The organism is Flavobacterium davisii, assembly GCF_019565505.1.
GTDB classification, from domain to species: Bacteria; Bacteroidota; Bacteroidia; order Flavobacteriales; family Flavobacteriaceae; genus Flavobacterium; species Flavobacterium davisii.
The window spans coordinates 3187843-3245513 of record NZ_CP067378.1 but is presented as its reverse complement, the minus strand read 5'-3'; the positions used below and the strand labels follow the sequence as shown (position 1 = coordinate 3245513).

Annotated in this window: 38 protein-coding genes, 11 tRNA genes and 11 pseudogenes (1 of these 60 running past the window's edge); 19 read left to right on the top strand and 41 right to left on the bottom strand. The window is 30.4% G+C overall.

All coding sequences use genetic code 11. From position 1 onward, the window contains the following. Positions 1–39: 39 nt before the first annotated feature. The 5 genes and pseudogenes from JJC05_RS15430 to JJC05_RS15410 all read left to right on the top strand — a co-directional run bounded on the left by JJC05_RS15430 (position 40) and on the right by JJC05_RS15410 (position 4101). A tRNA-Arg gene (locus JJC05_RS15430) sits at positions 40–113 on the top strand. 21 nt (positions 114–134) lie between these two features. After that, a tRNA-Arg gene (locus tag JJC05_RS15425) sits at positions 135–208 on the top strand. Between the two features lie 24 nt (positions 209–232). After that, a tRNA-Arg gene (locus JJC05_RS15420) sits at positions 233–306 on the top strand. Between the two features lie 168 nt (positions 307–474). Then, positions 475–3294, top strand: a pseudogene (gene uvrA, locus JJC05_RS15415) (excinuclease ABC subunit UvrA); the annotation flags it as partial. 85 nt (positions 3295–3379) lie between these two features. Next, positions 3380–4101, top strand: a pseudogene (locus JJC05_RS15410) (LOG family protein). A 208-nt stretch (positions 4102–4309) separates the two neighbouring features. Here the strand turns inward: JJC05_RS15410 and JJC05_RS15405 are convergent. From JJC05_RS15405 to lipA, 12 genes and pseudogenes are all read right to left on the bottom strand, one after another. Then, positions 4310–4603 carry a putative quinol monooxygenase gene (locus JJC05_RS15405; protein ID WP_088394342.1) on the bottom strand — a complete coding sequence of 98 codons (294 nt, stop codon included), beginning with the start codon at positions 4601–4603 and terminating at the stop codon, positions 4310–4312. Between the two features lie 100 nt (positions 4604–4703). After that, positions 4704–5564, bottom strand: a complete 861-nt coding sequence (locus JJC05_RS15400; protein ID WP_240668932.1) for a helix-turn-helix domain-containing protein — start codon at positions 5562–5564, stop codon at positions 4704–4706. A 2524-nt stretch (positions 5565–8088) separates the two neighbouring features. Next, positions 8089–8310 (bottom strand): hypothetical protein, encoded by a 222-nt coding sequence (locus JJC05_RS15395; RefSeq protein ID WP_235877786.1) that lies wholly within the window; start codon positions 8308–8310, stop codon positions 8089–8091. A gap of 248 nt (positions 8311–8558) precedes the next feature. Next, a complete protein-coding gene (locus JJC05_RS15390; protein ID WP_235877785.1) occupies positions 8559–10982 on the bottom strand; it encodes a type I restriction endonuclease subunit R in 2424 nt (807 codons plus the stop codon). Positions 10983–10999: 17 nt separating this feature from the next. Next, on the bottom strand, positions 11000–11578 hold the full coding sequence (locus tag JJC05_RS15385; protein ID WP_235877783.1) for a type I restriction endonuclease: 579 nt from the start codon (positions 11576–11578) through the stop codon (positions 11000–11002). A gap of 97 nt (positions 11579–11675) precedes the next feature. Continuing rightward, positions 11676–11858 (bottom strand): AAA family ATPase, encoded by a 183-nt coding sequence (locus JJC05_RS15380; protein ID WP_258929299.1) that lies wholly within the window; start codon positions 11856–11858, stop codon positions 11676–11678. A 1-nt stretch (position 11859) separates the two neighbouring features. Beyond that, a complete protein-coding gene (locus JJC05_RS15375; RefSeq protein ID WP_235877779.1) occupies positions 11860–13131 on the bottom strand; it encodes a restriction endonuclease subunit S in 1272 nt (423 codons plus the stop codon). Between the two features lie 2 nt (positions 13132–13133). Beyond that, entirely contained in the window at positions 13134–14723 is a 1590-nt protein-coding gene (locus tag JJC05_RS15370; RefSeq protein ID WP_235877777.1) for an HsdM family class I SAM-dependent methyltransferase, read from the bottom strand. An 18-nt stretch (positions 14724–14741) separates the two neighbouring features. Continuing rightward, positions 14742–15115: pseudogene (locus tag JJC05_RS15365) on the bottom strand (type I restriction-modification system subunit M N-terminal domain-containing protein); the annotation flags it as partial. A gap of 359 nt (positions 15116–15474) precedes the next feature. Beyond that, positions 15475–17652, bottom strand: coding sequence for a tetratricopeptide repeat-containing hybrid sensor histidine kinase/response regulator (locus tag JJC05_RS15360; protein WP_105195609.1), 2178 nt, complete (start codon positions 17650–17652; stop codon positions 15475–15477). A gap of 30 nt (positions 17653–17682) precedes the next feature. Then, a pseudogene (gene gap, locus JJC05_RS15355) lies at positions 17683–18673 on the bottom strand (type I glyceraldehyde-3-phosphate dehydrogenase). Between the two features lie 62 nt (positions 18674–18735). Then, complete coding sequence (gene lipA / locus JJC05_RS15350) at positions 18736–19608, bottom strand: lipoyl synthase (RefSeq protein ID WP_088393419.1); 873 nt, start codon at positions 19606–19608, stop codon at positions 18736–18738. Positions 19609–20164: 556 nt separating this feature from the next. Here lipA and JJC05_RS15345 point away from each other — a divergent pair. The 7 genes and pseudogenes from JJC05_RS15345 (at position 20165) to trpA (ending at position 26952) form a co-directional block, all read left to right on the top strand. Beyond that, a pseudogene (locus JJC05_RS15345) lies at positions 20165–21566 on the top strand (anthranilate synthase component I family protein). Between the two features lie 54 nt (positions 21567–21620). Further along, positions 21621–22196: an anthranilate synthase component II gene (locus JJC05_RS15340; protein ID WP_235877773.1), complete on the top strand. Its 576-nt coding sequence runs from the start codon at positions 21621–21623 to the stop codon at positions 22194–22196. A 79-nt stretch (positions 22197–22275) separates the two neighbouring features. Beyond that, positions 22276–23280 (top strand): anthranilate phosphoribosyltransferase, encoded by a 1005-nt coding sequence (gene trpD / locus JJC05_RS15335; protein WP_105195611.1) that lies wholly within the window; start codon positions 22276–22278, stop codon positions 23278–23280. 85 nt (positions 23281–23365) lie between these two features. Then, a pseudogene (gene trpC, locus JJC05_RS15330) lies at positions 23366–24147 on the top strand (indole-3-glycerol phosphate synthase TrpC). 48 nt (positions 24148–24195) lie between these two features. Then, positions 24196–24840 (top strand): phosphoribosylanthranilate isomerase, encoded by a 645-nt coding sequence (locus JJC05_RS15325; RefSeq protein WP_258129846.1) that lies wholly within the window; start codon positions 24196–24198, stop codon positions 24838–24840. A 71-nt stretch (positions 24841–24911) separates the two neighbouring features. Beyond that, positions 24912–26093, top strand: a complete 1182-nt coding sequence (gene trpB, locus JJC05_RS15320) for a tryptophan synthase subunit beta (protein WP_105195613.1) — start codon at positions 24912–24914, stop codon at positions 26091–26093. Positions 26094–26187: 94 nt separating this feature from the next. Beyond that, positions 26188–26952 (top strand): tryptophan synthase subunit alpha, encoded by a 765-nt coding sequence (gene trpA, locus JJC05_RS15315; protein ID WP_105195614.1) that lies wholly within the window; start codon positions 26188–26190, stop codon positions 26950–26952. A gap of 235 nt (positions 26953–27187) precedes the next feature. On the opposite strand, the gene JJC05_RS15310 is transcribed toward trpA, so the two are convergent. The 22 genes and pseudogenes from JJC05_RS15310 to rpsF all read right to left on the bottom strand — a co-directional run bounded on the left by JJC05_RS15310 (position 27188) and on the right by rpsF (position 39906). Further along, a complete protein-coding gene (locus JJC05_RS15310) occupies positions 27188–27355 on the bottom strand; it encodes a hypothetical protein (RefSeq protein ID WP_235877771.1) in 168 nt (55 codons plus the stop codon). 338 nt (positions 27356–27693) lie between these two features. Continuing rightward, positions 27694–27768 (bottom strand) — tRNA-Val (locus JJC05_RS15305). A gap of 32 nt (positions 27769–27800) precedes the next feature. Further along, positions 27801–27875: transfer RNA gene (locus JJC05_RS15300), tRNA-Val, on the bottom strand. 33 nt (positions 27876–27908) lie between these two features. Beyond that, positions 27909–27983, bottom strand: a tRNA-Val gene (locus JJC05_RS15295). Positions 27984–28016: 33 nt separating this feature from the next. Beyond that, positions 28017–28091: transfer RNA gene (locus JJC05_RS15290), tRNA-Val, on the bottom strand. 33 nt (positions 28092–28124) lie between these two features. Next, a tRNA-Val gene (locus JJC05_RS15285) sits at positions 28125–28199 on the bottom strand. A gap of 33 nt (positions 28200–28232) precedes the next feature. Further along, positions 28233–28307, bottom strand: a tRNA-Val gene (locus JJC05_RS15280). Between the two features lie 33 nt (positions 28308–28340). Beyond that, positions 28341–28415 (bottom strand) — tRNA-Val (locus JJC05_RS15275). Positions 28416–28448: 33 nt separating this feature from the next. Beyond that, positions 28449–28523, bottom strand: a tRNA-Val gene (locus JJC05_RS15270). Positions 28524–28608: 85 nt separating this feature from the next. Continuing rightward, a pseudogene (locus JJC05_RS15265) lies at positions 28609–29824 on the bottom strand (bifunctional folylpolyglutamate synthase/dihydrofolate synthase). A 16-nt stretch (positions 29825–29840) separates the two neighbouring features. Beyond that, positions 29841–30611 (bottom strand): energy transducer TonB, encoded by a 771-nt coding sequence (locus tag JJC05_RS15260; RefSeq protein ID WP_235877769.1) that lies wholly within the window; start codon positions 30609–30611, stop codon positions 29841–29843. A 1-nt stretch (position 30612) separates the two neighbouring features. Next, on the bottom strand, positions 30613–31002 hold the full coding sequence (locus JJC05_RS15255) for an ExbD/TolR family protein (RefSeq protein WP_088394601.1): 390 nt from the start codon (positions 31000–31002) through the stop codon (positions 30613–30615). Positions 31003–31004: 2 nt separating this feature from the next. Beyond that, the gene (locus tag JJC05_RS15250; protein WP_105195617.1) at positions 31005–31709 is read right to left on the bottom strand and encodes a MotA/TolQ/ExbB proton channel family protein; all 705 of its coding nucleotides are present in this window, start codon (positions 31707–31709) and stop codon (positions 31005–31007) included. A 231-nt stretch (positions 31710–31940) separates the two neighbouring features. Beyond that, complete coding sequence (locus tag JJC05_RS15245; protein WP_235877767.1) at positions 31941–32498, bottom strand: DUF6642 family protein; 558 nt, start codon at positions 32496–32498, stop codon at positions 31941–31943. A gap of 665 nt (positions 32499–33163) precedes the next feature. Then, positions 33164–34426, bottom strand: a complete 1263-nt coding sequence (locus JJC05_RS15240; RefSeq protein WP_235877765.1) for an McrC family protein — start codon at positions 34424–34426, stop codon at positions 33164–33166. Between the two features lie 109 nt (positions 34427–34535). Beyond that, complete coding sequence (locus JJC05_RS15235) at positions 34536–35078, bottom strand: hypothetical protein (protein WP_127822988.1); 543 nt, start codon at positions 35076–35078, stop codon at positions 34536–34538. A 373-nt stretch (positions 35079–35451) separates the two neighbouring features. After that, complete coding sequence (locus JJC05_RS15230) at positions 35452–36150, bottom strand: hypothetical protein (RefSeq protein ID WP_235877764.1); 699 nt, start codon at positions 36148–36150, stop codon at positions 35452–35454. Continuing rightward, positions 36144–38140 (bottom strand): annotated as a pseudogene (ligA, locus tag JJC05_RS15225) (NAD-dependent DNA ligase LigA). Before ligA ends, JJC05_RS15230 begins: the two are co-directional and overlap by 7 nt. Before the next feature lie 64 nt (positions 38141–38204). Beyond that, on the bottom strand, positions 38205–38675 hold the full coding sequence (locus JJC05_RS15220; protein ID WP_088394637.1) for a DUF6495 family protein: 471 nt from the start codon (positions 38673–38675) through the stop codon (positions 38205–38207). A 78-nt stretch (positions 38676–38753) separates the two neighbouring features. Next, positions 38754–39197 (bottom strand): 50S ribosomal protein L9, encoded by a 444-nt coding sequence (rplI, locus tag JJC05_RS15215; RefSeq protein WP_105197031.1) that lies wholly within the window; start codon positions 39195–39197, stop codon positions 38754–38756. A gap of 65 nt (positions 39198–39262) precedes the next feature. Further along, on the bottom strand, positions 39263–39559 hold the full coding sequence (gene rpsR, locus JJC05_RS15210) for a 30S ribosomal protein S18 (protein WP_073311282.1): 297 nt from the start codon (positions 39557–39559) through the stop codon (positions 39263–39265). A 5-nt stretch (positions 39560–39564) separates the two neighbouring features. Continuing rightward, positions 39565–39906 (bottom strand): 30S ribosomal protein S6, encoded by a 342-nt coding sequence (rpsF, locus tag JJC05_RS15205; RefSeq protein ID WP_060382383.1) that lies wholly within the window; start codon positions 39904–39906, stop codon positions 39565–39567. Positions 39907–40077: 171 nt separating this feature from the next. On the opposite strand from rpsF, the gene JJC05_RS15200 reads away from it, so the two are divergent. Continuing rightward, entirely contained in the window at positions 40078–40752 is a 675-nt protein-coding gene (locus JJC05_RS15200) for a LytR/AlgR family response regulator transcription factor (RefSeq protein ID WP_235877763.1), read from the top strand. Positions 40753–40775: 23 nt separating this feature from the next. On the opposite strand, the pseudogene priA reads toward JJC05_RS15200, so the two are convergent. From priA to nadC, 4 genes and pseudogenes are all read right to left on the bottom strand, one after another. Continuing rightward, positions 40776–43221, bottom strand: a pseudogene (priA, locus tag JJC05_RS15195) (replication restart helicase PriA). Positions 43222–43224: 3 nt separating this feature from the next. Beyond that, positions 43225–43644 carry a DUF2147 domain-containing protein gene (locus JJC05_RS15190; RefSeq protein WP_105197029.1) on the bottom strand — a complete coding sequence of 140 codons (420 nt, stop codon included), beginning with the start codon at positions 43642–43644 and terminating at the stop codon, positions 43225–43227. A gap of 1 nt (position 43645) precedes the next feature. Further along, positions 43646–44572, bottom strand: a complete 927-nt coding sequence (locus tag JJC05_RS15185) for a YihY/virulence factor BrkB family protein (protein WP_105197028.1) — start codon at positions 44570–44572, stop codon at positions 43646–43648. Between the two features lie 54 nt (positions 44573–44626). Then, positions 44627–45485, bottom strand: a pseudogene (gene nadC, locus JJC05_RS15180) (carboxylating nicotinate-nucleotide diphosphorylase). Positions 45486–45899: 414 nt separating this feature from the next. Here nadC and JJC05_RS15175 point away from each other — a divergent pair. The 6 genes from JJC05_RS15175 to JJC05_RS15150 all read left to right on the top strand — a co-directional run bounded on the left by JJC05_RS15175 (position 45900) and on the right by JJC05_RS15150 (position 54608). After that, entirely contained in the window at positions 45900–47354 is a 1455-nt protein-coding gene (locus JJC05_RS15175) for a choice-of-anchor L domain-containing protein (protein WP_235877762.1), read from the top strand. A gap of 3 nt (positions 47355–47357) precedes the next feature. Continuing rightward, positions 47358–48014, top strand: a complete 657-nt coding sequence (locus JJC05_RS15170; RefSeq protein ID WP_235877760.1) for a hypothetical protein — start codon at positions 47358–47360, stop codon at positions 48012–48014. Then, on the top strand, positions 48002–48175 hold the full coding sequence (locus tag JJC05_RS18980) for a T9SS type B sorting domain-containing protein (RefSeq protein ID WP_235878919.1): 174 nt from the start codon (positions 48002–48004) through the stop codon (positions 48173–48175). The genes JJC05_RS15170 and JJC05_RS18980 overlap by 13 nt, the downstream gene beginning before the upstream one ends. 34 nt (positions 48176–48209) lie before the next feature. Further along, positions 48210–52664, top strand: a complete 4455-nt coding sequence (locus JJC05_RS15160; RefSeq protein ID WP_235877758.1) for a T9SS type B sorting domain-containing protein — start codon at positions 48210–48212, stop codon at positions 52662–52664. Positions 52665–53452: 788 nt separating this feature from the next. Further along, the gene (locus JJC05_RS15155) at positions 53453–53947 is read left to right on the top strand and encodes an RNA polymerase sigma factor (RefSeq protein WP_088392633.1); all 495 of its coding nucleotides are present in this window, start codon (positions 53453–53455) and stop codon (positions 53945–53947) included. Between the two features lie 13 nt (positions 53948–53960). Then, a complete protein-coding gene (locus tag JJC05_RS15150) occupies positions 53961–54608 on the top strand; it encodes a DUF8845 family protein (RefSeq protein ID WP_235877756.1) in 648 nt (215 codons plus the stop codon). Positions 54609–54892: 284 nt separating this feature from the next. Here JJC05_RS15150 and JJC05_RS15145 read toward each other — a convergent pair whose 3' ends face one another. The 3 genes and pseudogenes from JJC05_RS15145 to JJC05_RS15135 all read right to left on the bottom strand — a co-directional run. Then, entirely contained in the window at positions 54893–55882 is a 990-nt protein-coding gene (locus JJC05_RS15145) for an aspartate-semialdehyde dehydrogenase (protein WP_127822983.1), read from the bottom strand. 245 nt (positions 55883–56127) lie between these two features. Continuing rightward, a complete protein-coding gene (locus JJC05_RS15140; RefSeq protein ID WP_105196687.1) occupies positions 56128–56451 on the bottom strand; it encodes a 2TM domain-containing protein in 324 nt (107 codons plus the stop codon). A gap of 1 nt (position 56452) precedes the next feature. Then, positions 56453–57671: pseudogene (locus tag JJC05_RS15135) on the bottom strand (histidine kinase); it runs 115 nt beyond the window's last position.

Below are 57671 nucleotides of genomic sequence, written 5' to 3'. Positions count from 1 at the left end.
GCAATCAGGAAGTTTAATAAATGATCTGATTGATTTAACGGCCTCGTGGCGCAACTGAATAGCGCATCTGATTACGGCTCAGAAGGTTACAGGTTTGAATCCTGTCGAGGTCACAAAAAACAAATACTTATATTGGCCTCGTGGCGCAACTGAATAGCGCATCTGATTACGGCTCAGAAGGTTACAGGTTTGAATCCTGTCGAGGTCACAAAAAAAACAAATACTTATTATTGGCCTCGTGGCGCAACTGAATAGCGCATCTGATTACGGCTCAGAAGGTTACAGGTTTGAATCCTGTCGAGGTCACAAAGCCCACTTTAAGTGGGCTTCTTTATACATATACTTGACTTTTTCTATAATTTTAGAAAATCAAATAAAAAACTCATTTATCTCTAAAATCTTTAACAAATTTTAAAAAGTGATTAACCCCCTCATTTAATCCAAAAAAACTACATTTGTATTTTGCTTAATTTTATGCAACATACAGAGGAAAATATTGAAATTATAGGTGCTCGCGCGCACAATCTAAAAAATATAGACATCAGCATTCCACGAGAAAAACTAGTTGTCATAACAGGCTTATCTGGTTCTGGAAAATCATCACTAGCATTTGATACTATCTATGCAGAGGGTCAGCGTCGTTATATCGAAACATTTTCAGCCTATGCTCGTCAATTTTTAGGAGGATTAGAACGCCCTGATGTAGACAAAATAGACGGACTTTCACCTGTTATTGCTATTGAACAAAAAACAACCAGCAAAAGCCCCCGTTCTACCGTAGGAACAATTACTGAAATCTACGATTTTCTCCGTTTACTTTTTGCTCGTGCAGGCGACGCTTACAGTTATAATACTGGTGAAAAAATGGTTTCTTATTCTGATGAACAAATCAAAGATTTGATTCTTAACAATTTCAACCAAAAGCGAATAAATATCTTAGCACCAGTCATTCGAGCTCGTAAAGGCCATTATGCTGAATTATTTCAACAAATAGCCAAACAAGGCTTCTTAAAAGTACGCGTAAACGGACAGGTTCAAGACATTGTAACAGGAATGAAATTAGATCGCTACAAAACTCACGATATAGAAATTGTTATTGATCGATTGGTTGTAGATCATTCCTCAGATAGTGAAAAGCGATTAACAGAAAGTATAAAAACAGCTATGTATCATGGAGAAAATGTACTCCTTATTTTAGATCAAGATTCAGGAGCAATCAGATACTTTAGCCGAAACTTAATGTGCCCTTCTACTGGAATTTCTTATCAAAATCCAGAACCCAATTTATTTTCTTTCAACTCACCCAAAGGAGCCTGTGACCATTGTAATGGATTAGGATTGGTAAATGAAATTAATTTAAAAAAAATCATTCCCGATCCAAAAAATTCAATCAAAAACGGAGGAATTACAGCAATAGGCGAATATAAATCCACTTGGATTTTCAAACAACTAGAAACTATAGGTGAAAAATTTGGCTTCAAACTGAGCGATCCCATAGAAAAAATTTCTTCTGATGCCATGAATATGATTTTGAATGGTGGAAATGAAAAATTTACTATCACTTCAAAAACAGCAGGTGTAACAAAAGAATATAAAATAGAATTTGAAGGAATTGCTAATTTCATCAAAAACCAACACAACGAAACAGAATCTACCTCTATAAAACGTTGGGCTAAAGATTTTATGGATGAAGTAAACTGCCCAGAATGCAATGGATCTCGCTTAAAAAAAGAAGCACTCTATTTTAAAATTAACGATAAAAATATACAAGATTTATCAAACACAGATATAACCGATTTAAGTCAATGGTTTAACCAATTAGAAAACCATTTAACAGAAAAACAAAAAACAATCGCTTCTGAAATAGTAAAAGAAATCAAAACACGTTTACAATTTTTAGTTGATGTAGGTTTAAATTACCTTTCTTTAAGCAGAAGCTCCAAATCTCTCTCAGGAGGCGAAGCGCAACGTATTAGATTAGCCACACAAATTGGATCACAATTAGTAGGGGTACTATATATTTTAGACGAACCAAGTATCGGCTTACACCAAAGAGATAATGAAAAACTAATCCATTCCTTAGAACAACTACGTGATATAGGCAACTCTGTTTTAGTCGTAGAACACGACAAAGACATGATTGAAAGAGCAGATCATGTAATAGATATAGGCCCTAAAGCCGGACGTTACGGTGGACAAATCATCAGCCAAGGAACTCCACAAAACTTACTAAAACAAGACACCATTACGGCTCAATTTATGAGCGGTAAAATGAAAATAGAAATTCCTGAAAAACGTCGTGAAGGAAATGGAAAAAAATCAAGCTCACAGGCGCAACAGGCAACAATCTAAAAAATATTTCCGTAGAATTTCCATTAGGCCAATTAATCTGCGTAACAGGTGTATCTGGATCAGGTAAATCAACCTTAATTAACGAAACCCTCTACCCTATTCTAAACCAACATTTTTTCAATGCGGTAAAAAAACCACAACCTTATAAAAAAATAGAAGGGTTAGAACATATAGATAAAGTAATAGACATTGATCAGAGTCCAATAGGTCGAACTCCCAGATCTAACCCAGCCACTTATACTGATGTTTTTTCAGAAATCCGATCTTTATACACCCAAACCCCTGAAGCACAAATAAGAGGATACAAACCCGGTCGTTTTAGCTTTAATGTAGCGGGTGGACGCTGTGAAACTTGCGAAGGAAGCGGTGTGCGTACTATTGAAATGAGTTTTCTTCCTGATGTATATGTAGAATGTGAAACTTGCCAAGGAAAACGTTTTAACAGAGAAACTTTAGAAATTCGATATAAAAGTAAATCTATTTCAGATGTACTAGACATGACTGTAGATGAAGCCGTTGTTTTTTTTGAAAACATACCCAAAATATATCGAAAAATCAAAACAATTCAAGATGTAGGACTAGGTTATATTACACTAGGACAACAAAGTACAACCCTTTCTGGTGGTGAAGCACAACGAATTAAACTGGCTACCGAACTTTCCAAAAAAGATACTGGAAATACTTTTTATATAATGGATGAACCTACTACTGGCTTACATTTTGAAGATATCCGAGTATTAATGAATGTAATTCAAAAACTAGTTGACAAAGGAAATAGTGTATTAATTATAGAGCACAACCTTGGATGTTATAAAACTGGCTGACTACATTATAGATGTAGGATATGAGGGCGGAAAAGGAGGAGGCGAAATCATAGCAAAGGGAACACCCGAAGAAATAATTAAAAATAAAAAAAGTTATACTGCTCAATTCTTAAAAAAGAATTATCTTAGTCGGCTGATTTTTTTAAAAATTGTAACAATAATAATTGAGTCTAAAATCAAAAAAGACTCACAATAACAAGACGATGAAAGAAATATTTTCAAATGAAGACGAAAGAATCCAAGACAAACTAAAACAAAAAACTTGGAACGAAATACGCTCAAATGATTCTTGGGCTATTTTTAAAATCATGTCTGAATTCGTAAATGGTTACGAAACAATGGCGCGTATAGGGCCTTGTGTATCTATTTTTGGTTCAGCAAGAACAAAACCTGAAGACAAATATTATCAATTAGCTGAACGAATTGCTTATAAAATTACCAAGGCTGGATATGGCGTTATCACGGGTGGTGGCCCGGTATTATGGAAGCAGGTAACAAAGGAGCACATCGTGGAGAAGGGATATCAGTTGGCTTAAACATTGAACTCCCTTTTGAACAACATTACAACCCTTATATAGACAAGGATAAAAATTTAAATTTTGATTATTTCTTTGTTCGCAAAGTAATGTTTGTAAAATACTCTCAAGGTTTTGTTGTAATGCCCGGTGGCTTTGGCACTTTAGACGAACTTTTTGAAGCTATTACCTTAATTCAAACCAAAAAGATCGGTCGTTTTCCCATTATCCTTGTTGGAACAGAATTTTGGAGTGGATTACTTGATTGGATTAAAAATACCATGATAGACAAACAAAAAAATGCAAATCCTGAAGACATGAACTTAATAAAAGTTGTTGACTCAGAAGATGAGGTAGTAGAAGCTTTAGATAGCTTCTATAAAAAATACGATCTATCTCCTAATTTTTAAACGAAAAATATTCACTCTTAAGTAATATTACAAATAACAAGGCTGCCCGAAAACAAACTAATAATTGCCCACCTCCTTCCCTTCCTTAGAAGAAGTTCTATTATCAAAATTTGTTTTTTTATCAAGCTGTTTTGTAAGCAAAGGAAGCCTGTCCAAATTCATTTACAGAACTTTGACAGGCTACCATTTTAGAATAATTGTGGTATGTTTATTTAGCCGCTAAAACGTCCAATTGCTCAATAGATGGTGGAGAAGCTAATAATTCAGGTGCATTTTCCATTAGCGCCTTTGCAATCTTACCACCAAGATGTGCTTGTCTGCCTTCTTCATCTGAAAAAGTGTCAAAAATTCCAAATGTAGAAGAGTCAATGCGGAACGCATACCACGTAATAGTACCGGCTTCTTCATTAGCAAGTGGTAACGCACTTGTAATAAACTCTTCAACATTTTTTTCATTTCCTGCTTTTGCTTCCAGTCGAACTAATAATCCTAACTTTTTCATGTCTTATTATTTTTAAATTAAACTAATTTTGTTTTAACAAATCTAGCTCATTTAAGCTTGTGATGTTTTTTTATTTAGCTCAAAAACTTATGAAAAAAGGTCAAGTTTTCTTCATGTTGTTTGGACTGTAACCAAATTCATTTTTAAAGGCTGTGCTAAAATTTGATAAGCTGTCATAGCCAAAGTCCATATAGATTTCTGATGGTGTCGCTTCATTATTAAGCAATAATTTTTTGGCTTTGTTTAGCCGTTTTAGTTGAAACCATTTTCCTGGAGACTCTTGATATAATTGTATAAATTTTCGCTTAAAAGTAGACAGACTCATATTACATAGAAAAGCGATCTCTTCAATATTCAAACTCGTGTACAGATTTTCTTCAATGACCATTTTAAAAGATAATTCTCTTTCATTGATTAACAATGAATGTAGATAAACAAAAAAACTTTGCCCATATTTATCAACCAGATACAACATAATTTCTTTAAATTTCAATTCCAGAATCTTTTGAGAGATTGTTTGATTCAAGCCATAAATTTGTTGAATAGAATTAATAAAATGGATAATAAAATTGTCTTTTTGTATAAGGAAATAGGGACTACTGGTAGGTGTTTTATTAAAGTCCCTTGGGTTGAATAAATGTCCATATTTCAGTAAAAAATCATTAATGTTTTTTTGAGAAAAGAAAAAGAGAAGGCAACTATAACTATTTGTCCCTACAAGTTCTGTTGTTAAAAAATTCCCCGATGCAAGGAGTAAGGATTGTGTATCATCTATCGAAACGATGTCATTCGAAAAGTGAATGTCCTTTTGTCCGTCCAATAAAAAACTGAATACATTTTTGTTTAGTTTAATTTTATTTTTGGAAACATGTTTATACACCTCGTAGTTAGCAATTTGCAGATCTGAAGTGTCCGTGTAGTTATTTTCAAATAAATCTCCCGGAAAATTTGTAACATCCATAATAGTGTTGTCTTAAAAAACATTTTGGCATGGCAAAAATATGAATTTTCTATTTCAAAAATTGTTTGCTCAAGTTTGGTTGAAGAGGTCGTTTAGCCTTGCACACAACTACTATATGTATTCCATTTTATAAATCCCTAATAAAACAAACACTTTACATCATGAATATTCCTAAGTACACTCAATTGTATCGGAATGAGTTGAAGTTGAAAAACTATTCCGAAAATACTATTAAGAACTACAGCTGCCAAGTTGAGTTGCTTTTAAGAAACCACAACGGACAATTTACAGAGCCTTCAAAATTAACGAGCAATCAATCAAAAATTGGTTGCTCCAATTTAAAACCAGAAACACAATGTGTCACGCGTTATCTGCGTTGAAGTTGTTTTATCAAAAAGTTATAAAACAACCGATGAAATTCAAGTACATTCAATATCCACGCTCGGAGCGTAAACTTCCAAAAATTATGGATAAGGATTTTTTCTTTTTAAAAATAGCACCTCTACAAAAACAACAAAAATGAGTGTTCGTTCTCGATGCGCTTCGCGCTCAATGTCATTAAGTTAAGCCTCTCGTTTCATCCCGACGCAAGGAGAAATCACATAAAGTAAACAACACAGCACGCTCAAAAATTGAATTAGATTAAGCGACTCCTCCTTGCGTCGGAGTGACAAACAGAAGGGTGATTTATTCAAGAAAATTTTCATAATCTTGTCATTTCGACATAAGGAGAAATCACATAAAGTAAACAACACAGCAGGCTCAAAAATTGAATTAGATTAAGCGACTCCTCCTTGCGTCGGAGTGACAAACAGAAGGGTGATTTATTCAAGAAAATTTTCATAATCTTGTCATTTCGACATAAGGAGAAATCACATAAAGTAAACAACACAGCAGGCTCAAAAATTGAATTAGATTATGCGACTCCTCCTTGCGTCGGAGTGACAAACAGAAGGGTGATTTATTCAAGAAAATTTTCATAATCTTGTCATTTCGACGTAAGGAGAAATCACATAAAGTAAACAACACAGCACGCTCAAAAATTGAATTAGATTAAGCGACTCCTCCTTGCGTCGGAGTGACAAACAGAACGGTGATTTATTCAAGAAAATTTTCATAATCTTGTCATTTCGACATAAGGAGAAATCACATAAAGTAAACAACACAGCAGGCTCAAAAATTGAATTAGATAATGCGACTCCTCCTTGCGTCGGAGTGACAAACAGAAGGGTGATTTATTCAAGAAAATTTTCATAATATTGTCATTTCGACGTAAGGAGAAATTACATAATCTTTTTAAAATCATCAATATAACAAAGTGATTTTTGAATTAAATTTCCTTAACTTAACGACATTGGCTTCGCGCTCAAACTAATGATCATTTCAATTATAGACTCAACCGTCTGTTCGAGTTCTTTTTAAAATAAAAAAAAACGTATCGAGAACTTCCTTTTTAATCCAGTATATTTTAAGTCTAAATGGTATTAGATTATAATTAATCCCTCTGAGATTATAATTATACCTTCTGAGATTATAATTAATCCCTTTTAGATTATAATTAATCCCTTTTAGGTTCTAATTATACCTTCTGAGGTTCTAATTAATCCCTTTTAGATTCTAATTATACCTTCTGAGATTCTAATTAATCCATTTTAGATTATAATTAATCCCTTTTTGATTATAATTATACCCTCTGAGGTTCTAATTATACCATTTTAGTTTTGAAATTACCTAAACCAAAACTCACTACAGAATATACGAATCAAGAGATATTACACGATATTATTACAGTAAATTTGAACCTTAAATGATATTACTTCGTCTATTCGCTACGCTCGGGTCTAATGCGTAATCTGGGTTTAAAAATAGTACCTCTACAAAAACAACAAAAATGAGTGTTCGTTCTCGATGCGCTTCGCGCTCAATGTCATTAAGTTAAGCCTCTCGTTTCATCCCGACGCAAGGATAAATCACATAAAGTAAACAACACAGCAGGCTCAAAAATTGAATTAGATTATGCGACTCCTCCTTGCGTCGGAGTGACAAACAGAAGGGTGATTTATTCAAGAAAATTTTCATAATCTTGTCATTTCGGCGTAAGTAGAAATCACATAAAGTAAACAACACAGCACGCTCAAAAAATGAATTAGATTAAGCGACTCCTCCTTGCGTCGGAGTGACAAACAGAACGGTGATTTATTCAAGAAAATTTTCATAATCTTGTCATTTCGGCGTAAGGAGAAATTACATAATCTTTTTAAAATCATCAATATAACAAAGTGATTTTTGAATTAAATTTCCTTAACTTAACGACATTGGCTTCGCGCTCAAACTAGCGGTGATTTCAATTATAGACAACCCGCTGTTCGAGTTGTTTTTAAAATGAAAAAAACGTATAGAGAACTTCCTTTTTAATCCAGTATATTTTAAGTCTAAATGGTATTATTTTATGAAATGTTTCTCATTATGATTCTTTTTTGATATTGATTGTGTGACACCTCCTTACCTAGCGACAAACAAGAGACTAAAAATAGAACCAAAAAGGTGCTTCGTTGAACCCAAAAGGTGCTTCGTTGAACCAAAAAGGTGCTTCATTGAACCCAAAAGGTTCTTCGTTGAACCAAAAAGGGTCTTCATTGAACCAAAAAGGGTCTTCGTTGAACCAAAAAGGTGCTTCATTGAACCAAAAAGGTTCTTCTTTCAACCAAAAAGGTTCTTCGTTGAACCAAAAAGGTTCTTCTTTCAACCAAAAAGGTTCTTATTTGAACCCAAAAGGTGCTTCTTTGAACCCAAAAGGTTCTTCTTTGAACCAAAAAGGGTCTTCGTTGAACCCAAAAACTAATCTATGAACTTTTATGCTTATGGGGAATAAAATATAATAATATAGAACATCAAGAATTTAATACCATTTAAACCTCTGGTTTAAATGGTATTTCTTTAATAGTCATAATTGATTAATATTGAGTTGAAAGGATTCATAATTATTTCGAAAGTCTATTTTTCACGATTTATTTTCTTAAAAGCTTCTTTGGCTAAAAGTTCCGTTATGGTCTTATTAAAATCTTTTTCTTCCATGTACCTAGCAAAAATATCTTCATTTTGATCGATGCGTTCTACAAATAATTGTTGCAAAACATTTTTGAACATCAAAGTAAATTTATCTTGTGGATTGGATTGTGCTGCTTGAATAATATCTTCATTTTGAATAGCCGATTCTACAATTTGATCAAAGAAATATTGATCGGCTTGGGTAAAATCAGTTCCGTAACGTTCATTTACTACATCTACAATTCTAGATATAGGAGTATATTCTTCTCGTACCATTCCTGTTGCAACATCCGTTGGGCCATCAAGTTGGTATTGTTTAGGGGTTTTTAAACTTATAGAGCCTTCACTAATTTTTTGCAAACGATAATATTCTAAACGAACTGTATCATCAAAATTATAGGCTGCTCCTGTATTTCGTTTGGGTAATTTGTTTGATAAATGTCTTAAGAAAATAAAAAGTTTTTCTAAATCTGAATCTTGATAAGGAATAATTTGACTTAAAAAAGCATACAAGTTTTTATAGGCTGTTATTTTACCTCTCCATAATTCTGCTTCTTCTTCTTGCTCTTGTAAAAAGTGTCTGAAATTTTCAACAGGAATATCTAAGATATGATTCATATCCTCGTGATCCTTATTGCTTTGTTTTTCCTTAGGTTTAAAATAGATTTCAGTAAAATGGTTTATATCATTATAAGTAAATATATCTTCTACTAATAATTCTTGTTGAATACGATATAAATTATTAGGATCTGCTTCCTGACCTAGTACAGCACCTTCATAATAGGTTTTAAAAGCGGCTTGAATTTCCTCGCGGTCATTTACAAAATCAAGTACAAAGGTGTCTTCTTTAAGCGGATGGGTACGATTTAAACGCGATAATGTTTGTACTGCTTGAATACCCGACAAACGTTTATCTACATACATAGTATGCAAAAGCGGTTGATCAAAACCTGTTTGGTATTTATCGGCTACTAATAAGATACTGTATTCTGGAGTGGCAAAATGTTCCGGCAAATCTTTTTCTTTGATGCCCTTATTCATTTCCACTTCTGTATAAAGGGTATCAGGCAATTTATCGTCTTTGACTTCTCCCGAAAAAGCTACTAATGATTTTATATTATAGCCTTTGGCTTTAATTACTTCGTCAAAACTTTGCTTGTATCGAACCGCTTCTAATCGAGAACCTGTTACGACCATTGCTTTTGCTTTGCCTCCTATTTTATGGCGAGTCGATTGGTAAAAGTGTTCGACCATAACCTCTGTTTTTTGTGCAATATTGTGCGGATGCAAACGCATAAAACGGCCTAAGGCTCTAGCTGCCTTCTTGCGTTCTACTTTAGGATCTTCTTCGGAAGCTTTAATCAATTTGTAAAAAGTAGCATAAGAGGTATAATTTTCTAAAACATCTAAGATAAAACCTTCTTCAATGGCTTGACGCATCGTGTATTTGTGAAGCGGTTCGCCATTAGTGGCAAATAATTTTATGGTTTTATGTTTGGGTGTAGCGGTAAAAGCAAAGAAACTGATGTTTTTTTGTTGTCCGCGTTTTGCCATATTACGGTAAAGAGCCTCTAAACCTTGGGCTTCTTCTTCTTGTGCTTTTTCTTGCGCTTCTTGTGCTAAGGCTTCGCCACCCAGTACCTCTTTTAAATCGGCGGCGGTTTCTCCTGATTGTGAGCTGTGGGCTTCGTCAACTAAAATGGCGTAATTTTTTGTTTTTAATAAGCCTGTTGTTTCTTCTCCGCGTTCTTCGGCTAGTTTTCGTAATTGATCGGTTACAAACGGAAACTTTTGTAAGGTGGTTATAATAATAGGAATACCATTTTCTAGAGCTTCGGCTAATTGTTTGGAGTCTTTATCTATTTTTAAAACAACGCCTTTTTTATGTTCAAACTGGTAAATAGTGTCTTGTAATTGTCTGTCTAATACCACACGATCTGTAATGACTATTACCGAATCGAACAAACGGGTATTATCTGCTTTATGTAAAGAGGATAAACGATGCGCTACCCGGGCTATGGTATTACTTTTGCCACTTCCTGCGGAATGTTCTATTAAATAATTAGTCCCAACATTATCACTCAAGGAAGTTGCAATCATACTGCGAACGGCTTGTAACTGATGATAACGAGGGAAAATCATGGTTTCTTTTTTTAATTTTCTTCCTTCGTCCGTGATTCTTTCCTCTACTTGCAAATGAATAAACTTCCCTAAAATATCCATTAGGCTATCTTTTTGCAAGACTTCTTTCCAGAGATAGGCTGTTTTATAACTTAATCCTTCTAGATCTACAGGATTGCCTGCACCGCCTTCGTTGCCTTTGTTAAACGGAAGAAAATAAGTGGCATCTTTAGCTAAACGCGTGGTCATTTCGACCTGATCTGTATCTACAGCAAAATGAACGAGTGTTCTTTTTTAAACTCAAAGAGCAGTTCACGCGGATCCCGATCGTGGCAATATTGTTTTTTAGCGTGGGTTATATTTTGATGGGATAGTTGGTTTTTAAGCTCTAAGGTGACCAATGGAATACCGTTTACACTTAAAACAACATCAATTGAATTTTGATTGCGATTGCTATAATAAAGCTGTCGCGTAATCCCGAATCTATTTTTATGATAGCGTTCTAAAACTTCTTCATTCATAGAATGCGAAGGTTTATAATATGCCAAGTGCAATTGTTTGCCATAACATTTAAAACCGTGGCGTAAAGTGGCCAAAATACCGTGAAGCTCAATCCATTTGGTCAAATCATATAAAATTTGATTCCCAGTATTGTCGCCTAAAATAGTTTGCAACTTTTCCCGGGTTGTAGGCTGGGTATCTTGTATAAAAGCGAGTGTCGTTTCAGGAAAAAAAGCTTTGTCTTTGTCGTAACTGCTACTAATAATAGTTTTGTAACCTGTAGCAAGCAATACGGTTTCTATACTTTTTTCAAAGGCTATTTCTTTAGTTTGGGCATTTCTCATACTTTACCTGAATGATTTAAATGATTGTTTGGTCTTGGTATAATAGGATTTGTATTTACATCAAAACAGTTTGTTTCTGTACCTATAAAAGTATTAATTAATTCTTGTCGCACAGCTGGAATTCCTTCAAACGCGATAAAGCCAAAACCAAAGCGTCTAAAATGGCTGTTTTCCCTTTTCCGTTAACACCTGCTATTAAAGTAATGTTAGAATTGAATTCAAAATAATGGTCATCTTCTAATGCCCTGAAATTTTTTATACTTAACTCTCGAATTCGCATATTAATCTAAGTTTATTTTGCCATTAATTGCAGCTGATATAATGGTAGTTCGTTTTTCTTTTAATAATTCAATAGAACTTAACAACCTATTAGAAAGTTCCTCATTTTTAGTTAACATTATTTCTAAAAAGTCAGTGATATTTTGTTGTTCATCTATGGAAATTAATGGTATATCTATATGTTTAATAAAATCTTCCCAACTTGCTCTGGGCATTTTAGCTCCTGTTGTTGAAGAATTTACCAAATCAATAAAGTTTGTGCTAATCATCACATAAAACAAGAATTTAGAAACTAGTTTTTCATTTGGTCTTAATACAAGTAATTCTCCATAAACGCCACCTTCTTCTTTTGCTAAATATACTTTTCCTAAATATGGTCTCAGTTTGTTAAAAATTATATCATTCTTTTTAAATTTAGTTGTAATACCTTCATAGTTGAAACTTTCTAAATTGGTTAATTTACCACTAAAACCTATGATATTTTCAACAGCGATTTTATGTTCTACATCAGCGTAATTAAGTTCGTCAATTTTATTCACAAGGTACTTCAACTTCACTACTTCCCAATGTTCAGGAATTTCCCCTAGCCATTCTATGCCCGAATCCTTCATAGCTACAGTAGTATCTAAGCCTTTGGTTACCGCTTGATTGATAACGGCTTTTTTCTTTTCTTCAAGTAGCGCGATTAATTTTGTTTTCTTTTCAATTAAGGCATCTATTTTGGCAATTTCGCGGTCTAAATAGTTTACAATTTTGTTTTGTTGTTCGAGTGATGGAAGTGGGATTTTATATTTTCCAATAGCATCTTTAGGGATACCAAATCGAGTAACTCCAGTGGCTTCAATTTCTAATTGTGTTCTATGTGTTTTTGACTCGAAGCAATAGAAGACAAATTTTGGATTTACTAAATTTTTCTTTGGTCTCATAAGTGCCAAATGATAACCACAAACTGTTGTGTTTTCAAAATTTCCAACTACCATTGCAGGAATTCCAATATCATCCCAACTTTCAGAATCTTTAGTAATTAAAATATCTCCATCTTGTATTTGAAAACGGTTTATTTCATTCTCTGATGCTGAACCTTCCATAAATTCTAGATCAGAGGTAATATATTTGTTTTTATATACATCTGTATAATTACATAAACTAACCTTTTCTTCTTCTTCCTTTATTATTTTATCTACTGGTGAAATTGAAAAATCAGCAATGTAAAAAAGTGGCACAATCTTTCTATCTGATGAAATCTTATTTTGCCAATCTAAATAATTACTCATACTTAATTATTTAATAAATCCAAAATTTGATTCTCAACTATACCTAATTCTTCATTAATTTCTTGCAACGAACGATTTTCACTCATCGTAAAGAAATAACGATTAAAATTGATTTCGTAGCCTACTTTATCTTTGGTACGATCCATCCAAGCATCGGGTACAAAAGGTAGTACTTCATTTTTAAAATAGTCTTGTATGTTTATTTTTAAAGGAATGTTTTCAAAATCACGTAAATCGGCATCGGCTTCGTACTCGTTTTTGCCTTTTAGTACTTTTTCGGCTTCAGGATCTTTGGTTGTAAATACACTTCTAAATAAACTGAGTTCTCTAGCAGACCATTTTAGTTGGTTGATTTTTTTGATTTCTTTGAGTGTTTTATTCCAATCGAGTAAAGGTGCACGCCCTAGTTTTTTATCGATAGCTTGTACATCGTCTAACAAATGAGGGCAAGCATCTAAGAAAGCCGTTTTAGCTTCTAAACTCATTTGGTATTTTAAACGCAAAGGGCGCTCTATGGTTACTCTCGTAAAACCAAAATCGTCATTGTCCAAAATTTTAGAATGTTCGGTTGTGGTATGTAAACCGTATTCTTGGGTAATCATAGCAATATGATCGGGTTCCATTACCTGTATGATACCATCATTTACATCGCCTTCTCCTATTTTACGGCGTTTGCTTCCTTGACTTTTACGCATAGGAATATAAAAATCGCGGGCATCAAACAACTGGATTTTACCTTTTCGGTCGTCTTTTTTTCTATTGGTCAATACCCATATATAGGTGGTAATGCCTGTGTTATAAAACATTTGTTCGGGTAAGGCAATGATACTTTCTAGCCAATCGTTTTCAATAATCCATTTGCGTATATCGCTTTCACCAGAGCCTGCTCCTCCAGAAAACATAGGCGAACCACTAAACACGATTGCTAAACGCGAACCGTATTTTTTATTTTTTGGATCAAAAGGTTCAAACTTGCTAATCATGTGTTGCAAGAATAATAAAGCACCATCATTTACGCGGGGTAAACCTGCTGTAAATCGCCCAGTTTTGTCACGGCCTATTTGATCTTTTTGTTTTTTCCAATCTACCCCAAAAGGCGGATTGGCAATTAGGTAATCAAATTTTTTATCAGGAAACTGATCTTCTATTAATGTATCACCATATTTTATGGTGTCTTCAAATTTTGAATTGGAATCGTTTTTAATCAATAAATCGGCTGCCGCTGTGGCAAATGCTCTTTTGTTATAGTCTTGTCCGTAAGCCACTAATATAGCATCTTCATTGAGTTCTTTTACGTGATTTTTAGCTTCAGATAACATACCGCCTGTACCACAAGTAGGGTCCATAATTTCGCGAATCACCGATTTGCCTTGTAGGAAGTTATCATCATCAATGAATAAAATATTCACCATCAGCTTGATGATTTCACGAGGTGTAAAGTGGTCCCCCGCAGTTTCATTTGCTAACTCATTGAATCGTCGAATTAAGTTTTCAAAAATCAAACCCATATCGCGGTTAGAAACCATAGTAGGATGCAAATTGACTTTAGCAAATTCGGATATGATTAAGTACAAAATATTAGCATCGTTCATCGCAAATATTTCTTTTTCAAAATCGAAAAACTCAAATATCTGCCTTACGTTGGGTGAAAACCCGTTAATGTAGCTTGCTAAGTCTTGTGCGATATTATCTTGTGCGCCTTTTAACTTTTCGAACGTAAAGGGTGAGGTATTGTAAAATTTTTGCCCTGTAATTTTTCTAGTTTAGAGGTTAAAATAGAAACCGGAATATCGTTGTTATATTTGGTTTTTAGGCTGTTGTATTCGTTTATTACTTCTTCTTTTGTGTTTTCTAACACTGAATCAAAACGACGTAATACGGTCATAGGTAACATCACACGTTCGTACTGTGGTGGTCTGTAAGGTCCACGTAATAAATCGGCTATATCCCAAATGAATTTTATATGTTGTTGGTGTGTGGTCATTGTTTTAAATGTAATATGTTTTTGGAAAAATCATTATTATTTCAAAAACATATCTTTGCTTTTTTTTGAAATAAAACATTTTAGCTTTTTAAAGTCCCAAATTTACAAAACATAGCTAGTAAAAAGCTATTGTAAAATATAAAAAAACTTTCAATTATACTTGATTCATATTATGGGACTTCTCCCTTGGGTCGAAGGGACAAAAAATGGGTTGCATTTTGATTGTTTTTTCCATCTGCAAGACAATTTTTGTTCCTTTTTTGGTCTTTTTATCTCGCGCATAAAGTATAATACGCATTGGGAATTAAGGCGTAAAAGGGCTAAAGATTTCGTTTCAATTTGCTAATAGAAGGAATAAATTAAAGCAGATTCGTTTCTATTATTTTATAAAAATCATCAGGATTAAATGGTTTCGTAATAACATCCGTCATTCCATAAGATAATAGCATTTCTCTATTTTCATTTAAAGAAATAGCTGTTAGTGCAATAATAGGGGTTTCTTCATCAAATTTTCTAATTTTTTCTGTAGCAATTGTTCCATTTATACCCGGTAAATGAACATCCATTAAAGTAATATCATATTGATTTTTACGCATCATTTCAATAGAATCCTCACCAGTTTCACATAGTGTAACTAGCATCTTTTTCTTTTCTAGGATTTTCTTTGTAATCATTTGATTGATTTTATTGTCTTCTACAAGTAAAACTTTTTTGCCAATAAATACTTTATTATTTAATGTTTGATCTGATGTTTCTATTTCTTTGGTTCCTTTTTCTAATGTTAGGTCAAAATAAAATCGAGAACCTTTATCTACGGTACTCATTACTTTTATATCTCCTTTCATTAGAGCTACTAATCTTTTTACAATGGTAAGTCCTAATCCTGTTCCTCCATATTTTCTATTTATTTCTACAGAACCTTGTGAAAAACTTTCAAAAATTTCTTCTTGTTTATTTTCTGGTATTCCGATACCTGTATCCTTAATTTCGAAATGAATATCACATAAATTTTCACTTTCAGAAAGTAAGTTGGCAATAAATACGACCTCTCCATTTTTTGTAAATTTCAAGGCATTGTTTATTAGATTGATAAAAATTTGTGATATTTTAGTTGTATCCCCTATTAAATTTTGAGGAATTTTTTCATCTATTTCTAGCTTAAATAAGTTATTATTTTGGTCTGCTAATTCTTTTAAGGATTTATGTATATTATTAATTAGTTCTCTAAAATTAAAATTAATTAATTCTATTTCTATATTATTTGATTCAATTCTATTGATTTCTAGGATTTCATTTATATAAGTTAAAAGATAATTTCCAGAAAATTTTAAAGATTTTAAATATTCTATTTGGCTTTTTTTGGGGTTTTCTTCTAATAATAAATGGGATATACCATTTATAGCATTTAATGGGGTTCTTAATTCATGACTTACTGTAGACAAGAATTCTGTTCTAGCTTTGGATGCCTTTTCTATTCTTTCTTTTGCTATTTTTAGCTCATTATTTTTTTCTCTTAATAATTCATTAGATTTATTACGAATTATATTGTTTTTATAAAGGGAAAGGCTTAATAAAGAAAGAATTGTGATTAAGGCTATTGCTAAAATATTTATCAGCTTAGAAAATTGAGTTGCTTTTTCTTGACTTCGTTTGTCTTTGTCCATTTTTTCTATGGATTTCATAAGATCATCAACTTTTACCTGCTCGTTGATCAAATGCTGATTTTTAAGCTCTCCTACTCGTTCTAAAGAATCTTTTATACGAAGATGTTTTTTTAAAAATAGTAAAGAATTATTAGTTAAAGCATTTAATTCATAAATTTTACTTAATTCTTCTGTAGATCGTAATTCTAAACAAGCATTTTTTTCTTTTCTACTTAATAAATAGGATGTTTTTAAATATTCTAAGGCATCTACATATCTTCTTTCTTGACTTTTAATAAGTCCTAATTGAAAAAATATTTCTGATTTATTTCTTCTGATTTCTTTAGAATGAGGACTATTTAATAATTTTATCAAATTAGCTTCTGCTAATCTTAAATTATTTTGTTTGATATAAATTTTAGCTTTTTCTAAAAGTAAAACAACTTTAGCTTCTGGTAAATCAATATTATCGTAAACAGAATTTGCTTTGCTAAAATAAGCTTCTGCTTTTATATTATTTGCTTTATGTAAATGACAAATACCTATTTTAAAATAAGAAGAGGCTAATTTGGTAGACGGTTCTAAAGTATTATAAACAGAAATTGCCCGAATAAATTTTTCTATTGCATCATCGTATTTTTCGAAATCTAAATAAATGATTCCTAAAGTATAATATCCATTTGCAAGTGATGCGCTGTTTGCTCTTTTTTTAGCAAACACAATAGATTTATTGGCATTTTCTAAAGCTCTATCATAAATCTTAAACTCTTTAAATCGTATTGCTTTTTCAGAATAATAATAAGAACTGTCTACAGAAGTATTATCTGCACCACTATAAAATCCTAAAATTTGCGAATTAATAAAAAGAAATATATATCTAAATATTTTGTTCATAGGGAGTTGAAAAAAACTCTCTAAATATAATTATTTTTTGATAATATATTCAATTAAATTAATAATTCTTGATGAATAACCTATTTCGTTGTCATACCAGCCTACTACTTTTACCATTTTATCTATAACAGATGTTAATTGGGCATCAAATAAACAGGAATGAGGATTACCTAAAATATCAACGGATACAATAGGATCTTCTGTATAGGCTAAAATATTTTTCAATTCATTTTTAGAAGAATTAAGAAATGCTTTATTAATTTCTTCTATGCTTACTTCTTTTTAACATTAAAAGTAATATCAGTAAGGGATCCATCAGGAACAGGAACTCTAATGCCACACCCTCCTATTTTTCCTTCTAAATCTGGAAATATTTTAGTTAGGGCTTTTGCAGCTCCTGTTGTTGTGGGTACTATAGATTGTGAAGCTCCTCTAGCCCTGCGTAAATCTTTATGTGGTTGATCATGTAAACTTTGATCTGTTGTAAATGAGTGTACAGTGGTAATATAAGCTTGTTCTATACCGCATAATTCTTGTATTACTTTTATCATGGGAGCGGCATTATTGGTAGTACAACTTGCATTAGAAACAATAATTTCACTTCCATCTAAAATATGTTCATTTACACCTAAAACTACTGTTTTAATTGTTTCTACTTCAGCTGGTGCTGATAATATTACCTTTTTAGCTCCTGCTTCAATATGCTCATATAGAGCTTCGTAGCTTTTAAATTTACCTGTACATTCAATAACAAAGTCTATTTTTAGATCTTTCCAATTTATTTTTTTATTTCTTTCTCATGAAAAAAAATAAATTCTTTTGCTTCTACAAAGATTGATTTCTCACTATAAGATACATCAAAGGGTAAAACACCGTGTATGCTATCATATTTTAATAAATGAGACATGGTTCTATTGTCTGCGATATCATTAATAGCTACAACATCTATTTGAGGGTGATTGAGTAATAATCTAAATAGATTTCTACCAATACGACCAAAACCATTGATTGCAATTTTTATTTTTTTTCAGATTCCAAATTCCAAATTGTAAGATTAGTAAACTAATTTTATTGTATCCTATTTTAAAGTATATGTTTTTCTGCATGGTAGCTAGAACGAACTAAAGCTCCACTTTCTACATGACGAAAACCTAATTCTTTCGCATATTTTTCATAATTCGCAAATTCTTCAGGAGTAATATATTGTTTTACTGGCAAATGTTTTTTACTTGGTTGTAAATATTGACCAATAGTAATGATATCCACATTTTGATTACGAATATCTCGAATCGTTTCATAAACTTCATCTTCTGTTTCTCCTAAACCAAGCATAATTCCTGACTTTGTTCGTCTAATCCCTTGATCTTTTAAATATTTTAAAACGGCTAAACTTCTATCGTATTTAGCTTGTATCCGAACTTCTCGGGTTAAACGACGAACTGTTTCCATATTATGAGACACAACTTCTGGATTTGCCTCAATAATCCTATCAATATTACGTTCCACTCCTTGAAAATCGGGAATTAAAGTTTCTAAAGTGGTTTCGGGGTTCATCCTACGGATTGCTTTAATTGTTTCGGCCCAAATAATAGACCCCATGTCTTTTATATCATCTCGATCAACACTTGTAATAACTGCATGCTTAATTTTCATGATTTTTATAGAACGCGCCACCTTTTCTGGTTCATCCCATTCAATATCTTCTGGGCGTCCTGTCTTTACTCCACAAAAACCACATGATCTTGTACAAACATTTCCTAAAATCATAAAAGTAGCCGTCCCTTCTCCCCAACATTCACCCATGTTAGGGCAACTTCCTGAAGTACAAATAGTATTCAGTTTATACTTATCTACTAAACCTCTGAGTTCGGTATATTTTTGACCAATAGGAAGTTTTACTTTAAGCCATTTAGGTTTTCCTGATGGGAGTATATTGGAAGTATTTATTGTATCCATTCTTTATTTATTTCGGTACAAAGATAATCATTGTTATAAATAATAAGATTTGATTTTTGTGTTAAAATAAGCTAAAAAAATAGATTTTTATTAAGATTTATCATTCTATAATAAGGCTCATTAAATCGAGCATTCTTTTCTGAATACATCTTTTCAAAATTATTATCAAAGACTTAAAACTCTATTTTTTATTGAGCAACTGACTATTAGTCTCTTTCTTTATTGTATGAGTATTTAAATATTAGAACTCTTTTGTTTTAAAAAAATTAGTATTTGTCATATACAAGAAAACATATTTAATAGAGATTTTTTTAAAAACAATCAAATAAAAACTTGGATATTTAAAAAATAATTGTATAAATTTGTGGTATAATTTAAAGCAGATAAATCAAAAATGAAACATATACTAAACAATACTTGGTGGTGGAATAACTTACGTCGAATATCGTGAGCAGCACCAGCTATGTAAAAGTTTAAGGAAACATATACAAAAAGGCTTGTCAAATCACGACAAGCCTTTTTTTATTAACTGAATTTTAAAAAGCACAATAGAATTATGAAAATCTATTCATTAAAAACATCATTTAAACAAGTACTTGCCGATACTATTACACCTGTTAGTATTTACTTAAAGCTTAGAGATAAATTTCCGCATAGCATCTTATTAGAAAGTAATGATTATCATGCTAACGATAATAGTTTCTCATATATTTGTTGTAATCCCATTGCTAGCATAACGGTAAAGAATGAAAAAATCATTACTTCTTTTCCTGACGGAAATTCAGTTACACGATCTATTAATGATAAAAAGGATGTAATTATAGCTATTCAAAATTTTAAAGATAGCTTTAAAATAGAAAAAAACAATTTCAAATTTATCTCCAACGGTCTTTTTGGTTTTACTACTTACGATGCCGTTCGTTACTTTGAAAAAACAGAAATCACCCCTAAAGAAACCAATTTAAACTTACCCGATTTACATTATAGCGTATATCAAAATATCATTGCTATCAATCATTTTAAAAATGAGGCCTATTTATTTTGCCACAATATCAACGGTACAAATAATTTAGATGAGATAACGCAATACATTCAATCTAAAACTTTTGCTTCATATAATTTTACTCGTGAAGGAGAAATTACTTCTAATCTAACTGATGATTTTTTCAAACAAAATGTAACCCTAGCAAAAAAGCATTGTGCCCGTGGTGATGTATTTCAACTGGTATTATCACGTCGTTTCTCTCAAAAATTTAAGGGTGATGAATTTAATGTTTATCGAGCCTTACGAAGCATTAACCCCTCCCCTTATTTATTTTATTTTGACTATGGAAATTTTAAAATTATGGGATCCTCTCCAGAGGCTCAAATCATTATTCAAGACCGTAAAGCTGAAATTCATCCTATTGCTGGAACCTTCAAACGTACAGGTGATGACGAAAAAGATGCTATTCTGGCTAAAGAACTTTCTGAAGATCCAAAAGAAAACAGTGAACATGTAATGCTTGTAGATCTAGCTCGTAATGATTTAAGTCGTAATGGAAACAATGTACAAGTTGAAAAATATAGAGAAGTACAATACTTTTCACATGTTATCCATTTAGTATCAAAAGTAACAAGTCAATTACACGAATCAGCAAACACCATGCAAGTTGTAGCAGATACTTTTCCTGCAGGCACGCTTTCAGGTGCTCCTAAACACAAAGCCTTACAATTAATTAACGAAATTGAAAATATCAATCGTTCATTTTACGGTGGTGCAATAGGTTTTATGGATTTTGAAGGCAATTTTAATCACGCCATTATGATCCGCACATTCATTAGTCAAAATCATGAACTTCATTTTCAAGCTGGAGCTGGAATTGTAAATGATTCTGTAGAAGAAAATGAAAAAAAATGAAGTGTTTAATAAATTAGGAGCATTAAATAAAGCATTAGAACTCGCTGAAACAATATAAATAAAAATCTACCATTACATTAAAAATAGTAATTGTTCTTAAAATTAAAATAATATGAAAATAGTAGTCATAGATAATTACGATAGTTTTACCTATAACCTCGTGCATTACCTAGAAGATTTAAACTGTGAAGTTATAGTATATCGTAACGATGAATTTGAATTAGAAGAATTAGAAAAATTTCAGAAGATTCTTCTATCTCCCGGACTCGGTATACCTGATGAAGCCGGCTTATTAAAAAAAGTAATTGAAAAATATGCTGCTACTAAAAGTATTCTAGGAATTTGTCTAGGACAACAAGCTATAGGAGAAGTTTTTGGCGGAACATTAATAAACTTAGAAAAAGTATATCATGGTGTTGCTACAAAAGTAAAATTAACGGACTCAATAGACGAAGTTCTTTTTAGAGATTTACCTCAGGAATTTGAAGTAGGACGTTATCATTCATGGGTCGTATCTAATGACAATTTTCCAACAGTTTTAGAGGTTACTTCGATAGATCAAAACGGACAAATAATGTCTTTAAAGCATAAAAAGTATGATATTCGTGGTGTACAATACCATCCTGAAAGTGTATTAACACCATTAGGTAAAAAAATATTAGAAAATTGGGTTAATTGGAAAGAATAACAAATAGGAAACCTATTTTGTGTTGTTCTATCCTTTATTCATAAAAAACAAAAAAGATCCTATCCAATTTTAAAAAAATATGAAAACAATCCTTAACAAATTATTTCAACACGAAACCTTATCAGCAACAGAAGCTTATTCTGTTTTAATCAATATTTCGAATGGAATTTACAATTCCAGTCAAATTGCTTCATTTTTAACTGTATTTATGATGCGTCCTATTACCATTAATGAACTTGCCGGTTTCCGTGAAGCGTTGTTAGAATTATGTATTTCTATTGATTTTTCAGATTATGAAACCATTGATTTATGCGGAACAGGTGGCGATGGCAAAGACACTTTTAATATTTCTACCTTAGCTTCTTTTATCTCTGCAGGTGCTGGTATTAAAGTAGCAAAACATGGGAATTACGGTGTTTCTTCTATTTCGGGATCAAGTAACGTGATGGAATATTTAGGTGTAAAATTTAGTAATAAAAGAGATTTTTTAACGAAATGTATAGAAGAAGCCAATATTGCTATTTTACATGCTCCTTTATTCCATCCTGCCATGAAACAAGTAGCCCCTATACGTAAGGAATTAGGTGTAAAAACGTTCTTTAATATGTTAGGTCCAATGGTCAATCCTAGTTTCCCTAAACATCAAATGGTAGGTGTTTTTAATTTAGAATTAGCTCGCATGTATGCCTATTTGTATCAAAGCACAGATACTAATTTTACAATTTTACATGGATTAGATGGTTATGACGAAATTTCTCTAACCAATGATACAAAAATAATTTCACGCGAAAAAGAGCAAATTCTTAAACCAGAAGATTTTAAAATTTCCAAATTAAATCCTCTTGACATTATAGGAGGAACAACCATAGAAGAATCAGCTAATTTATTTTACAAAATTATAGCTGGTAAAGGAAGTGATGCTCAAAACAATGTAGTATGTGCAAATGCTGCTCTTGCCATTAGTACAATTAAAAATTGTTCTATTAATGAAGGATTTGAATTAGCTAAAGAAAGTCTCTTAAACGGAAAAGCATTAGAAAAATTAAAAAAAATTCAAGCTATTAGTGAAAACGATTTATCATAATTATGACTCAACCCACAATGAATTTGAAAATTTAATTATAACCAAAAAAAATTTTATTAATTAATCTTTGACTTGAAAAATAATAATGAATATACTAGATAAAATTATAGCTGATAAAAAAGAGAAGTTGAACTTAAGAAATGTTTAATTTCAGCAAGTCAATTAGAATCTTTTCCTTTATTTGATTCTGCTACAAAATCATTAAGTAAAAACCTAAGAAATAATATTTTAGGAATTATTGCTGAACACAAGCGCAGATCACCTTCAAAACCTGTAATTAATCAAAATCTTTCCGTAGACGAAGTAAGTATAGGTTATCAAAATGCAGGCGCATCAGGGCTTTCTATTTTAACCGACGGGAAATACTTTGGAGGTTCTTTAGATGATTTAATTTTGGCAAAAGCCGCCACTTCTATACCTATTCTCCGCAAAGAATTTATTATTGACGAATACCAATTATTAGAAGCTAAAGCTTATGGTGCTGACGCTATTTTGTTAATTGCAGCAGTATTAACTCAGGAACAAATTAAACATTTATCCGAATTTGCACAATCTCTAGCTTTAGAAGTATTATTAGAAGTACACAACCAAGAAGAATTAGAAAAATCAATTATGCCTAGTTTAGATATGATTGGTGTAAACAATCGTAATCTAAAAACATTTGAAGTAAACCTAGATTACAGTAAAGAATTGGGAACTAAAATTCCAAATGAATTTGTAAAAGTTTCTGAAAGTGGAATTAGTCATATTGAGGCTATTAAAGAATTACAACCTTATGGATATCAAGGTTTTTTAATTGGTGAAAATTTCATGAAAACAGATAATCCAGGAGAATCATTACATCAGTTTATTAAAAATTTTAACTAACATATAAACCTAATCATTTTATAACTCTTTTTTTAAAAAAACAACACAATGTCTATAAAAATTAAAATATGCGGCATGAAAGACTCCGAAAATATTCAGGAAATAGCCTCATTAAATCCTGACTACCTCGGTTTTATATTTTATGAAAAGAGCGAAAGAAACATTCAAATTAAGACGCTGCCTATTATTCCAGAAACGATTCAAAAAGTAGGTGTATTTGTAAATACACCTTTGGAAGCAATTATTAATAAAATACATCAATACAATTTAAACGTTCTTCAATTACACGGAAACGAATCTATTGAATTTTGCAAAACATTAAAAAAAGATTTACAAAAAATTTCAAGAAAAATCACTATTATAAAAGTCTTTTCAATTGGAGAAACATTTGATTTTAATCTTTTACTTCCTTATGAAAAAATATGTGATTATTTTTTATTTGATACCAAAGGCAAACAACATGGAGGTAATGGAATTGTTTTTAATTGGCAACTTTTAGAAAACTATCCATCCGAAAAACATTTTTTTTTAAGTGGAGGTATCGGAATAGATGAAATAGACTTAGTTCAAGAATTTTTAAAAACAAATATTGGAAAAAAATGTTATGCTATAGATGTAAATAGCAAATTTGAAAATAATACAGGATTAAAAGACGTTACTCGATGCAAACAACTGATTAACAAATTGAGATAAGTAATTGAATTATTCACTAAGAAAATATTTCTAATTTTCATCTATCATTTTAAAACTTTAAACTACAAAACATGAAATATACAGTTAACGAAAAAGGATTTTATGGCCATTTTGGAGGTGCTTTTGTCCCTGAAATGTTATATCCTAATGTAGAAGAATTACGCAAACATTATTTAAACATCATGGAGAGTGATGAATTTAGGTCTGAATATATTACACTATTACAAGAATATGTAGGCAGACCAACACCTCTATATTTAGCTAAAAATTTATCCAAACAATACGGAGCCAAAATTTATTTAAAAAGAGAAGACTTATGTCATACAGGAGCTCATAAAATAAATAATACAATTGGTCAAATTTTATTAGCTAAACGTTTAGGTAAAAATCGAATCATTGCCGAAACAGGAGCAGGTCAACACGGAGTAGCTACTGCTACCGTATGCGCCCTAATGGGGTTACAATGTATCGTATACATGGGTGAAATAGACATTCAGCGTCAAGCACCTAACGTAGCTCGAATGAAAATGTTAGGTGCCGAAGTTCGTCCAGCTACTTCGGGTTCTAAAACGCTAAAAGACGCTACAAATGAAGCTATTCGCGATTGGATTAACAATCCACTCGATACATTTTATATCATAGGCTCTGTTGTAGGCCCTCATCCTTACCCAGATATGGTAGCTCGTTTTCAAAGTATTATTTCAGAAGAAATTAAAAAACAATTAAATGAAAAAGAAGGCGTTGAAAATCCTAATTATGTAATTGCTTGCGTAGGTGGAGGAAGTAATGCTGCCGGTGCTTTTTATCACTTTTTGGAAGATGAAAATATTCAATTAATTGCAGTAGAAGCCGCAGGAAAAGGTATTCATTCAGGAGAAAGTGCCGCTACTTCTATATTAGGCAAAGAAGGAATTATTCACGGGAGCAAAACTTTATTAATGCAAACAGAAGACGGACAAATTACTGAACCATACTCAATATCAGCTGGATTAGATTATCCAGGAGTAGGTCCCTTACATGCTCATTTATTTAAAAGCGGACGTGCCATCTTTATGTCTGCTACTGATGACCAAGCCATGAAAGCTGGATTAAATCTTTGTAAACAAGAGGGTATTATACCCGCCATTGAAAGCTCACATGCTTTAGCTATTCTTAATCAAAAAAGTTTTAATCCCGAAGACATAATTGTTATTAACCTTTCTGGACGAGGTGATAAAGATTTAAATACGTACATCAATTATTTTGGATTATAAGAACAAATTAATAAACATTTTATATTCTTCATTAAATTAAAACTATTAATAAATCGCAACCTTTTTATCTTAATTGAGGTTAAAAAAAATAAAAATGAATAGAATACAACATAAATTACAAGAAAACAAAAAAATATTATCTCTTTATTTTACAGCAGGTTATCCTAATTTAAATGACACCGCAAATATCATTAAAACCCTAGAAAAAAATGGAGTAGATATGATTGAAATTGGTTTACCTTTTAGCGATCCTCTAGCTGATGGTCCTACTATACAGGAAAGCTCTACTCTTGCATTAGAAAACGGAATGACTTCTGCTTTACTTTTTGAACAATTAAAAGATATACGCAAAACAGTATCCATTCCTTTACTTATCATGGGATATTTTAACCCAATAATGCAATATGGAGTAGAAAATTTTTGTAAAAAATGTGCTGAAATAGGAATAGATGGTCTAATTATTCCCGATTTACCATTAGAAATTTATGAACTAGAATACAGTTCTATTTTTGAAAAATATGATTTAGCAAATATCTTTTTAATTACTCCTCAAACTTCTGAAACTCGTATACGAAAAATAGATGCTTTGTCTAATACATTCATTTATATGGTCAGTACAGCTAGCGTAACAGGAAGTCAATCAGGTTTTGGTACTGAACAGATGAAATATTTTGAAAACATTGCCTTAATGAATTTACAAAATCCTCAGATCATTGGTTTTGGTATTTCTAACCACGAAACTTTCCAGCAAGCTACGACCTATCAAAAAGGTGCAATTATAGGCAGTGCATTTATTAAACATTTGAAAAAAAATGGAGTAAATACTATTGAAAATTTTGTTAATAGTCTGAATATATAATTTTATTGAAGAGAGATTCGATATTTTATGATAATTTTCTATTTAGAATAAAAATTTATTAATGTCCAAAAAAATCTTTTTTTAAATCAATATAATTCAAACTAAAGATTAAATCAGAAAACTGTGATTTAGTCAATCAAGTCCTCGTTTCTCATTTTTAGAGAAACGAGGGATCAAAACCATCTGTAAATGATGTTTTTTTTGGATCACACATTTTTTGGGAATGTCGATAACACTAATGCTGCAATTCAACATGGTTTACTTGAATTTGATTCAGCGTTTTAAGCGCAACATAGCATTTATATTTTCCATCCATTTTTAGTTCTTTCAAATAGTATTTTTCTCCATCTATTTCGGTTACATTATCTAATATTTCAAAGGATTTTAAACCCAGATTACGCATTAAAAAAAATAAATTTTATAACTTACTGAAATAAAAGGGTTATTTATTTGATAATTCTAGTTCGTAATTTTATATAGTACTAACAATCAATAAAATATGTTTTTTGAAAATCTCTAACGCGTAATCTGGGTTTAATTCAATATTTTCCCTAAAATAAATTGATTCCCGATATATAGTTTTAGAATTGTAATATTTTCTTAAATACGTTGAATTTAATTGAATCGTTAATTTAAGTAATCTGCTAGATTTTAAACCTTATCTCTCTTTTAATTTCTGACATAAATAGAGGATAAAATGGTTGTATTTATTTAAGAATTTTAAAATAATAGGAAGTATCGTGGGCGATAAGGGATTCGAACCCCTGACCCCCTCGGTGTAAACGAGGTGCTCTGAACCAGCTGAGCTAATCGCCCGATAATTTTTTGAACGTTGTCTTGGACTGTTGTGGGCGATAAGGGATTCGAACCCCTGACCCCCTCGGTGTAAACGAGGTGCTCTGAACCAGCTGAGCTAATCGCCCGATAAATTTTTGAACGTTGTCTTGTGACTGTTGTGGGCGATAAGGGATTCGAACCCCTGACCCCCTCGGTGTAAACGAGGTGCTCTGAACCAGCTGAGCTAATCGCCCGATAAACTTTTGAACGTTGTCTTGTGACTGTTGTGGGCGATAAGGGATTCGAACCCCTGACCCCCTCGGTGTAAACGAGGTGCTCTGAACCAGCTGAGCTAATCGCCCGATAAATTTTTGAACGTTGTCTTGTGACTGTTGTGGGCGATAAGGGATTCGAACCCCTGACCCCCTCGGTGTAAACGAGGTGCTCTGAACCAGCTGAGCTAATCGCCCGATAAACTTTTGAACGTTGTCTTGTGACTGTTGTGGGCGATAAGGGATTCGAACCCCTGACCCCCTCGGTGTAAACGAGGTGCTCTGAACCAGCTGAGCTAATCGCCCGATAAACTTTTGAACGTTGTCTTGTGACTGTTGTGGGCGATAAGGGATTCGAACCCCTGACCCCCTCGGTGTAAACGAGGTGCTCTGAACCAGCTGAGCTAATCGCCCGATAAACTTTTGAACGTTGTCTTGTGACTGTTGTGGGCGATAAGGGATTCGAACCCCTGACCCCCTCGGTGTAAACGAGGTGCTCTGAACCAGCTGAGCTAATCGCCCAATAACTTTTAGAAGAATACCTTCCGTTATTGTGGGTGCAAATATAAGATACTTTTTTTGTAAAACAATAAAAAAGTAAAGAATTTTACACAATTTCTGCTACTACAAATGTACTTCCTCCTATATAAATAAAATCATTCGCTTTTGCTAACTCCTTAACACGAATATAAGCATCTGAAACAGAATAAGCTATCTCATTAAATAGTAATCCGTAAGATTCAGCAACCGTTTTTAATTTTTCTGCATCCAAACCACGTGGTACATTGGGTTTTGTAAAAATATAATATGCTTCTTTAGGAAAAAGCGGTAAAATATCATTTAAATCCTTATCATTAACCACACCTAAAACAAAAAATAGACGATTATAAGTTTCTTTTTCTATTTGATTTAATACTATCTTTAATCCATGACTATTATGGGCGGTATCACAAATAACTTTGGGTTCTGTTTCTAATTGTTGCCAACGTCCTAACAAGTTCGTATTTTGTATTACATTTAGTAATCCTTTTCCTAATTGTGTATCTGTAATAGTAAAATATTCCCGAAGAATTTCAATTGTTTGTAAAACGGTCTTTATGTTATGTTTTTGGTAATCTCCCAATAATCCGCAAGGATATTCTTTAAACACTCGATCTGAAGCAAAATAAATAGCAGATTGCATATTTTTTGCTGTATTCAAAAAGACTGCCTTAGTTTCAGGTAAATATTCTCCAATTACTACAGGGATACCTGACTTGACAATACCTGCTTTTTCGGTCGCTATTGCCTCTAATGTAGTACCTAAAAACTGTACATGATCCCAACCTATATTTGTTATAACAGAGACTAAGGGTGTAATTATATTAGTAGAATCCAGCCGTCCTCCAAGACCTACTTCTATAACCGCAATATCAACATTTTCATCTGCAAAATATTGAAAAGCTAATCCTACTGTCATTTCAAAAAAGCTTAAGTGATTTTGTTGAAAAAAGGGTTTATTTTTTTGTATAAATTCAACCACATAATCTTCCTTTATCACTATTCCATTTATTTGAATACGTTCTTTATAATCTTTTAGATGAGGTGAAGTATACAACCCTACTTTATAACCCGCTTCCTGTAAAATAGACGCTAACATAGAAGAAGTAGATCCTTTACCATTAGTTCCGGCAATATGAATCGTTTTTATTTTTTTTCGGGATTTCCTAAATGATTAGCTAATAAAATAGTATTTGTTAAGTCTTTTTATAAGCTGTAGCTCCTTGTTGCTGATACATAGGAAGCTGTTCAAACATCCATTCAATCGTTTCTTGATATGTCATAAAAATCTAATGGGATTTATTGCCCTACTTCAAAATTAAAAACTATAAAACCTATTTGTCTTTCAGGAGCTTGTTGGTCTGCCTGCCATTTAAATGTTCTTGAAGCTTCTAAAGCTGGATTTATTAAACAAGGATGTGTATTGGTTGTTCCTTTTACATAACTAGCATTAATAACTTGACCATTCCTATTTACAGTAACTTGCACAACGACTCTTCCTGTTTCATTGCAATCTTGCACTTTACGGGATTTAGAGGCTAAATTTCTTCCTTTTAACCCCCATCCGGCCCCTCCTATTCCTGAACCCGATCCATAAAATGAATTAGCGTATCTACTTCCATTTAAATCACCTTTATCCCCCGGTATATCATTATCTCCATTACTCTCATTGACACCTTTTGTTTTAGGTCCATTAATTAAACTAGATAAAGCGTCATCTGTTGACTTATTAGGCCGTTTGGATTCTTCTTTCTTTTCTATTATTGCTTTTTTTATAAGTGATTGCTTAATAACGGGAGCATCACTAGATTCATTATTTAAAATATTTTCTTCTTCATCTATAGCTTTTGATTCTACTATTTTAGGTTTTGATGAAGAAGCTATTATTTCTTTGGGTTGTATTTGCCCCTGTCCTACTTCGCTCGTTCCAAAATTAATTGTTATTCCATTTTCTGGTGGAGGATCTACATAAGTTAATCCAAAAAACAGAAACAAAAAGAGTAGGATAACAAAAATCACTGTAGTAATAGCAAATGATTTTTTTTCCTCTGGCGTTTCTAAAAACAACATATTATTTAGGTCTTACTGCTAAAACAATTTTTATCTGATTACGATTAGCTATATCCATAACATAAACTGCTTTTTCTATAGGTACTCCTTCAGCTACACGAAGCACAACTGATTTATTCTCTTTATTGAGAATTGTTAGCAATTTAGTTTCTATTTCATTTTGAGCAACAGGTTGTTTATCTATATAGTATTCTTTATCCTTATCTATGCTTATAGATATACTCTTATTATTGTCTGTTTTGCCTTTTGCTTTTGGCAAAACTAAATCTAGAGCATTTGTAGTAACCATAGTAGATGTTAACATAAAGAATATCAATAACAAAAAAACAATATCTGTCATGGATGACATATTAAACTCAGCCGAAACTTTATTTCTTCCTCTTAAATTCATAATTATCGTTCGTTTAACAAATCTAAAAATTCAACTGCATTTAATTCCATTTGATGTACTACTTTATCTGTTTTTACGACTAAATGGTTATAACCTACATAAGCTATTAAACCAACTATCAAACCTACTACTGTTGTCATCATAGCGGTATAAATCCCTTCGGCTAACATTCCTACTTCTATTTGTCCTCCTCCACTTGCCATTTTATGAAATGCCATTACCATTCCGACAACCGTACCTAAAAAGCCCGTCATAGGTCCTGCTCCTGAAAGTGTAGCGAGCATACTCACATTTTTCTCTAATTTATAAACTTCTAGTTTTCCTGCATTTTCTATTGCTGTATTAATATCTTCTAAACGATTACCTATTCTTGAAATTCCTTTTTCAATCAACCGAGCAACTGGTGAATCAGTAGCTACACATAATAATTTAGCTGCATCTAACTTACCATTAGTAACATGATCTTTTATTAATAACATAAATTTATCATCTATTTTAGAAGCTTTATTAATAGCCATAAGTCGTTCAAAATACAAATACAATGCAAAGAACAACATAACAAATAAAGATAACATGATAATTTGACCAACTAATCCTCCAGAGGTTAATAATGCCCATATAGACAACGTTTTTTCTACTGGTATACTTTCTTGATTAACTTGATTAATACTTGTGGCAAGTGAATCTATTTGAAAAAATAAGCTCATATATTTTTTTTATTTTAAACGATTTTCTTTTGAAATAATTGTTTGGTAAATATAGCAGATTTTGATTTAATGTAAAAAATGATTCTAAAGAGTCTATTTATTGATTGGAATAATGTTTTATTTTTTGTTTCCTAATCTTGGTGTTTGAACAAAATAAATTGTTACAATAATTATAAAAAGAAAATTTACGACTATTTTTAACTATAAGTCTTACATGACATTAAACAATACTTAGTAATACATCCTAAAACCTAATGACTGACAAAGTGCATATTGTTTTTCAAATAAGGTTTCTGTTAAATCTACCACATCGTCTATCTCTTCTATTAGTGAAAAATAGAGATTATCTAACATAGTACTCAAAATAGGAACACGGTTAATGTATCCTGAAAGTGCTTTGGCTCCTGTAATATCTAAAAAATATTGAAAAGTTTCTTCCTCTAAATCCAATGGAAAGGTATTAGCAAAATGAATTATTTTATCTTTTAATTTTCCCTCAAAGAACTCCGCTATTTCCTCAAAAGTATAATAATAACTATCTATTTTAAGTTCGTTGGCTCTCCCTTGCATTACTAAATAAATAACAGTATAGTCTTTAAAATGCCTATCTTCATATAATAAGGTACTGATACTTTCTTCAAAACTTTCTATACTGTCAAAAGTTTTATATACATTCGTTATTCTATATTGAAAAGCAAGATTTTCCAATGAAGTTAGAATAATACTTGCTTTTTCTTCTGTTACGTCTTTAACAGATTCTAGGCAATATATCTGATTTTTTTGAGGCATAGCTACCATTATTTTATATATAAATCTATTTTATTTTCTTATTTTTTTCAATTCTAATACTAAAAGAATTGTTTTATTGTCTATAAAAGATGCAAATTTACTTAAACCATAAAATAATTCTATTTTTTCATATATTTTGATTTTATCTTAGTTCAATATTTTCAAAAAGGATTTTTTTTAAATGATTTACAATAAATTGAGGTGCTTTTTTTTAAATCAGATTATACGTTACGCCCTGATTAAGCATTATACCATTTAAGGTTCAAATTTACTGTAATAATATCGTGTAATATCTCTTGATTCGTGTATCCTGTAGTGGGTTTTGGATTAGGTAATTTCAAAACTAAAATGGTATTAGTTTATTTTTAAGCGAATTTTAATGTGGATCTGGGTTTAGATATAGAACAAAAATCTTTATTTTTTGGGTAAATCAAAAAGTTTAACCCAGATTACGCATTAGAAAAAATAATTTTTATAACTTATTGAAATAGAATGGTTTATTTATTTAATAATTCTAGTTCGTAATTTTATATAGTACTAACAATCAATAAAATATGTTTTTTGAAAATCTCTAACGCGTAATCTGGGTTTAAATCACCTTATTAATAAGAAACGTATTAACTTCGTTATTAAATAAGAAAAGAAATTTACAAGTATTTTATCTTTTACTTTGTTGAATTATTTTTAATATAAAACCATTTTAAAATCGTATCGCCAATTTTGTCATCTAATTTATCTCCATCAAAAATATTAATTTTACCTAAATAGCAACTGTTTTTTTCTCTATTGGTATATTTTCCAAAATCATCCTGTTTTATTTCGGTTGAATTACCACTTGTAGGATATAATAGCATTGCTTTTTGACTATCCCAATATTCATTATACGCGTACATTTGACGCAAATCTTGAACGGAAGGAAGTACATTATCTATATTTTTCCATTTTGTGTCAATTATAGCCATTTTTCCACATTTTTCAATAATTATATCTGGATGAATAGATTTTTTTTCCAGAAAAGGCCTAGCCTTTTGGCCTTTTATAATAATACCTTTCTTTTTAGCTGTTTGTTGTAAACGAACATATATATACTCTTTCCATAATAGGTTTATATCAAAGAGTAATACTAATATTTTTTGATTTTGATTTGTAATATTAGCATAATTTAGGATAATTGAACGAGCAATCGTTAATGCTTTTTCATAAGGTTCTGTTTTTCTATTACTAGGTATTTCATTAAAAATATTAGTAATGTCTTGAATTTCTGTAATTTCAGGGAAATTAAGCTGAATCATTTTACATCTGCTATTTATGTATTTTCCAGGGGTAATTGAATTTATAATTTCTAAGGCTTGAGCTAAAATTTGATAAATCAAAAGGTCTTTATCATATACTTGATGAGTTGTGTATAAACGTTCTTTCTTGATTAAATTTTTAGCAATATGTCGCGCAAATTTCAATTTTCCTCTTAACTCTTTTATTTTACTAGTTTCCTTATTATAGGGTTTAATGAGTCCTTGATGAATAAGTATTTGTACTTCATTTAAAAACCATTCAAAATAAATATCTAATAAATCTGTTGTTTGTTTTGTTATGTTGGCTTCATCTATTTGTTGTATATTTAATTTACGGGTTAAACGAAGCATTTCTACTAAAGCTTTTTGCCATTTTTGTTTGTTAGCTTCTTCTTCTAATTCATGCTTATCTATTTTGGGCAAAATTTCTATTATCAAATCACAAACTTGAATTACTCCTACAAAATTTTGAAACGTGACTTTTTTTAATTCAATCTTAAAATATTTATTTTGATGTAGTTCGTTGAATTTAGCTAAAGCTTGAAAATGAGATTCTTCAATTTTGCAACCATCGTATTCTTGACCACAAATTAAGATACTATCTTCAAAGATCTGTATACTTTTAAATTTATTCATTTGTTCAAACTTTATTTTTCAGTGATATGATATATTAGCTTTTTTAATCATTTTATTTAATAATACATTTCTGTTTTGAAACGACTCGTTTGTGTGATTTAGTATTAATTCAACAAAGTATTACAACCTTTTGATTATTAAAATCTTTTTGGAGACTAAAAACAGTTTGAGAATTTAGACTTTTGAGTCGTGTAAATAATTTAGTTAATAAAATAGAGCGAGATTTCCATTTTTTTATTATTTCTATATTAAAAGGTAATATGTAATTTTTTGGTGGAATTTGATATGATGCTGTAAAAACAGACTTTATTTCTTCTGAATTAAGATCTAATTCTTGATTTTTTATTAAATCGCAAAAGTTTTTATAGGGTGTAAAAGAAAGCGAGTGGTTGTATTGTATTGAAGAGGTTCTTTTTGTGAAATTTATATTTTTTTCTGGATTTACACTTGATTTAATGAATAATATCATTTTGATTTTAGAAATAAAAATAGGCTTTGTTGCTACTATTTTTTGTAATACATTATACCATTTAAATAAGATAATAAGTATTGCCCCTTTTTTATCATTTAATTTTATTTCTTCATTTTTAATAATTAAAAAAACATATTTTATCTTGTTCTTAATAACCTGAATAAAATTCTTATAGAACATATTTTGATAAAATATGGTAAATAGTATTTGCTTATTAATTAATAAAGAGTCCAATTCTTCTTTAATATCTAGGTTTATTTTTATTAATAATTTCTATTGTTTTATCAATGATAGGATCTATTTTTTGGATACTTTAACCTATCGTATAAAATGAGATCAATTCTGATAGTTTGATTTTTTGTTTATGTTACTTTTAGATTACTTTACATTTCAAATAGAAAACAGTCAAACAACAATGCGTATATATTTAACTTTAAGTTAATTTATTCAAAAATACCTATAAAAAAACACTTTTGCAATTTTTAAAGCAAAGTATTTTTTTAAAACAAACAATTAATCCCTTCGAGATGAATTGAATATTTTATTATGTTTATTATAGTTCGTTTGTTCTTATTTCTCTGAAGAAATAAGGTCTTGTATTTATAAAATATTCAACAATAAAAAAATAGGAAATAGCTCTAAATACAAATTTTATACATTTAAAGACGAGTGCATAATCCATTTTTACCATAACTACATATACTATATCAGCCATTGCAGAAAAAACAATGGCTATTAAGATATTATTAAAGCAGAGGTTATTTATCACTAAATAATTATAGGTGCAAATTGAAATTAAGAAAGTTAGCACAGTTCCATACACAACAATAGCAATAGAATATTTCATATCTTCAAAATCCAATCCATTTAGTAAAAAATAGGTTAAAATCATTAAAAAAAAGGTTCCTAGTAACGAGAAATTAAAAGCTTTTTTATTAAAACCTATCTTCTTTGTTTCTTTAATTGTTAAAAAAAGAAGTAATAGATAGGGAAATAAATCCAATCCCATATTAAAGAATTGAATAAACTCTAGGTTAAATAACGTGAGTGCATCTGTAAAAAAGTAAACTATAAATATAAGTGATACGTATAATATATTTTGCTTTTCTTCTACAGCTAAATAACGAGCTATTAAGGCAGGTATAATGATTGGTCTACAAATAATTAATAAAAATTCATTATCTAATACCATGGCTATAACGGATAAAAAACAAGCTACTAGATATACATATAATGGTGCATTCTTTAACATAACATTGTATTAAACTCTTCTTCTGACAAAATAGTGATTCCTAATTGTGTTGCCTTTTCTAATTTGGCAGGTCCCATATTATTTCCTGCTATTACATAATGCGTTTTTGATGAAATACTACTTCCTACTTTTCCTCCATTATTTTCTATTAACTGTTTTAATTCGTCTCTTGAAAATTTTTCAAATACTCCTGATATTACAAAAATTTTTCCTTTTAGTAGATCTGATATTATCTCGGAGTCTGTTTCTGATAATTCTAGTTGTATTCCATAATTTTTTAAACGATTTAAGATCGTTAAATTATCTTCATTTTCAAAAAATTCTATTACACTTTGCGCTATCTTAACTCCTATTTCATCTACAGTAATCAACTCTTCTAATGTTGATTTTTGAAGATTTTCGATTGATTTATAATGTTTTACTAATTTTTTAGCTACTGTTTCTCCTACGTATCGAATGCCTAATGCGTATAATACTCGTTCAAAAGTAGTTTCTTTAGATTTCTGTATACCTGCTAATAAATTATCTGCTGATTTCTCTGCCATTCTATCCAAAATAATTATTTGCTCTTTTTAAGATCATATAAATCGGCATAGTTCGTAACTAATTTATTTTTGAATAATAATGCTACGGTTTCTCCTCCTAGACCTTCTATATCCATGGCTTTTCGGGATATATAATGTTGGATTCTTCCTATTATTTGAGGAGGACATCCATAATAATTAGGACAATAATGTTGTGCCTCTCCTTCTTTTCTAATTAATTCGGTTTGGCATTCTGGACAGTGTGTTATATAGATTGTTTTGTTTGAACTTGGGGATCGTTTTGATTCATTTACACCTACAATTTTAGGAATAATTTCTCCTCCTTTTTCTACAAAAACTTCGTCTTCTATTCTTATATCTAATTTTTCTATTTGATCTGCATTATGCAGAGAGGCTCTTTTTACAATTGTACCTGCTAATTGTATTGGTTCTAAATTAGCTACTGGTGTAATAGCTCCCGTTCTACCTACTTGATAGGATATTGAATTTAGTTTTGTTGTTACTTGTTCTGCTCTAAACTTATAAGCTATTGCCCAACGTGGCGATTTGGCAGTATAACCTAGTTCTTCTTGTTGATCTAAATTATTTACTTTTATTACGACTCCATCTGTTTCATAGGGCATTTCGTGACGATGAATATCCCAGTATTCTATAAAATCAAAAACCTCTTGCATAGAGAAAGCTAATTTGGATTGTACAGGTACTTTAAATCCCCAATTTCTTGCTTTTTCTAAACTTTCAAATTGTGTTCCGATAGGTAAATTATTGCCTATTAAGGAATATAATAAGCAATCTAATGGTCTTTTTGCTACTTCTGAACTATCTTGTAATTTTAAACTTCCTGAAGCTGTATTTCGAGGATTTGAATAGGGAGTTTCTCCTATCTCTATTAACTCTTGATTCATTCGTTCAAATCCAGCAAATGGCAAAATAATTTCGCCTCTGATTTCAAACCTATCAGGAAAGTCCCCTTGAAGCGTTAAAGGAACTGTTTTAATCGTTTTAATGTTGTGGGTTACATCATCTCCCTGAAAGCCATCACCACGTGTTACTGCACGCAATAGTTTTCCATTTTCATAGGTAATACTTATTGAAGCTCCATCATACTTAAGTTCGCATGTATACTGAACAGGAGTGTTACCTAATATTTTTTGTATTCGAGTTTCCCAATCTAAAAGATCTTCTTTTGAATAAGAATTATCCAAAGAATACATACGATATTCATGCTGAATCGTTGTAAAATTTTTTGTTATAGATCCTCCAACACGTTGAGTTGGAGAACTTGGATCATTATATTCGGGATGTTTTTCTTCTAGATCTTGTAGTTTTTTTAGTTTTATATCAAAATCGTAGTCTGATATAGTGGGATTATCTAAGATATAGTAGTTATAATTATGTTGATTTAGTTCGTTTCTAAGGGCTTGTATTTCTGAAAAAACATCCATAAAAAAAGGCTATTAAAGTAATAAAATACTAAAGTAGCCATTTAATTATAGTAAAGCAAAAAAATTACTCAATGATCCCATTTATTTGCATATACAGCTGTCCATCACTTAATATGGCTCCTTGTTCTATTAACTCAAATAATTCGTTATTACGTTCTTTTGTATATTCTTTTTTTCCACGCAGGAGCTCTACTTTTTCTGTAAATAAATGATCTCCTAACCATTTTAATCCTTCATTAGTTAAAAAATCCACCTCTATGTTGAGAGCTTTAATTACAATGGTTTGCATAAAGTATTCTTGGCAATGAAACAAAAAGATATGTCTTTTTGAAAAATGTTCTATAAATTTAGCATTTTTCAACACTCCTTCCCAAATTAGATCGGAAAAAACATCTAATTCTTGTTCTGCCACTTCAGTATTATTTACTTTTAACTGATCCCATTCTACTTTATCAATTTGTTGAGTAGCCAAAAAATTGGCAAATTCCTGATGTAGGGAATCAAATTGTTCTTTGGTAAGTCTCTTATATTTCAAATTAATAAAATTTAGTTATTTATAATAAAAATAAAAAAAAGTCCCAAAAGGGACTTTAAAAATATTATTTTTTTAAAATTAAGCTTGTTCAGCTATAATTTCAAATGGTAATTCAACGATAACTTCGCGGTGTAAACGAACAGTAGCGGTATATTTACCAATTCTTTTAACTACACCAGAAGTAATGAATTTTTTCTCGATAGCCTGACCATTTTTTTCTAAAACTTGTGCTATATCAGCATTTGTTACAGATCCGAATAATTTTTCACCACCTGCTTTAGCTGTAATTTTAATATCTAAAGCTTTAATAGCTTCTGCTTTAGCTTTAGCATCTGCTACTATTTTAGCTTCTTTATGAGCTTTTTGCTTTAAGTTTTCAGCTAAAACTTTTTTTGCAGAAGGAGTAGCTAATACTGCAAATCCTTGAGGAATTAAGAAGTTACGACCATAACCAGGTTTAACTGTTACGATATCATCTTTAAATCCTAAATTTTGAACGTCTTGTTTTAAGATAAGTTCCATGTTGTTGTCCTTTTTGTTTTAGAAGTTAGGTTCCTTTCGGAAACCAACAACTTTTTTGTTAGTTATTATTTTAATAAATCGGCTACGTATGGCATTAAAGCTAAATGACGAGCTCTTTTTACCGCTACAGACACTTTTCTTTGGTATTTTAAAGAAGTTCCTGTTAAACGACGAGGAAGGATTTTACCTTGCTCGTTTACAAATTTTAATAAGAAATCAGCATCTTTATAGTCTATATATTTGATTCCTGATTTTTTGAAACGACAATATTTTTTTTGTTTGTTCGTATCAATGTTTAAAGGCGTTAAATATCTGATATCTCCGTCTTTTTTTCCTTTTGCAGATTGTTCAATTGTAGACATATCAATTAAGCTTTTTTAGTTTTTAACTTCTCTCTTCTTCTCTCAGCCCAAGCTACAGCGTGTTTATCTAAACTTACTGTTAAGAAACGCATAACGCGCTCATCACGTCTGTACTCGATTTCTAAACCTGCTAAAACTTCACTAGAAGCTTCAAATTGGATTAATTGATAAAATCCAGATTTTTTGTTTTGGATTTCATACGCTAATTTTTTTAATCCCCAATCCTCTTTAGCAACAATCTTAGCACCTTTTGAAGTTAAAAAATCTTCAAATTTGCTTACTGTTTCCTTTACCTGAGTTTCAGATAAAACGGGATTCAAGATGAAAACAGTTTCATAATGATTCATAGTAATAAAATTTATTTGTTATAAAATTGGGTGCAAAATTAGTGATATTATTTAAAACAGCAAATATTTTATTACACTTTTCGACGAAATGACTGATTTTCACGAAAATAATTTGACATTTAAAAAAAATAAACTATTTTTAACCGTCCAATCTATTTTAAACTGTTTCCCATGAAGTTGAATTGTATTGTCGTAGATGACAGCTCTATCCAAAGAATTTTAGTTACGAAACTAGTAGAAGCTCACCCAAACTTAAATTTAGTTGGTGAATTTTCTAACGCGGTTGAAACGAAAGGTTCTTTAGCTATAAATGAAGTAGATTTATTGTTTCTAGATATAGAAATGCCTATCATTAATGGTTTTAACTTACTAGATGGTTTAAAAGAAAAACCACAAATTATTTTTATTACAGCTAAGGCAGAATATGCACTAAAAGCTTTTGATTATGAAGCTACAGACTATCTACAAAAACCACTCACCAAAGAACGTTTTAACATTGCTGTAAAAAGAGCTATGGATTTACACATGCTTAGAAAAGATCATAATGCTGAAGAAGAAGGTGAACATATTTATATCAAAAGTAATTTAAAAAAACTAAAAGTATATACTGCTAAAATAAAGTGGATTGAAGCTTTTGGTGACTATGTAAAAATAGTTACAGAGGAAGACAGCCATCTTGTTCTGTCTACTATGAAATCTTTTGAAAAAGATCTTTCAAGAGAAAAATTTGTTCGTGTTCATAAATCATTTATTATTAACATTGATAAAATAGAGAAATTCAATAGCAAATTTGCTGAAATTGGCGTTACAAAAATCCCTTTAAGCCGTAACAAAAAGAAGAGTTAATGCGTGTACTAGAAGCATAATACTTAATTTACATCTACATTAACTCCTACCTTTATGGCTTTATAAATAGGAACTGCTTCAAAACTATTCAGTATCTTCTGAATAGTTTTTTTTGTATTACCCAAATGCTTGTCCTGCGGAATCTTTACTAAAATAGTTCTTATATATTCATTTCTAATTTTACCAATTGGAGGTTCTTCAGGACCTAACACAGGCATTTCTAAATTTTGTTTTATTACCTGATATAGCCACATAGACCCTTCTTTTAATTTTTCAAAATCCTTATGTTTTAAAGTTAACTTTATTAATTTATAAAAAGGCGGATATTTATATATATGTCGTTCATACAACTGTTCTTTATACATCCCTAAATAATTATGATCTGTAACTTGTTGTATTGTATTATGCATAGGATTATAACTTTGTATAACTACTTTTCCTTTTTTTTCGCTTCTACCTGCTCTACCTGCTACTTGCGTCATCATCTGATAACTTCGTTCATACGCTCTAAAATCAGGAAAATACAACATGTTATCCGCATTTAAGATTCCTACCAATGATACATTATCAAAATCTAATCCTTTAGCTAACATTTGAGTTCCTACCAAAATATCAATTTCTCTATTTTTGAAGCTGTCTAATAAACGTTCAAATGAATATTTACCCCGAGTTGTATCTTGATCCATTCGTTTGACATTTTTAGTTGGAAATAAATTTGCTAATTCCATTTCTATTTGTTCTGTCCCAAAGCCTTTAGAAGTTAGATCAATACTTGAACAAGCATGGCAGTTGGTTGGTTTTGCTATATTATAACTACAATAATGACAGCGCAATTGATTTTTAAATTTATGATACGTTAAACTCACATCACAATTTGGACACTGTGGAATATGTCCACAAGTCATACATTCTAAAACAGGAGAATATCCTCTTCTATTTTGAAAAAGAATAATTTGTTCTCCATTGTACAATGCTTCTTGTATTTTATCAATCAATATTTGGCTAAAATGCCCTGTCATTTTTTTTCGAAAATAATTATCTTTTAGATCCACTAAAATAATTTCAGGTAAAACGGCATTTCCAAATCGTTCAAAAAGTTCTACTATTCCGTATTTTCCTTTTTGCGTATTATAATAACTTTCGATACTAGGCGTAGCTGATCCTAAAACAACTTTAGCTTTTAATTGATGGGCTAAAACTATAGAAGCATCTCTAGCATGATAACGCGGTGCTGGATCTATTTGTTTATAGGTTTGCTCGTGTTCTTCATCTACAATAATGAGTCCTAATTTTTGAAAGGGCAAAAATAAAGCGGATCTAGCGCCTATTACTACTTGTGCTTTTTCTGAATTTACGAGTACATGATTCCAAACTTCTACTCTTTCATTATTTGAGTATTTAGAATGATAAACGGCTACTTTATTTCCAAAATGTTTGGTTAATCTTCCTACCAATTGAGTTGTTACTGCTATTTCAGGTAGTAAATAAAGAACTTGTTTTTCTTGTTTTAAATATTCTTCTATAATTTTTATATAAACTTCTGTTTTTCCTGATGCGGTTACACCATGTAACAAGCTAACTTCTTTGGTTTCTAAACTTTCTAAAATGTTTTTATACGCTTCTTCTTGAGCATCACTCAAATTAATCTGTTTTTGTTCTGTTTCAACAAAAGATATTCGATCTTGTTTTAAAAAATATTCTTCAAAAATTTGTTTGTCTACTAAAACTTTTAGAGTATTGGCCGTTATTCCTGAAAACGTAAGTAAATCTTTAGCAGCAATTGGTTTTTTTGAGTCGCCATGAGTTGAAAATAACTCAAGACCAATTCTTTTTGTTTTTGTGCATTTTTAAGGATTTGCAATAATCCTTCTAACTGACTAGGTTCATTATAGTGTGCTATTAAACGGACGTATTTAATTAATTTGGGTTTATATTCTTCAATCATTTCTTCTTGAAGAGTTAAAATACCCTTATCCAATAGAGATTGGATAACAGGAAAAACTTTCTTTTTATTAAGAATTGCGGTGACTTCTGATATTTTTAAAGCCGTTTGATTGGAAAGTGCTTCTACGATCAAAAATTCGTCATCTGATAAATCCGAAGTATTCAGAACTTCTTTTTTGCAGTAATTATGGTTTCACTTTCTAATATTAATGCAGATGGTAATGCTGCTTTGTATACTTCTCCCAAAGAACACATATAATAACTGGCTATCCATTTCCAAAATTCTATTTGAATAGTTGTTATAACAGGATTTTCATCTATAATTTGATGAATTTCTTTAGCTTCGTATAAAGTTGGTGCTATATGATTTTTACCAATTGTCAGACCTGTATAGAATTTGGTTTTACCGAAAGGCACAGCTACACGCATACCTATTTTTATAAAAGAAAATTCCGCTTCCGAAACTTCATAGGTAAAAGTTTGCGGAAGCGAAATAGGTATAATAACTTCTATAAAGTAACGCATGAATTAGTTTCTTATCCAAGTTTGGGAACGTCCGATAAGAGAAATTCCCATATAACCTCTTACGGTTAAACGATCTTTACCATTTAATTTTATAAAACATTTATAAATATTTCCTGATTCTGGATCTGTAATATTTCCTCCATTATACTCCTCTCCGTCTTTCTCAAGACCTTTAATAATCAACAAACCTAAAATGGGTTTATTTTTGTCAGAACCCTCACATTTTTCACATTTTCTATCGCGTTTTGCAGGATCTAAGATTTCAATTACTTTACCAAATACTTTCCCATTTGATTCAAAAATTTCAACTACCGACTTTGCCTTACCTGTTTTATCATCAATGGTTTTCCATTTTCCAAAAACAGATTGAGCGTTCATTTGTAAACAACTTAATAATAAAGTTAAAAGTGCAATTTTTTTCATTTTATTTTATTTTTTTTAGTTTTCGTATGGAGGCATCTAATTCAAAACCTAACAATAAGACCATACAATTGATCCAAAGATAAAAAAGGAATACTAAAAGTGTACCTATTGAACCATAAAGTTCATTATATTTTGAAAATTTAACAACCCATATACCAAAAAAGTAAGAAGATACTACAATTAATCCTGTTGTAAAAACAGTACCAATTGTAATAAGTCTCTTTTTTTTAGACTGTTTAATACCATATTTAAATAAAACAGCGGTTGCTAACAAGATCATAATGATGACAAAAGAATATCGTCCCATTTCTATCAACGAAATTTTATCAGAAACCCTTGAGCTCAGAACATCTTGTATAATGGTTTTTTGAATAATTATTTCTAAAAATACAATGGCTGATATTGTTATAATTAAAATAGTAGTAAGTATTAATGAAATAAGAAGTGCTACAAAATATTGTCTAAAATAAGCTCTTTTTACGGTTACATGTAAGGATGTTTCAAAGCCACTCATCACTGCATTTACTCCATTAGTCATTAAAAAAACAGATAAAAACACCCCCCAAGATAATAATCCTGTTTGACTATTATTAAGAATATCTTTTATAATATTTTCAATTGCATCAAAAGTTGTAGGCGGTACATTATCCCTTACAAACAATAAAAAATCATGTTGAAATCCTTTTATAGGGATGTATGGAATCAAGTTTAAGATAAATAAAGCAAAAGGAAACAATGCCATAAAAAAACTAAATGCAATAGCTGCTGCTCTATAACTGATTCCTCCTTGAAGAATCCCTACTAAGTAAAACTCTATTAATTCATAAAACGACAACCCGTTAAGCCAAGGTAGTTTTACATTATCTAAAACAACTATTAATTGTTTTATTAATGGGATTTTCAGAAGTGTTTCTTTCGTATTTTCCATTTTTTTATTTTACAGAAGCGTTATTCATTTATCGGAATTCAATATTATTAGCTATCAAACTGCTTTTAGAGATAAATCCATATTGTATACGGAATGTGTTAAGGCTCCTGAAGAAATATAATCTACCCCACATTGAGCATATTCTCGTATGGTTTTTTCATTAATATTACCTGATGATTCTGTTAAACATTTACCACCAATCATTTGAACTGCCGTACGGGTATCTTCAAAATTAAAATTATCAATTAAAATGCGATACACGCCTTCTGATTTTAAAATTTCTTGAATTTCTATCAGATTACGGGCTTCTACTATAATTTTCAAATCTAGGTTATGGGTTAATAAATAGTCTTTTGTTTTAGCTATTGCTGAAGTTATACCTCCTGCAAAATCAATATGATTGTCTTTTAACATAATCATATCATACAAAGCAAAACGATGGTTTTCTCCTCCTCCTATTTTCACAGCCCATTTTTCGCAAGCTCTAAAACCGGGGAGTGGTTTTTCTTGTATCTAGAACTTTAGTCTTAGTTCCTTTTAATAATTCTACATAATGATTTGTTTTAGTCGCTATTGCGCTCATTCGCTGCATAGAATTAAGCACTAATCTTTCTGCTTTTAAAATAGATTGAGAATTACCTGTAACGTATAAAACAACATCTCCAAATTTTACTTGAGCTCCGTCTTGAATCAAAACATCTATTTTTAAATCTGGATCTATATGATTAAAAATCATCTGAGCAAACGCTACTCCTGCTATAATTCCTTTATCTTTAACTAAAAGTTTTGCTTTACCCACTTCTGTAGTAGGAATACAAGCTAAAGAACTATAATCTCCCGGTCCTATATCTTCTTTTATTCCTTTAGCTATTATATCTATAAGTTCCTCTTGAAACTGCTTTTCTGAAATCATATTAATCGTATTATAAAGAGGCTAAAAATAATGCAATTTTTGAAAAAAATGAATTAAAAATGAATGTTTCCTTTTTATTTTTAAATAGATTTCTATAGGACTCTTTCATTATCAATTATTTAATTCTTGATTTACTTTATACTTTTATGAATCTAAAATTAAGCTTAAAAGTTTCGTTCTTGAAGTGGTTTAAACTTTTTAAATGTTTTTTGCCTCCTATTTTATCTTTTTATTGATTTTGTAGTCCTCTATATTGTATAAAAAAGCTGAAATATGAAACAAAAGTCTTTATTTTTACTTCAATAAAAAAAGTTTAAATTACTTCATTTAAAATATTCTTATTTTTTTATACTTTTTATAGATAAAAATAGTATATCTATATTTTTTTATAAAGTTTAAAAGTATATTAGCTCCATGAAAAATTACCTTTTTAGAGTTGCATTATTTTTTGTAATATTAAAATCTCATTCGCAGTATATTGCTGTCAATGATCAACATGATGCTAATGAGCTGGTATCCATTTTTTTAGGCGGTATAAAGTGCGGCACTGTTTCAAATGTTTCAATAAGTGGTGGTGAAAATTTTGGAATCAAAAGCATTGGTTACTTTGATCGTAATAACACTACTTTTCCATTACAAAACGGTATCATTTTAAGTACAGGTAAAGTTCTAAATGCTATGAAACCTAATACTGGTAACTTATCAGATGGTTCTATATCTTGGCAAGGTGATAATGACTTGATGCAAACATTAAATATTAATAATACATATAATGCTTCTATATTAGAATTTGATTATATTCCTTTTACCAACAAAATTTCATTTGATTATATTTTTGCATCCGAACAATATCTTTCCTCTCCTTCTGCAAACCAATGTGATTATACGGATGGATTTGCTTTTTTAATAAAACCAAACAATGGTAATCAAAGTTATCAAAATATAGCGTTAGTCCCCGGAACTAATATACCCGTAACTGTTCAAACTATTAGAGGTTCTGGAACAATTTGTCCAAAAAATAACGAGTCTTATTTTGATACTTTTAATGGTCTTGATGCTCCAATTACTTTTAACGGTCAAACCAAAATTTTAAAAGCAGAATCCTCTGTAGTAGCAGGTAATTCTTATCATATTAAATTAGTCATTGCTGATCAAGGAAATGAGAAATATGATTCTGCTATTTTTTTGGGAGGTGGTACTTTTCAGAGTGAAACGTTCTTAGGTAAAGATCATACAATAACTACCCAAAATCCTTATTGTAAAGGAGAAAAGGTAGAATTGGATGCCTCACAATACGGAACTAATAATACTTATACTTGGTACAAAAATGATATAGATACAGGAGTTCATACCCCTAAATTCTTAATTACTGATAATACGAATACAAACGAGGTTGAATATCGAGTTGACGTGATGATTAATGGAATTTGTACTTCTAAAGGCCGTATTAAAGTTCAATTTATTAATCTACCTTCTTTAACTCCTCAAAACTTAATAGAATGTGATCTTGATAAGGATGGCAAAGCTTATTTTGACTTAACAAAACTAAATAAAATAATAACTCAAAACGATCCTAATTTAGAAACTGTTTTTTCTGAAAGTGCGAATGGAATCTCTATTACAGAGCCAACCCATTATCTTTCTTCTCCTAAAACTATTTTTGTTAAAATAAGTAACTCTTACTGTTCAATTGAAACAACCGTAAATCTTCAACTTTCTTCAATTACTTATACAAACAAAAGCTATACGAAATGTGATGAAGATGACCAAAAAGATGGCTATACTAATTTTCTATTAGATCAAGAATTAATTCCTATTATTTTTTCAAACTCTAACAAACAGGCACCTGTCTTTTTTATACGAATGTAAGTCATGCTGAAAAAAGCTTTTCCCTTTAAGCAATATTTTTTTAATACAATAAAAGATGAGCAAAAAATTTATGCCCGAATAGAACAAAACAATTCTTGTGATGATATAATAGCGATAACCTTGAAAGTAAATTATATCAATCCTGATATTGTAAAAGATACTTATTTAACCATTTGTAAAAATGAAGCGGTAAAAATTGAAGCTCCTACAAATTTTACTCATTATCTTTGGAACACTCTCGATACCAATCCTGATATAACAATCAATAAAAAAGGGATCTATACTGTTACACTTACAGACATACAAGGCTGTCAATTCGTTAAAAAATATTTAATTCACGAGTCAGCACCTGCTACTAATATAAATGCGATTATTAACGATTTTTCGGATCCTAATTCGTTAGAAATTGTTTACACCTCTAATGGAGGTAATTACGAGTTTTCTATAGACGGGGTCCAATATCAAAATTCTAATTTTTTTACTAACCTAGAACAAGGAGAATACCATATTTCGGTTAGAGATAAGAATGGATGTGAACCTACACTTTATAAAACAGTTTATATATTAGATTACCCCAAATTTTTCACCCCTAACAATGATGGGTATAATGATACGTGGTACGTTAAAGATTCTAATTTTAAAAAAATATTAAAGAAATAGAAATTTTTGATCGTTATGGTAAACTCTTAAAACAATTAAATCCTAATCAAGCATGGGATGGAACTTATTTAGATAACAATTTACCTGCTGATGATTATTGGTTTACTATAAAACTATATAATAATAATACTATTAAAAATCATTTTAGCCTTAAACGATAAATGATTAGCTTTGTGGGTTTTTTATTCAATCCCAATGAAGGCAAAATTTTTAATATTATTTCAATTACTTACATTTACAGTAGTCGCTCAATTTAGTAAAACTCATTATTTACCGCCTGTTTCATCTGGTGAAGTAATTGCTGGTGAACAATATATGTATATTTCTACACCGAGTACCTCTCCTGTTAGTTTTAACATTACAGCCTTAGGAGGTAATGTTATAACTGGAACTGTTACAAGAAATTCACCTTATATCCATAAAATAGGTTATGGTAATAATACTCAAGCTCATGTAAGTTCTTCTTTTGCGCATACCATTCTTAAGAATAAAGGTTATATAATTGAAGCACAAGACTTAGTGGCTGTTTCTATAAGAATACGATCAGAAAACAGTTATCATGCTAGTTCTATCGTTTCAAAAGGGATTGCTGCATTGGGTAAGGAATTTAGATTAGGTGCATTTTTAAACGATCGTGTACCGACTTATGATAACTCTCATTATACATTTGCTTCTATTCTTGCTACTGAAAATAATACTCGAATTAAATTTAGTAACATAAAACCGAATACAAGATTAATTAACAATAACGAAGGAAACACCCCTAGTGATATAATTTTAAATAATGGTGAAAGCTTTGTTATTGCCCTAAAAGGATCTAGTTTTCAACCTCGTAATGCTCTTATTGGTACATTAATATCTGCGGATAAGCCTATTGCAGTTAATACAGGTTCTTTTGCTGGTTCTAATGGCGACTCTCAAAATCTAGATATGGGATTTGATCAAATTGTTTCAGCTGAAACAATCAATAGAATTTCCCCTGAAATTATTAATGGAACAGCAGCCAATCCAACAGAATATATTTTTATAAAAAGTGATGGTTGGGATCTTGCTGAAAGAATATTATTAATTGCTCATAAAGACAATACAGAAATTTTTTTAAATAATAGCAATACACCTGATTATATTTTAAATTCAGGAGAATATGTAACAATAAATGGGTCTCAATTTTCATTGAATGATAATCTATATGTAAAATCTACCAAAAACCTTTTTGCTTATCAATCTGTAGGCTCTCTAAAAGAATATAATGAAAATGGTAGCAAAGACTTTGCTAATCAAGAAATGTTTTTTGTCCCTCCATTAAGCTGTCAAACCCCAAATAATATAAATAATATTCCATTTATTGATAACCTTGGCGATTATCAATTTAATGGTCGGATTACAATAGTAACCAAAGCAGGTGCAATTCTAACCTTTAATATAAATGGTGTTGATTACGATTTAAAAAATCTTCCTAGTAAAGATATATCAGGTCCTAATCCTGTTAGTGGCAATACAAATTATGTTACTTACACAATAAAAAACTTAACAGGCAATCTAGGTGTTTTTTCAACAAACGAGTTATATATTGCTGCTTATGGTAATAATGGAGCTGCTACATTTGGAGGATATTATTCTGGTTTTACCTTCAAACCTGAAATTACTTTGGAAAAAGTATCCTTATCTGCTGATAATTGTATTCCCAATATTAAACTAGCAATAAGTACTGCTTCTTCTTTCGATACTTTCCAATGGCATGATCAAGACGGTCCTATTTTAGGGGCTAACGCAAATACGTATATACCTACTAAACCGGGATATTATAAAGTAAAAGCAAGTATTTCTACTTGTGGTATTTTTTCTCCATTAGAATCTGACAATATTCCCGTTAGTAATTGTCCTGATAACAATAATGGTTTAATTAACGACAATATTGATATTGATTTAGATAATGATGGCATCTTAAATTGTACAGAATCTTACGGAAATCAAGCTATCAATACAAGTCTTAACGCTGGTGTTATCCCTTTTAGTTCAACAAATTATATTACTAAAACAATTATTGATGGCGATAAAACCACTACACCATCAGTGGGTAATCCAAATGGTACCATTATAACCGAAGTTGAAAAAGGCAAACAAAATAGTGTAACGTATCAAATACAATTTGACCAACCCACAAGTATTGAATTAAAATACCCCAACAATATCCAAGTGAGCGAATCTCTAAATGGGGATACAGAATATATAATCAATAGTGATATTAACAGAACTTTAACTATTTTAAATCCAGATAATCAAATTTTAATTGACACCAACTTTGATGGAATCTATGAAAATGGTGTAAAACAATTTTCTTCTTTTGAAATTCGTTTTAGACGCAATAGTACTACTCCTTTACAGTCAGGCTCAGGGACTTTTAAAATAGCAGGAAAAAATATTAACATATTAAAAATCAAACATAAAAATTTATCTGATTTAGTTTCAGCCAAGTCCAGTTTAAATTTAGAAGCCTCTTGTGTACCCAAAGATTCTGATGGTGACACAATTCCTGATAAAGAAGATATAGATAGCGATAATGATGGTATAAGTGATCGTATAGAAGCGCAAAATAATACTCCAATAGCTATATCGAATACAGATACTAATCATAATGGATTAGACAACGCTTTTGAACTCGGATTAACACCATTTGATAACGATAAAGATGGTGTTCCTGATTATCTTGATTTAGATTCAGATAACGATGGAATATTAGATTCCGAAGAAAAAGAAAAAGATTTTGATAACGATGGGATAAATAACTATCGTGACTTAGACGCTGATAATGATTCATGTTTTGATGTAAAAGAGGCTGGATTTATCGATGCCAATACAGATGGTATATTAGGTAATATTACACCTCCTCTAGTAGATAAAAAAGGTAGAGTTATAGGTTTTATAGGATATACAATCCCTAATACTATCTACTTACAATCCGCTCCTATAAGTATAACAGATCAGCCAAAACCGGGTAAAGGATGTCTTTTAGAAAAAACTAAAATTTCTTTAACATCAAACGCTGATACTTTTCAATGGCAAATCTCTACCGATAATGGTGTTAATTGGAATAATTTATCAAACACAGGTAGTTATTCTGGTGTCAATACTTCTGAATTAGAAATAAAAAATTTATCTAACGCAATGACAAATCATTTATTTAGAGTTCAATTAAATCGTTTAGGTAATGCTTGTGATACCTTTTCAGATAATACAGGATTAGTTATATACCCTCTTCCTTCATTAAAAAATAATCAACGATTAATTCAATGTACTGACTCGACAAATGGTGTCGCTCAGTTTAATTTAGATAAAGTTCAAAGTTTAATTTCTGATAATTATGCTAATGAAACTTTTAGTTATTTTCATACACAAGCAGGTGCTCTAACAAATGATATTAAGGATCAAATAAAAAATCATGAAACATATACAAATCAAATACAGTCATTAGAAACCATTTGGGCTAGAGTAGTCAATTCTAATAATTGTTTTAATGCAATTTCTTTTGAAATTTATGTATCAACAGCAAAGGCATCCTTCATAATACCTGAAGCTATTATTACAGAATGCGATGATTATTTGGATGCAAATCATGATGATTATGACGGAATAACTTCTTTTGATTTATCTAAAAACTACAACGCTATAACATCTCTATTCAATAATCCTGATATAGAAGTATATTTTTATAAAAATGAAAATGATTATTATCAACAATTTTCAAATGGTAAATCATTAGCTATTGATAAAAATAATTTTAAGTCCTTTAGAAATACAAATAAAGGAGGTGGAGATAAAATATGGGTTCGAGTAGAAAATAAAATAACAAAAGCTTGCTTAGGAATACCGCTACAATTTGAATTAAAGGTAGAAGCTAAACCCAATATTGACACCAACATTTCAGGCTTATCTAATACATACACCTGCACTGACGACCCTGATTTCAATATTACTTTACAATCTGGACTTCCAATAGGAAGTGATCACCAAAATTTTTCTTACGAATGGTCTAAAGATGGTGTTACAATTCCTTTTAATACAGAATCTATTTCTGTAAATCAAATAGGAACTTATAAAGTAAAAGTTATTAATAAAACACCATTAGCTTGTTTCAGAGAAAGGACGATCAAAGTAGCAGAGTCCACTACTGCAATACTTAATGGTAATCCTATCATTCAAGATTTAGTTGATAATAATGCTATTACTGTAAATGTATTAGGTAGCGGCGAATATGTTTTCACATTAGATGATGTAAATGCACCTACTCAAAAAACAGGTCATTTTGATCATTTAATACACGGTATTCATAGAGTGTATGTCATTGATTTAAATGGATGTAAAATATTAGAAATTCCTTTCTCCATATTAGGATTTCCTGCTTTTTTTACACCAAATAATGATGGTTATAATGATTATTGGAACGTTATAGGTGCTGATTTTATGTTTAACGCTGATGCTAAAATTCTAATTTTTGATCGCTTTGGTAAATTACTAAAAGAAATTTCTCCATCCCAATCTGGATGGGATGGAACTTATTTAGGAAAACCAGTCCCTGCTGACGATTATTGGTTTACAACACAATTAAAAGATGGTAGAATAAGCAAAGGTCATTTTTCTGTTAAGAGATAAATAACAATTTTTAAAGGGCGTCCAAAAGCAAATAATCTTTTTAATAAAAAGTCACTTAATATTAATTATAAAACTCTTCCTTATCATTGAGTTGATAAATTAAGTGTAGATTCTTTACTTTTAGGACCCCCTTTTTATTTTTTGTCCTATTTATAGAAGACCCTTTCTATATGATTAAATTCAAATTCCGAATTAAACTCGACGAAGTGAATTGGCAAAGTAAATCTTTTCTCTTTATTTTCTTCCAATTCAAGCACCTACTCCAATTTTAATCATCAAAATAGATTCCTGTTTTTTTCTAAAATTTTCCTTAAGCACTTGAATTTATTGAAATTTTTTGGTTCACAACGAAATCTAATCCTGAATCTGGGTTTAAAAAAACGTACCTCAACAATACAAAAACTCTTCATCTATGAATAAAAGGGAAAATAAAATACTCTATCTTTTTAACGTTGATGCAATTTTATTACATTGAACCCAGATTCCGCATTAGAAAAAATAAATTTTATAACTTACTGAAATAGAAGGGTTTATTTATTTGATAATTCTAGTTCGTAATTTTATATAGTACTAAAAATCAATAAAATATGTTTTTTTAAAAATCTCTAACGCGTAATCAGGGTTGAAAATAAAAAAGAATACTTTTTCAGATTTTAATCATAAATGATTATTCCTAAATCTAACATTTAAAAATTAGACTTCTTTTAATTTTATTATCTCATAAAATAATTTGAAATATATACACTTAAACTGTAACAATTCATAAAAACGACTAACTAATAAGTAGTATGAATACTGAATTAGAAAAATCATTTGTGAGTCAACTAAAAGATAACCAAAATTTGGTTCACAAAATTTGTAGGCTTTACACCCAAAATGAAGAAGAGCATAACGATTTATTTCAAGAAATTACAATTCAATTATGGAAAGCCTATCCTCAATTTAGAGGCGATTCTAAATTTTCAACTTGGGCTTATCGAGTAGCTCTCAACACAGCTATTACTTTATATAGAAAATCATCTAAGTCAATACATACTGTTGAATTTGAAACAGGTAGGCATTTTGTACTACAAGAAGATTATAATTATCAAGAAGAGGAAAATTTAAAATTACTATATAAGGCAGTATATCAACTTAATGATATAGAAAAGGCGCTTGTATTTATGTATCTAGAGGATAAAGATTATACTGAAATTTCTGAAACATTAGGTATTAGTGAGGTAAATGCAAGGGTAAAAATGAATCGTATTAAAACGAAATTAAAACAAATAATTAATCCGTAACGATAGAAGGAAAATGGAAGAATTGGATTTATTAAAGAAAAATTGGAATAATACAAATAATTTTCCAAAAATGACTGAAGAAAATATTTATGCTATGTTACATAAAAATTCTTCTTCTGCGGTCAAATGGATTTTTATCATTAGCGTAATTGAATTTTTATTAGGTATAATATTAAGTTTTTCTTTTTCTTTAAACAAAAATAGCAAAGAAGATCTTTTTTTAGAAAAAATACATCTACCTGAAATTTATTTAAATATCGTAACGGGGATATCTTATATAGTTATATTGTACTTCATCTACAATTTTTATATATCATACAAAAAAATAGAAGTGCTTAACTCTACTAAACAATTAATGAAAAACATCTTTATTGTTAGAAAAATCGTTAAGCAATACATTATTTTTAATCTAAGTCTTTTTGCCATAATACATTCTTACTTATTTGGGTATGGTGTATATATAGGGATTTCGGATCATTTTAATAAAAATTCAGCTACTAATCATCTAAATGAATATATCATCTTAATGATTTCTATTCTTATATCTCTTTTATTAACAGGTTTAATGATTGGGATATTTTTATTAATCTATAATTTTTTATATGGCAGATTACTACGTAAATTAAAGAAAAACTACCATGAACTAGAAAAAATAAGTTAAATTCAAATTCCGCATTAGATTTCGTGATGAAGATAAAAAAGCAAAGAAAAATACAAGATTTTTTTTCTTGCTGATATGGGCTCGCAAAAACTCTAATTTAACGCGTTGTTTGTCACTTCGACAGGGTTAAATTAAGTGTTTTTTATTTCCAAAAAGCTTCAAATATTCTAAATTTTAACAAATTTAAAAACCCGTTTTTAACAAAAAAGTCAAAACGGGTTTTTATTTAAAAAAACGGAATGTTTTTTCGGTATAAGAAAAATCTAAATCTTTAAAATTTGGTCTTATACTAAATTGTTAGCTACTAAATATTCCGCTATTTGTACAGCATTAGTCGCTGCTCCTTTTCTTAAATTATCAGCTACAATCCACAAATTAAGTGTATTAGGTTGGCTCTCGTCTCGACGAATTCTCCCTACAAAAACATCATTTTTCCCCTCTGCGTATAACGGCATTGGAAAAGTAAAAGTATCTATATTATCTTGTACAGTAACGCCTGACATTGCATGTAAAATAGCGCGAACTTCTGAAACTTCAAAATCTTTCTTAAACTCTACGTTTACAGCCTCACTATGACCTCCTACTACAGGGACTCTTACAGCTGTAGCTGTAACAGCTATTGTTTTATCTTCTAATATTTTTTGGGTTTCACGAACTAACTTCATTTCTTCTTTTGTATAGCCGTTTTCCTCAAAAATATCACATTGTGGAATTAAATTACGATGAATAGGATATTTATAAGCCATTTCTTCTTTTATACCCGCATATTCATTTTCTAACTGTCTTACAGCTTTTACTCCTGTTCCTGTAATAGATTGATAGGTTGAAACGATAACACGCTTAATATTATATTTTTTGTGTAAAGGAGCTAATACCATTACCATTTGAATTGTTGAACAGTTAGGATTTGCGATAATCTTATCATCCTTAGTTAAAACTGTTGCATTAATTTCGGGTACTATAAGCTTTTTAGTAGGATCCATACGCCAAGCAGAAGAATTATCTATAACAGTTGTTCCTACAGCGGCAAATTGAGGTGCCCATTCTTTAGAGGTTTCTCCACCAGCAGAAAAAATAGCTATTTCTGGCTTCATAGCAACCGCTGTTTGCATTCCTACTACTTTATATAATTTCCCTTTAAATTCTATTTCTTTTCCAATTGATTTTTCAGAAGCCACAGGAATTAACTCTGTAATTGGAAAATTACGTTCTGCTAAAACTTGTAGCATCACTTCTCCTACCATACCGGTAGCACCTACAACAGCTATTTTCATTATCTTGTGTATGTTAATTTTGCGTAGCAAATGTACATAATAATTGTTCTCAAACTATTTTAAAGGACTATTTTATAAGAAATTCTTAACATTTAAAAAAACTATTTTATACTCTATAGACAAGAATATTTTTATTACAAATTTTATAATTGAACATCATAAGTATCTCGTTAAATTAGAACTAAAAGTACAAGTAGCCATACTATTAAACTCTTTTAATTTTATGTTTTTTACTAGATAAAAAACTATTCCCAACGTGTCTTTGATTGGTTTCCTTTTTCTAATATCTCGTTTATTTTATTCCTTTCCCAAGTACTATTAAAAATCTTGTTCATAAATACCATTTTTAATGTCTTAATAAAAATTAAGAATGCCCAACAAGAAATTACAAATTGATTCAACCATCGTAATGGGAAAAAATTAAAGGATATTCCAAAATATTTTTTTAACACATATAATGCTAAAGCTATTCCAAAAATAAATAAATGTGTATAATATTTTTTAATTTGTTTTAGCTCTTCCGCTGCTATTTCAATTTTAGTTTTTTCTATTATTTTATCGCTTTTCATACTAATCCCATTTTTTATTTTGCAAATCTTCTTTTCTTAAAATTTCTTTAATTTTACGTTCTTCCCAATTCCTACCATATCCAAAAACTTCTATAGCGTTAAAGAGTAGTCCCATACCCCAACCTACTGTAGGAAACCAAAACCAATTAAAATGGGACGTTTTAAGATTAATTAGTATTAAAAAGGAATTATACAGCAATAGGAAATCAAATTACCATAAAAGGATTTCATTTTTTCTACTCTTTCTTTGGCTTTTGTAAATGCTAAATTTTCATTATAAATATCTTGTGTTTCCATGATAGCAACTTGTTTTGTTAAAATAGGGAGATATACCCTAAATAAAATATTATTTTGTTTAATCAATACTTTTCGGGAAGAAATTAATCCATAACGATTGATAATATTCTGTAGCCCTACTCCTTTTCGTTCTTGTAATACTTCCTTTTTCTGTAGATTATTTTCAACTACTAAATAATCATTTTCTATAAATATTTTAATATACAATGGCTTTTTATCACTTACTACATTATGCTTTATTGTATTTTCTAAAAGTAATTGTAATGAGAGAGGAACTACTTTAGCTTCTATATTATCAAAATTTAGAGGCAATTCAAAATGTAAACTATTTTCAAACCTCATTTTCAGTAAATTCATATAGGTTTTTGCAAAAGATAGTTCTTCTTCGACAGATATTAATTCTTTATCTTTTTGTTCTAAAACATAGCGATAAATTTTAGATAATAGAGTAGTAAATCGTTGTGCTTGCGCTGGATTTTCTTCAATTAGGGAACTTAAAACATTTAAACTATTAAATAAAAAATGAGGATCAATTTGGTTTTTTAACGTTTCAAATTTCGCAGAAGCCGTACCTGCAATTACCTTTTGCTCCTTAAGTTTATGTTCTTGATAATTTTTATAAAAATGAAGTAAATATAAGCCCAAGGTAACAATTAAAGTAATAACCATAGAAGTTACATAATTAGCGGCTTTTTCATTTTTTATAAATTCAATAAAAGTTGCGTCATCCATCATAACACTTTCAAAAATTCTTAAAAGAAAAATCATGAATAATGAAACACTAAATGAAGTTATACTTCCTAAAATAAGTCGTTTTGAAGAAAATCTGTTTTCTTTAAACAAATGATCAAAGAGTACAAAAACTAAGGCATTAGCATAGTATAAACTCATTCCGTAAAGAAAAGCGTAAAAAAGACTCCATT

What these genes read in the sequence shown, in the direction of transcription:
- JJC05_RS15260 (WP_235877769.1), bottom strand. Translation starts at nt 30,611, where the DNA reads ATGTTGTTTTTAGAAACGCCAGAGGAAAAAAAATCATTTGCTATTACT.
- JJC05_RS15200 (WP_235877763.1), top strand. Translation starts at nt 40,078, where the DNA reads ATGAAGTTGAATTGTATTGTCGTAGATGACAGCTCTATCCAAAGAATT.
- JJC05_RS15175 (WP_235877762.1), top strand. Translation starts at nt 45,900, where the DNA reads ATGAAAAATTACCTTTTTAGAGTTGCATTATTTTTTGTAATATTAAAA.
- JJC05_RS15190 (WP_105197029.1), bottom strand. Translation starts at nt 43,644, where the DNA reads ATGAAAAAAATTGCACTTTTAACTTTATTATTAAGTTGTTTACAAATG.
- lipA (WP_088393419.1), bottom strand. Translation starts at nt 19,608, where the DNA reads ATGGATACAATAAATACTTCCAATATACTCCCATCAGGAAAACCTAAA.
- rplI (WP_105197031.1), bottom strand. Translation starts at nt 39,197, where the DNA reads ATGGAACTTATCTTAAAACAAGACGTTCAAAATTTAGGATTTAAAGAT.
- JJC05_RS15325 (WP_258129846.1), top strand. Translation starts at nt 24,196, where the DNA reads ATGTCTATAAAAATTAAAATATGCGGCATGAAAGACTCCGAAAATATT.
- JJC05_RS15235 (WP_127822988.1), bottom strand. Translation starts at nt 35,078, where the DNA reads ATGTTCTATAAGAATTTTATTCAGGTTATTAAGAACAAGATAAAATAT.
- JJC05_RS15340 (WP_235877773.1), top strand. Translation starts at nt 21,621, where the DNA reads ATGAAAATAGTAGTCATAGATAATTACGATAGTTTTACCTATAACCTC.
- JJC05_RS15360 (WP_105195609.1), bottom strand. Translation starts at nt 17,652, where the DNA reads ATGAACAAAATATTTAGATATATATTTCTTTTTATTAATTCGCAAATT.
- JJC05_RS15310 (WP_235877771.1), bottom strand. Translation starts at nt 27,355, where the DNA reads ATGCGTAATCTGGGTTTAAAATCCTTTGAAATATTAGATAATGTAACC.
- JJC05_RS15245 (WP_235877767.1), bottom strand. Translation starts at nt 32,498, where the DNA reads ATGCCTCAAAAAAATCAGATATATTGCCTAGAATCTGTTAAAGACGTA.
- JJC05_RS15250 (WP_105195617.1), bottom strand. Translation starts at nt 31,709, where the DNA reads ATGAGCTTATTTTTTCAAATAGATTCACTTGCCACAAGTATTAATCAA.
- trpA (WP_105195614.1), top strand. Translation starts at nt 26,188, where the DNA reads ATGAATAGAATACAACATAAATTACAAGAAAACAAAAAAATATTATCT.
- JJC05_RS15400 (WP_240668932.1), bottom strand. Translation starts at nt 5,564, where the DNA reads ATGGATGTTACAAATTTTCCGGGAGATTTATTTGAAAATAACTACACG.
- JJC05_RS15145 (WP_127822983.1), bottom strand. Translation starts at nt 55,882, where the DNA reads ATGAAAATAGCTGTTGTAGGTGCTACCGGTATGGTAGGAGAAGTGATG.
- rpsF (WP_060382383.1), bottom strand. Translation starts at nt 39,906, where the DNA reads ATGAATCATTATGAAACTGTTTTCATCTTGAATCCCGTTTTATCTGAA.
- JJC05_RS15155 (WP_088392633.1), top strand. Translation starts at nt 53,453, where the DNA reads ATGAATACTGAATTAGAAAAATCATTTGTGAGTCAACTAAAAGATAAC.
- JJC05_RS15230 (WP_235877764.1), bottom strand. Translation starts at nt 36,150, where the DNA reads ATGTTAAAGAATGCACCATTATATGTATATCTAGTAGCTTGTTTTTTA.
- JJC05_RS15255 (WP_088394601.1), bottom strand. Translation starts at nt 31,002, where the DNA reads ATGAATTTAAGAGGAAGAAATAAAGTTTCGGCTGAGTTTAATATGTCA.
- JJC05_RS15160 (WP_235877758.1), top strand. Translation starts at nt 48,210, where the DNA reads ATGAAGGCAAAATTTTTAATATTATTTCAATTACTTACATTTACAGTA.
- JJC05_RS15240 (WP_235877765.1), bottom strand. Translation starts at nt 34,426, where the DNA reads ATGAATAAATTTAAAAGTATACAGATCTTTGAAGATAGTATCTTAATT.
- JJC05_RS15385 (WP_235877783.1), bottom strand. Translation starts at nt 11,578, where the DNA reads ATGAGAAATGCCCAAACTAAAGAAATAGCCTTTGAAAAAAGTATAGAA.
- JJC05_RS15140 (WP_105196687.1), bottom strand. Translation starts at nt 56,451, where the DNA reads ATGAAAAGCGATAAAATAATAGAAAAAACTAAAATTGAAATAGCAGCG.
- JJC05_RS15390 (WP_235877785.1), bottom strand. Translation starts at nt 10,982, where the DNA reads ATGACCACGCGTTTAGCTAAAGATGCCACTTATTTTCTTCCGTTTAAC.
- JJC05_RS15375 (WP_235877779.1), bottom strand. Translation starts at nt 13,131, where the DNA reads ATGAGTAATTATTTAGATTGGCAAAATAAGATTTCATCAGATAGAAAG.
- JJC05_RS15170 (WP_235877760.1), top strand. Translation starts at nt 47,358, where the DNA reads ATGCTGAAAAAAGCTTTTCCCTTTAAGCAATATTTTTTTAATACAATA.
- rpsR (WP_073311282.1), bottom strand. Translation starts at nt 39,559, where the DNA reads ATGTCTACAATTGAACAATCTGCAAAAGGAAAAAAAGACGGAGATATC.
- JJC05_RS15150 (WP_235877756.1), top strand. Translation starts at nt 53,961, where the DNA reads ATGGAAGAATTGGATTTATTAAAGAAAAATTGGAATAATACAAATAAT.
- trpB (WP_105195613.1), top strand. Translation starts at nt 24,912, where the DNA reads ATGAAATATACAGTTAACGAAAAAGGATTTTATGGCCATTTTGGAGGT.
- JJC05_RS15405 (WP_088394342.1), bottom strand. Translation starts at nt 4,603, where the DNA reads ATGAAAAAGTTAGGATTATTAGTTCGACTGGAAGCAAAAGCAGGAAAT.
- trpD (WP_105195611.1), top strand. Translation starts at nt 22,276, where the DNA reads ATGAAAACAATCCTTAACAAATTATTTCAACACGAAACCTTATCAGCA.
- JJC05_RS15185 (WP_105197028.1), bottom strand. Translation starts at nt 44,572, where the DNA reads ATGGAAAATACGAAAGAAACACTTCTGAAAATCCCATTAATAAAACAA.
- JJC05_RS15370 (WP_235877777.1), bottom strand. Translation starts at nt 14,723, where the DNA reads ATGAACGATGCTAATATTTTGTACTTAATCATATCCGAATTTGCTAAA.
- JJC05_RS15380 (WP_258929299.1), bottom strand. Translation starts at nt 11,858, where the DNA reads ATGCGAATTCGAGAGTTAAGTATAAAAAATTTCAGGGCATTAGAAGAT.